47 protein-coding genes and 1 pseudogene (1 of these 48 running past the window's edge) are annotated in these 43517 nt (G+C 42.0%); 13 read left to right on the forward strand and 35 right to left on the reverse strand.

Annotation, left to right across the window (positions count from 1 at the left end):
* Positions 1 to 151 (forward strand): annotated as a pseudogene (locus tag ABFY09_RS04070) (VOC family protein) (its annotated part extends 217 nt beyond the left edge of the window); the annotation flags it as partial.
* A 71-nt stretch (positions 152 to 222) separates the two neighbouring features.
* Here the strand turns inward: ABFY09_RS04070 and ABFY09_RS04075 are convergent.
* The gene (locus tag ABFY09_RS04075; protein ID WP_347983017.1) at positions 223 to 951 is read right to left on the reverse strand and encodes a DUF1499 domain-containing protein; all 729 of its coding nucleotides are present in this window, start codon (positions 949 to 951) and stop codon (positions 223 to 225) included.
* Positions 952 to 1194: 243 nt separating this feature from the next.
* Here ABFY09_RS04075 and ABFY09_RS04080 point away from each other — a divergent pair, with 243 nt between their 5' ends.
* On the forward strand, positions 1195 to 3135 hold the full coding sequence (locus ABFY09_RS04080; protein ID WP_347983018.1) for an EAL domain-containing protein: 1941 nt from the start codon (positions 1195 to 1197) through the stop codon (positions 3133 to 3135).
* Here the strand turns inward: ABFY09_RS04080 and ABFY09_RS04085 are convergent.
* Entirely contained in the window at positions 3132 to 3497 is a 366-nt protein-coding gene (locus ABFY09_RS04085) for a DoxX family protein (protein WP_347983019.1), read from the reverse strand. The genes ABFY09_RS04080 and ABFY09_RS04085 overlap by 4 nt on opposite strands.
* 241 nt (positions 3498 to 3738) lie before the next feature.
* Here ABFY09_RS04085 and ABFY09_RS04090 point away from each other — a divergent pair, with 241 nt between their 5' ends.
* Positions 3739 to 4923 (forward strand): murein transglycosylase domain-containing protein, encoded by a 1185-nt coding sequence (locus tag ABFY09_RS04090; protein WP_347983020.1) that lies wholly within the window; start codon positions 3739 to 3741, stop codon positions 4921 to 4923.
* 290 nt (positions 4924 to 5213) lie between these two features.
* Here the strand turns inward: ABFY09_RS04090 and ABFY09_RS04095 are convergent, their stop codons facing one another.
* The 9 genes from ABFY09_RS04095 to ABFY09_RS04135 all read right to left on the reverse strand — a co-directional run bounded on the left by ABFY09_RS04095 (position 5214) and on the right by ABFY09_RS04135 (position 14766).
* Positions 5214 to 6020, reverse strand: a complete 807-nt coding sequence (locus ABFY09_RS04095) for a cobalamin biosynthesis protein (RefSeq protein ID WP_347983021.1) — start codon at positions 6018 to 6020, stop codon at positions 5214 to 5216.
* Positions 6017 to 6757, reverse strand: a complete 741-nt coding sequence (cobI, locus tag ABFY09_RS04100; RefSeq protein WP_347983022.1) for a precorrin-2 C(20)-methyltransferase — start codon at positions 6755 to 6757, stop codon at positions 6017 to 6019. The genes ABFY09_RS04095 and cobI overlap by 4 nt, the downstream gene beginning before the upstream one ends.
* Positions 6757 to 8088, reverse strand: a complete 1332-nt coding sequence (gene cbiE / locus ABFY09_RS04105; RefSeq protein ID WP_347983023.1) for a precorrin-6y C5,15-methyltransferase (decarboxylating) subunit CbiE — start codon at positions 8086 to 8088, stop codon at positions 6757 to 6759. The genes cobI and cbiE overlap by 1 nt, the downstream gene beginning before the upstream one ends.
* An 11-nt stretch (positions 8089 to 8099) precedes the next feature.
* The gene (locus tag ABFY09_RS04110) at positions 8100 to 8753 is read right to left on the reverse strand and encodes a precorrin-8X methylmutase (protein WP_347983024.1); all 654 of its coding nucleotides are present in this window, start codon (positions 8751 to 8753) and stop codon (positions 8100 to 8102) included.
* The gene (locus tag ABFY09_RS04115; protein WP_347983025.1) at positions 8750 to 9547 is read right to left on the reverse strand and encodes a precorrin-6A/cobalt-precorrin-6A reductase; all 798 of its coding nucleotides are present in this window, start codon (positions 9545 to 9547) and stop codon (positions 8750 to 8752) included. The genes ABFY09_RS04110 and ABFY09_RS04115 overlap by 4 nt, the downstream gene beginning before the upstream one ends.
* Positions 9544 to 10671, reverse strand: coding sequence for a cobalt-precorrin-5B (C(1))-methyltransferase (locus tag ABFY09_RS04120; RefSeq protein ID WP_347983026.1), 1128 nt, complete (start codon positions 10669 to 10671; stop codon positions 9544 to 9546). The genes ABFY09_RS04115 and ABFY09_RS04120 overlap by 4 nt, the downstream gene beginning before the upstream one ends.
* A gap of 2 nt (positions 10672 to 10673) precedes the next feature.
* On the reverse strand, positions 10674 to 12008 hold the full coding sequence (locus ABFY09_RS04125; RefSeq protein ID WP_347983027.1) for a cobyrinate a,c-diamide synthase: 1335 nt from the start codon (positions 12006 to 12008) through the stop codon (positions 10674 to 10676).
* On the reverse strand, positions 12005 to 13753 hold the full coding sequence (locus ABFY09_RS04130; protein ID WP_347983028.1) for an ATP-binding protein: 1749 nt from the start codon (positions 13751 to 13753) through the stop codon (positions 12005 to 12007). The genes ABFY09_RS04125 and ABFY09_RS04130 overlap by 4 nt, the downstream gene beginning before the upstream one ends.
* A 416-nt stretch (positions 13754 to 14169) precedes the next feature.
* Complete coding sequence (locus ABFY09_RS04135; protein ID WP_347983029.1) at positions 14170 to 14766, reverse strand: YitT family protein; 597 nt, start codon at positions 14764 to 14766, stop codon at positions 14170 to 14172.
* Between the two features lie 268 nt (positions 14767 to 15034).
* Between ABFY09_RS04135 and ABFY09_RS04140 the strand changes: the two genes are divergently transcribed.
* Together ABFY09_RS04140 and ABFY09_RS04145 are read left to right on the forward strand one after the other, a co-directional pair.
* Complete coding sequence (locus ABFY09_RS04140; RefSeq protein WP_347983030.1) at positions 15035 to 15922, forward strand: LysR substrate-binding domain-containing protein; 888 nt, start codon at positions 15035 to 15037, stop codon at positions 15920 to 15922.
* Between the two features lie 120 nt (positions 15923 to 16042).
* Positions 16043 to 16996, forward strand: a complete 954-nt coding sequence (locus ABFY09_RS04145; protein WP_347983031.1) for a LysR family transcriptional regulator — start codon at positions 16043 to 16045, stop codon at positions 16994 to 16996.
* 58 nt (positions 16997 to 17054) lie between these two features.
* Here the strand turns inward: ABFY09_RS04145 and grxD are convergent, their stop codons facing one another.
* A complete protein-coding gene (grxD, locus tag ABFY09_RS04150) occupies positions 17055 to 17384 on the reverse strand; it encodes a Grx4 family monothiol glutaredoxin (protein WP_317003082.1) in 330 nt (109 codons plus the stop codon).
* 261 nt (positions 17385 to 17645) lie between these two features.
* Here grxD and argF point away from each other — a divergent pair, with 261 nt between their 5' ends.
* The gene (argF, locus tag ABFY09_RS04155) at positions 17646 to 18551 is read left to right on the forward strand and encodes an ornithine carbamoyltransferase (protein ID WP_347983032.1); all 906 of its coding nucleotides are present in this window, start codon (positions 17646 to 17648) and stop codon (positions 18549 to 18551) included.
* An 88-nt stretch (positions 18552 to 18639) separates the two neighbouring features.
* Positions 18640 to 19566, forward strand: coding sequence for a LysR family transcriptional regulator (locus ABFY09_RS04160; protein ID WP_347983033.1), 927 nt, complete (start codon positions 18640 to 18642; stop codon positions 19564 to 19566).
* Positions 19567 to 19602: 36 nt separating this feature from the next.
* Here ABFY09_RS04160 and ABFY09_RS04165 read toward each other — a convergent pair whose 3' ends face one another.
* The 6 genes from ABFY09_RS04165 to ABFY09_RS04190 form a co-directional block, all read right to left on the reverse strand.
* The gene (locus ABFY09_RS04165) at positions 19603 to 21117 is read right to left on the reverse strand and encodes an ATP-binding protein (protein WP_347983034.1); all 1515 of its coding nucleotides are present in this window, start codon (positions 21115 to 21117) and stop codon (positions 19603 to 19605) included.
* A gap of 6 nt (positions 21118 to 21123) precedes the next feature.
* Positions 21124 to 21840: a response regulator gene (locus ABFY09_RS04170; RefSeq protein ID WP_347983035.1), complete on the reverse strand. Its 717-nt coding sequence runs from the start codon at positions 21838 to 21840 to the stop codon at positions 21124 to 21126.
* Between the two features lie 81 nt (positions 21841 to 21921).
* Positions 21922 to 22377, reverse strand: a complete 456-nt coding sequence (locus ABFY09_RS04175) for a DUF1499 domain-containing protein (RefSeq protein ID WP_347983036.1) — start codon at positions 22375 to 22377, stop codon at positions 21922 to 21924.
* A 38-nt stretch (positions 22378 to 22415) separates the two neighbouring features.
* The gene (gene rluB / locus ABFY09_RS04180) at positions 22416 to 23312 is read right to left on the reverse strand and encodes a 23S rRNA pseudouridine(2605) synthase RluB (protein WP_347983037.1); all 897 of its coding nucleotides are present in this window, start codon (positions 23310 to 23312) and stop codon (positions 22416 to 22418) included.
* 117 nt (positions 23313 to 23429) lie between these two features.
* Positions 23430 to 24050, reverse strand: a complete 621-nt coding sequence (locus ABFY09_RS04185) for an L-threonylcarbamoyladenylate synthase (RefSeq protein ID WP_347983038.1) — start codon at positions 24048 to 24050, stop codon at positions 23430 to 23432.
* 47 nt (positions 24051 to 24097) lie between these two features.
* Positions 24098 to 24949: a PHP domain-containing protein gene (locus tag ABFY09_RS04190; protein WP_347983039.1), complete on the reverse strand. Its 852-nt coding sequence runs from the start codon at positions 24947 to 24949 to the stop codon at positions 24098 to 24100.
* 152 nt (positions 24950 to 25101) lie between these two features.
* On the opposite strand from ABFY09_RS04190, the gene ABFY09_RS04195 reads away from it, so the two are divergent.
* On the forward strand, positions 25102 to 25398 hold the full coding sequence (locus ABFY09_RS04195) for a YciI family protein (protein WP_347983040.1): 297 nt from the start codon (positions 25102 to 25104) through the stop codon (positions 25396 to 25398).
* A 68-nt stretch (positions 25399 to 25466) separates the two neighbouring features.
* Here ABFY09_RS04195 and ABFY09_RS04200 read toward each other — a convergent pair whose 3' ends face one another.
* A complete protein-coding gene (locus tag ABFY09_RS04200; RefSeq protein WP_347983041.1) occupies positions 25467 to 25748 on the reverse strand; it encodes a SelT/SelW/SelH family protein in 282 nt (93 codons plus the stop codon).
* A 77-nt stretch (positions 25749 to 25825) separates the two neighbouring features.
* On the opposite strand from ABFY09_RS04200, the gene ABFY09_RS04205 reads away from it, so the two are divergent.
* Positions 25826 to 26380 (forward strand): peptidylprolyl isomerase, encoded by a 555-nt coding sequence (locus ABFY09_RS04205; protein WP_347983042.1) that lies wholly within the window; start codon positions 25826 to 25828, stop codon positions 26378 to 26380.
* Complete coding sequence (gene mnmC / locus ABFY09_RS04210; protein ID WP_347983043.1) at positions 26370 to 28364, forward strand: bifunctional tRNA (5-methylaminomethyl-2-thiouridine)(34)-methyltransferase MnmD/FAD-dependent 5-carboxymethylaminomethyl-2-thiouridine(34) oxidoreductase MnmC; 1995 nt, start codon at positions 26370 to 26372, stop codon at positions 28362 to 28364. Before ABFY09_RS04205 ends, mnmC begins: the two co-directional genes overlap by 11 nt.
* Before the next feature lie 49 nt (positions 28365 to 28413).
* On the opposite strand, the gene ABFY09_RS04215 is transcribed toward mnmC, so the two are convergent.
* A complete protein-coding gene (locus ABFY09_RS04215) occupies positions 28414 to 28743 on the reverse strand; it encodes a hypothetical protein (protein ID WP_347983044.1) in 330 nt (109 codons plus the stop codon).
* A 117-nt stretch (positions 28744 to 28860) separates the two neighbouring features.
* On the opposite strand from ABFY09_RS04215, the gene cysE reads away from it, so the two are divergent.
* Complete coding sequence (cysE, locus tag ABFY09_RS04220) at positions 28861 to 29676, forward strand: serine O-acetyltransferase (RefSeq protein WP_347983066.1); 816 nt, start codon at positions 28861 to 28863, stop codon at positions 29674 to 29676.
* A gap of 38 nt (positions 29677 to 29714) precedes the next feature.
* Here cysE and ABFY09_RS04225 read toward each other — a convergent pair whose 3' ends face one another.
* The 12 genes from ABFY09_RS04225 to ccmA form a co-directional block, all read right to left on the reverse strand.
* Positions 29715 to 29951: a YheU family protein gene (locus ABFY09_RS04225; protein ID WP_347983045.1), complete on the reverse strand. Its 237-nt coding sequence runs from the start codon at positions 29949 to 29951 to the stop codon at positions 29715 to 29717.
* Complete coding sequence (gene ligA, locus ABFY09_RS04230) at positions 29951 to 31969, reverse strand: NAD-dependent DNA ligase LigA (RefSeq protein ID WP_347983046.1); 2019 nt, start codon at positions 31967 to 31969, stop codon at positions 29951 to 29953. Before ligA ends, ABFY09_RS04225 begins: the two co-directional genes overlap by 1 nt.
* A gap of 97 nt (positions 31970 to 32066) precedes the next feature.
* Complete coding sequence (gene zipA / locus ABFY09_RS04235) at positions 32067 to 33098, reverse strand: cell division protein ZipA (RefSeq protein ID WP_347983047.1); 1032 nt, start codon at positions 33096 to 33098, stop codon at positions 32067 to 32069.
* A 65-nt stretch (positions 33099 to 33163) separates the two neighbouring features.
* On the reverse strand, positions 33164 to 34345 hold the full coding sequence (locus ABFY09_RS04240) for a hypothetical protein (protein ID WP_347983048.1): 1182 nt from the start codon (positions 34343 to 34345) through the stop codon (positions 33164 to 33166).
* On the reverse strand, positions 34342 to 34752 hold the full coding sequence (locus ABFY09_RS04245; protein ID WP_347983049.1) for a cytochrome c-type biogenesis protein: 411 nt from the start codon (positions 34750 to 34752) through the stop codon (positions 34342 to 34344). The genes ABFY09_RS04240 and ABFY09_RS04245 overlap by 4 nt, the downstream gene beginning before the upstream one ends.
* Complete coding sequence (locus ABFY09_RS04250) at positions 34749 to 35258, reverse strand: DsbE family thiol:disulfide interchange protein (RefSeq protein ID WP_347983050.1); 510 nt, start codon at positions 35256 to 35258, stop codon at positions 34749 to 34751. Before ABFY09_RS04250 ends, ABFY09_RS04245 begins: the two co-directional genes overlap by 4 nt.
* Entirely contained in the window at positions 35251 to 37197 is a 1947-nt protein-coding gene (locus ABFY09_RS04255; RefSeq protein WP_347983051.1) for a heme lyase CcmF/NrfE family subunit, read from the reverse strand. The genes ABFY09_RS04250 and ABFY09_RS04255 overlap by 8 nt, the downstream gene beginning before the upstream one ends.
* Before the next feature lie 24 nt (positions 37198 to 37221).
* On the reverse strand, positions 37222 to 37677 hold the full coding sequence (ccmE, locus tag ABFY09_RS04260) for a cytochrome c maturation protein CcmE (protein WP_347983052.1): 456 nt from the start codon (positions 37675 to 37677) through the stop codon (positions 37222 to 37224).
* Positions 37677 to 37853, reverse strand: a complete 177-nt coding sequence (gene ccmD / locus ABFY09_RS04265; RefSeq protein ID WP_347983053.1) for a heme exporter protein CcmD — start codon at positions 37851 to 37853, stop codon at positions 37677 to 37679. Before ccmD ends, ccmE begins: the two co-directional genes overlap by 1 nt.
* Entirely contained in the window at positions 37843 to 38589 is a 747-nt protein-coding gene (locus ABFY09_RS04270) for a heme ABC transporter permease (RefSeq protein WP_347983054.1), read from the reverse strand. Before ABFY09_RS04270 ends, ccmD begins: the two co-directional genes overlap by 11 nt.
* Positions 38589 to 39251, reverse strand: a complete 663-nt coding sequence (gene ccmB, locus ABFY09_RS04275) for a heme exporter protein CcmB (protein WP_347983055.1) — start codon at positions 39249 to 39251, stop codon at positions 38589 to 38591. Before ccmB ends, ABFY09_RS04270 begins: the two co-directional genes overlap by 1 nt.
* Positions 39248 to 39862: a cytochrome c biogenesis heme-transporting ATPase CcmA gene (gene ccmA / locus ABFY09_RS04280; RefSeq protein ID WP_347983056.1), complete on the reverse strand. Its 615-nt coding sequence runs from the start codon at positions 39860 to 39862 to the stop codon at positions 39248 to 39250. Before ccmA ends, ccmB begins: the two co-directional genes overlap by 4 nt.
* 107 nt (positions 39863 to 39969) lie before the next feature.
* On the opposite strand from ccmA, the gene ABFY09_RS04285 reads away from it, so the two are divergent.
* Positions 39970 to 41730 (forward strand): flagellar hook-length control protein FliK, encoded by a 1761-nt coding sequence (locus ABFY09_RS04285; protein ID WP_347983057.1) that lies wholly within the window; start codon positions 39970 to 39972, stop codon positions 41728 to 41730.
* Entirely contained in the window at positions 41730 to 41972 is a 243-nt protein-coding gene (locus tag ABFY09_RS04290) for an EscU/YscU/HrcU family type III secretion system export apparatus switch protein (RefSeq protein ID WP_347983058.1), read from the forward strand. The genes ABFY09_RS04285 and ABFY09_RS04290 overlap by 1 nt, the downstream gene beginning before the upstream one ends.
* Here the strand turns inward: ABFY09_RS04290 and ABFY09_RS04295 are convergent.
* The 3 genes from ABFY09_RS04295 to ABFY09_RS04305 all read right to left on the reverse strand — a co-directional run.
* Entirely contained in the window at positions 41969 to 42379 is a 411-nt protein-coding gene (locus ABFY09_RS04295; protein WP_347983059.1) for a DUF2802 domain-containing protein, read from the reverse strand. The genes ABFY09_RS04290 and ABFY09_RS04295 overlap by 4 nt on opposite strands.
* A gap of 21 nt (positions 42380 to 42400) precedes the next feature.
* A complete protein-coding gene (locus ABFY09_RS04300) occupies positions 42401 to 42892 on the reverse strand; it encodes a chemotaxis protein CheW (RefSeq protein ID WP_347983060.1) in 492 nt (163 codons plus the stop codon).
* Between the two features lie 36 nt (positions 42893 to 42928).
* The coding region (locus tag ABFY09_RS04305; RefSeq protein ID WP_347983061.1) for a chemotaxis protein CheW at positions 42929 to 43517 on the reverse strand (589 nt) is incomplete at its 5' end.

A 43517-nucleotide genomic window follows, 5' to 3' on the forward strand; every position in this document is an offset into this window, starting at 1 on the left:
TTGCTGGCGGCAAAAACGCATGTCTGAGCCTCGCTACTACTACCCTGGCGAAAAGCCTTATCGCATGATTTACATGGAAGACCCATTCGGTAATATTTTGGAAATTTATAGCCACAGCTATGAATTAATATACAGTGACGGTGCTTACTAAAAGCCAATAAAAATAAAGCTCTATCATGCCTGATAGAGCTTTATGCTTTACATTCGATAACGAGATTTAAACTATTTATCAAATAAGCTGATAAAAGTTCGAATTCTCTTAGCATTCACACCGCGGTCACTACGACCAATTCGCGATACGCTGCGAATGTCGACGCGGCTCTGTCCTTCTACAGACGATACAACCACCACAACATCATCGATAAACTGATAAACCGACGTTTTCGCACTGGCCTCAAAACGCAATGCATATTGATCTTCAACAACAATGTCCCAATTCATTTCCTTTGCCACTCTTAAAGCTTCTTGGAAAGCCGCTTGTGTTGATTTATCAGAAAAGATCGGAACAATATCAGGATAGGCTTGCTGCTGAAAAGCAGCGATTTCTGGGCCACCATAAACCAAAGTATTTCTTGCCCCTTCACGAGACTCATCAAGTACTTGGAAAAGCGGAGGATTAGTCGTATCCGTCGTAATGTCATGAATCGGCGGTACACGCACTGGTGGGTTTATTTTCCCATAGATTGTCGGTGCTAATAATGCAATACCCACAACAACCGTGAAAAAAGATTTGCCTAGGCCACATCGACCTTTCACGACCAAATAGTAAATAACACCAAGAATGCCTAGCCCTAAAACAGCATAAGCAATAGGGTTCATATAATTACGCACCAACCCAAAACCAACAATTGGCTGCCATAAATTCAATCTAGCCCCTAACATCATCACACCGATGACCAAAATAGCGACAATAGCAAAAGCCACTAAAACTGAACCTAAACGACTTCTCATGTATATTCCTTTTATCCATTATGACTAATTACGTAAAATTACCTACATTGTAACCTTAACCTGATACCATTCGCTATATTTGAGTTTGCCAAACCTTTTTCATTACTTACTTTTTCTATGAATATAAAAAAGTTAAGGCTCACATAGAAACTTTTATCATAGACGCACTTCTTACAAGTGGCCGATAATTTAAAATCTACTTAAACAGTATTAGTTATACAGCGAAATCAAAATGGATATTTTATGCCCGTAGATATTCACTCCCTACAAACAGCCGTGTGGATTTATGATATTGATCATTCGTCAATTCTTTGGGCAAATAAGGCTGCACTTGAATTATGGGATAGTTCTTCTCTTGAAGAGTTAATCGATCGTGACTTAAAAACAGATCAATCTGTTGCGGTAAAAGAAAGCCTCCTTCAATATCAACAAGCCTTTAAGCAAAACCAAGTTATCCAAGAAAATTGGTATTTCTCACCTAAAGGAAAAGAAATACAAGCATTTTGTCAGTTTTCTGGTATCGAGTTAGATAACGGTCGAATGGGCATGCTCGTAGAAGCAACAACAGCCAACCCTCTTCACTCAAACATATTATCTGGCTCAACCACTATTTTATCCGTTTACTCACTAAATGGTGAATTTATAAGTGGCAACCCACCTTTCATTAAAAGCTTTGGTAATAATGTCACTAATTTGACTGAGTTAATATGTGACTCAGATGTTTTATCTGAACTTAAATCCTCTTTAGTAAAAAATATAAAGTTTGAAAAAGACGTTTTAATGAACACACCACAAGGTCAAACCTGGTTCAAAATACAAGCCATGCGTAGTCGTCATGAGCAAAATCATGAGTCAATTCTTTTACATCATTACGATATTCATGAAAGGAAGACGCTAGAACAAAACCTTCGAGAAGAAGCCCATACAGATCCTTTAACTGGATTATTAAATCGCCGTGGCTTAACTTATTCATTAAAAAAGAGCCTCAGCACTGGAACTCCCTTTTCTCTGATCTACATTGATCTAGATGGTTTTAAAATGGTCAATGACTCCCTAGGTCATGGATTAGGAGATAAGGTATTAATTGAAGTCTGCCAGCGTTTAAAAGAACTCTGTACAGAGGCTGATCAATTGTGTCGATTTGGTGGCGATGAATTCATCCTTATCTCAAATCAAAATAAGTTAGAAAGTCATTATGCAGAACGCTGCCATGCTCTTCTTGAAAGTCTATCGGAACCTTATAAAACGTTAAAAGATAGAAATTTATCTCTATCAGCCAGTATTGGTATATCGCATTTCCCAAGTGATAGTGAAAATATCGAGCACCTTATCACTTGTGCTGATGCCGCCATGTACGAGGCAAAAAAACAAGGTAAAAAGCGTTGGATTAGATACCAAGAAGGGATGGAGTTACAGCTGAAAAGGCTAAGCCGTATTGCACATAATTTAGCATTAGCTATCGAAAAACAAGAGCTAGCGCTGCATTATCAACCAATAAAAAACATATCAACAAATGAAATTATTTCTTTCGAAGCCCTATTACGCTGGACTAATAAAGAATTAGGTTATGTGAACACAGAAGAAGTTATTCAAGTAGCAGAAGAAACGGGGTTGATAAATGACATTGAAAATTGGGTGTTAAAAACAGCCATACAAGACCTTACTATTTTAAGAAATGCCACAACATCTCAAGCAACCATGTCAGTAAACATCTCTGGATTACATATATCAGAGCCAAATTTTGTTAAAAGCATCTTAAGTATTTTAGAAAGACATAACTTAAAAGCGGATGATCTCAATATAGAGCTAACTGAAAGTGCCTTGCTGACTAATGCAAATAATACTCATAACCCTATTCAACAATTCACTTTTAGCAATATCAAAATCAACATAGATGATTTTGGTACGGGGTATTCCTCTCTTGCTTATTTGCACAGCATTCCTGCCTCCATAGTAAAAGTAGACAGATCATTTCTTGAGAGTATAGAGCACAATACGGTGACATTAGAGTGTATTCATCGCTTAGTTACCGCCCTGAACATGACATGTTTAATTGAAGGAATAGAAACACCTGAGCAAGCAGAGAAGCTTAAAGCCATTGGCTATGATCTACAACAAGGATACTTCCACGGTAAGCCACAATCGCTAGACTATTATTTAAAGAACGCTCAATTTCATGCTTAAGCCAATACACCAAAGCATTTTTCGTATAAAACCCAGCCGGATAAAATAAAGGTTGTCATTGCAACAAGGCCGTTTTTCCAAGTGTCGAATTGAATACGAGCGTAGGCAATTCCTGCCGAGGTAATACATAACGCCAACACACCAAGCATCCCTAAATAATTAGGAAACCATAAAGTAGCAGCACCAAATAGCTCTAACATTCCTACAGCCAATAACGCCCCTTGATTCAGGCCGCAGGTTTTAAAGAAAGATAAATGCGCATGAAACCGACTTTGAGGCAAACCAACTATCTTTACGCAACTAGAAAGCAAGAAAAATATCGTCAGTTCTAACGACACCATAAAAATAATGAATGAAACCATCTTCAACCTCTAAAACCGCCTGAAAATTTTGCATTAAAATATCAAAACCACTGAGTATACAAGATACATAACGCTTTGCTACCGCTTGACTTCTATTCAGCAGCCAAAATAGCTAAACCTTAAATTAAACAAAGAGATAACTTTCTTATTAGCTCTCTTTCCCCTATAAATAATCACTCTGATATAATTTATTAAAAATGGGCCCTTAAAAATTTATCTTTTAATTTGAGTACAACAATCGATGCAAAAGCACACTCATCCATCATTACTCACATTGCTAGTCATCAGCTTTCTCTCTTTATTTCTCGCTGGCTGCCAATCCCTTTTATCCTTCGACTCAGTTAACTCCGTAGAACAACTCTCCACTCAAATCAAAAGTGCGAGCAGCATAGAAGATGTGAAAGCCATCGCAGAACAAGCGAAAATCACACATAACCTTATCCGCTCAGATATCAAAGCCATTAAAGCTCTATATGAAAACCTTGACCAAGAAGTGAATCAGAGATGGGGCTCAAACAACAATGCTCTGCCAGACAAAAAAACCTATGTAAAATACGTAAACGACTACCAAGCAAGAACCGTAGTTGACTTTGATCAAGGCTCAGTACGAGTTGAAAGCATTGCTTCAAGCAATCCGCTAGCGTCATTAAAAGAAGCCATAACCACGACATTATTAACAACAGCAGACCCAACCAAAACAGACATTTTTTCCAGCTCTGCGCCCAATACCGAAGGTGTCCCTTTCTTATACCCTCAAGTCATTGATCATGATGGAAAAGTCGTTCAATACGCATGGCGAGCGGGACGTTATGCCGACTATTTAATTAATAACAAACTGCTGAAAAGCCAAGAAAATGGCAAAACCGTCTACGCTACTGAATTTAACCTTGTGGAACAGCATCAACACCTTCGCCAAGAAAAATACAGCGAGTACGTCATCGCAGCTGCAAACCGTTACAACCTAGATCCGGCACTTATTTATGGCATTATTGAAACGGAAAGCTCTTTTAACCCTTATGCTGTCAGCCCTGCAAATGCTTATGGGTTAATGCAAGTCGTACCTGCCACAGCAGGCAAAGACGTTTATAACCTAATAAAGAAACGATCTGACGAACCAACCAAAGAAACTTTATTTCAACCAGAAAATAACATCGATATTGGCAGCGCTTATTTGTACATATTACAAACGCGTTACCTTGTTGCCGTCAAAAATAAATTGAGTCAGGAATACTCAATGATTTCGGCTTATAACGGCGGAACAGGAAATGTATTGAAGACTTTTGACAGCGACAGGACGGTTGCAATGGAAAAGCTTAATCAAAACTCAGCAAGCAGTGTCTATCAAAAATTAAGATACGATCATCCACGTTCCGAGTCCCAGTATTACTTAGAAAAAGTCACCAAGGCCAAGAAAAACTATCAGTAGAAACGCACTCTATGCGCTTTCAGCGTCTTATTGCTCTTTTTAATTGCCGCTTCAGGCTTTTGGAGAGTCGGTAAAATAGAAAGTAGACTGGATATCGTAATAGGAAAGGTTTCTGATATTACTTCTACAAGCCACGCCCTCAAAAACAATTTGAGTTTAGCGAATTCCGCTGTCTTACAATATCTACTGATCAAAACTCGCCACTCACCAAAAAGACTTTCTAAGCCAATTCAAAATCGTATAATGAGTAGAAGCAACTTAGAAAAACAGTAAAAACTAAAGAAGCCTCATCATGAGGCTTCTTTTTTTGTATCAACAAACCCTCTCGCAATCGCGACAGTCGCTTTGACATTTTTGATTTTGTTTAATACTAGCTCAGGCTCTGAACCAGACTCATTTTGTGCTGCAAGCAAAGCAGCAGATTCAGCGACGCCGTAGACGCCCACTGTCTTGAAGATATAGTCAGATTTGGTGCTGAGTAATGACTCCATTGGAGTAAGTTCTTGGGCGCTGTAGGTGTTGAAGCCCCAATGGTACTTTTGAGCCAAGGCAATTAAGTTGGTTTCGTCGGCTTTTATATCAATGCTGTTTAGAGAATGAATGTCGCTTGGCATTAAGCCCTTTAGATTAAGCGCATCAAGCATAAGACTTTCAATAAACTCTAACGGACAATCTCGTTCGCAGCCCATGCCCAGCGTATAAATCGGGTTCAAATAAGGTTTCGCGGTAGTCATTACTAATTGGGCGCCAAGTCGGTCTGCTACTTGAGCGCCCCACTCATTGGCGCCACCTTCGTGGCCCGATAATAGTGGAATCACGAACTTGCCTTCTTCATCTAAAACCAAAACTGGTGGATCTTGATGCTTGTCTTGAAGCACTGGCGCAAGGGTTCGCATCACGATGCCCGTGGCGCAAATAAACACCAACCAATCCCCTTGCTGAAAAGCATTCTGAACAAACTCAGCAAAAGGCTTAGGCTTGTATTCCACACTCACCTCAAGCCTATTTCCATCAGAACTACTCTCACCCAACCAACAAGCTTGGAGCTTTTTAGCCAATTGCTCGCCAGCTGGCGTTAACGCAATAATGCGAATCAACGTGTGCCTCGCTCGCTTTTAGTCACAATAAACAGAGAAAAATACGGGCCGGCTTTGTCTTCCAAAGCCGATACATCTTGCACGATGCGTTCGTTGTCTCGGCCAATATATTCAAGATACTTAGCATCCTGCATACGGTTGGTTTTACGCAATGCTGTTAAGATTCTCGGGCGCGCTCGTCCTGCTTTCATGATGACCACACTGTCATGTTGCTCAAGTGCCGTATCAATTTGCAGTGCCGAATGGCGACCACTCACAACTGCAAAAGATTCTTTCAATACCGTTAAAGGATGATTCAAGGCTGAAGACGCCGCATTAATCGATGACACACCAGGCACAACTTGGCACTGGAAATCGCCTTCAAGACGCTCTAATAAATAGGCAAAGGAGCCAAAAAACAATGGATCGCCTTCACACAAAAATACGACGTCCTTTCCTTCTTCAAGCTCTTTGGCAATGGCTTTTGCCCCGTTGTCATAAGCCTCATTCGCAAGCGAACGGTCGGTTGACATAGGCATTACAATAGCGATCTCATTTTGCGTATGCGTCACACCGGCAAAAGCTTCACTGGCAATGCTTTTTGCTTGGGAGCTACCTTGGTCATTGGCAAGATAACTCACCACACTGGCACCTTGAATCAAACGCAGGGCTTTTAATGTAATCAATTCTGGATCACCGGGGCCAACACCTACACCAATAAAACGACCATGGGTGGCTTGCTTCTCTGTCACGCTCATTATGCGGTGCCCTTATTCATCTCTATCAAACCTTTCTCAGAATGCTTTTTAAAATGGAACAGTGTCACGGGCAAACTCGGACGATAAAGTCGTTGTCCTGCTAAACGTTCACCTTTGGCAACTAACACTTGCAAACTTTGCTCGTCAGCATCATTGGAAGCTTCTCTAATCTGTGCGAACTGTATCACTTGGAATTTTGTGTCTTCAGTAACGGCACTCACAATCAAGCTACCACCGACAGGTAATCTCGCCCAAATTTGTGCCATTAAATCACTGAGTTCACCATCGCTACCGCCAATAAATACCTTGTTCGGTGTATCGATTTGAGACGGTAAATCCACCAGCACATCAGGTGCTCGCCCCGCAACAATCGACAAATTCTGAACAACGCCGAAACGCTCTTGGTTCGCCGTTAAACAAGCTAAACGTTCAGAATGATGTTCAATAGCGACAACTCGACTACGCGGATGCCAATAAGCCAGTTCCACACTCACACCACCGCAACCTGCGCCAATGTCCCAAACCGTGTCACCATCGTCTATGTTCATATATGACAAAATTGCCAAGCGAACTTCTCGCTTAGTGATCATGCCTTTTCCATCACCTTTGTCCGTCACAAAGTTAGCATCTGGAATGCCCGGTGCTGTCGGATAAAAGCTAACTTGCTGACTGGTTTTCACAAGGATGACATTAAGTGGATCAAAAACGAATTCGTTATCTATCAGTTCAGCCGTTGTAAAACTGCGTACTTGTTCTTGCTCATACCCCAATGCTTCGCAAACGATAATCTCGCTTCCACTCAGTCCAGCCTTCACACACTCTTGGGCAATATGCTGCGGCTGACTGTATTGGTCGGTGAGCAAAACTAAAGTCTGATTCGCTTTTAAATAACGGCGCAAGCTTACTAAAGGGCGACCATGAAGGCTGACGACTTGAACATCTTGCAAAGACAAACCAAGGCGATGACAAGCCACTTGAATACTAGAAACATTAGGGTAAAAGTTCAGCTGAGTTTTAGAAAAGATCCGAACCAGCCAAGCGCCAATGCCGTAATATAAAGGATCGCCAGAGGCGAGCACGACAACTTGCTTTGCGCCTTGTTGCTGCCAAATTTCAAAATCGCTTTGCACCTGCTTGAGCTTAGGTAAATCGCACACTTTTCCCACATGGGAGTAAGTCGAAATGGTGTCATGCTGGCGAGGTGAACCCAATACAACATCCTGCTCAGACAAACTCGCCAACGCCGCTTGAGCAGATTCATCAAGGTTCGCTTTTGCATTGGCGCCTAACCCAATAACATGAATTTCCAGCGGTTCTTTTTGCTCTGTCATCGTCTTCACAATCAGTAATACTCACCCAAATTACAACGTAATAATGCATTACAGCTGGCGGAAGTCACAGCACTGCCACCCATTCGTCCCAATAAAGTAATGCATTCTATATCAAGCTTTTCATGCACTTGCCAAAGTGCATCTTTTGATTCCGCAGCACCCACAAAACCAACTGGCATAGCGATAACCAAAGCGGGTTTTGGCGCGCCCTTTTCTATCATTTCCAACAAACGAAACAAGGCAGTTGGCGCATTACCAATCAAGACAACACTACCCGCCAGACTGTCTTGCCATAAACTGAGCGCTGCCATGGATCGAGTTTCGCCATTACTTTTGGCTAACTCAGCCGTGCGTGGATCGTTTAAAAAGCACAAAGGTTCGCGCTCTATCATGCGTTTGGTCACACCCTGCTTCACCATTTCCACATCACATAAAATGGCGCAGTTTTTTGCCAAAGCCTCTCGCCCGGCTTGTGTTGCATTCGCACTGAATTGAATTTGTGTCGCCACATCCGGCAAGCCAAGACTGTGAATCACACGCATAGTGACCTGTTGCTGATCTTGATTCAAATTCGATAAATCGGTTAACTCACGAATTTGTCGAAAACTGTCATGCTCTATGGCTTGTGGGTTATTTTCGTATTGATATTTATCTGAAGGCTTCACTGTTGGCTGTCTTTTTGTTGATTCTTAGAATGAATATTGCCCCATGCCGCTAAACAGGCTTGCAAGCAATCTTGTGTGTCATTAAATTCTCTGTCTACTTCAGGCAATATTGGTCGACGATGAAGCAACACGGGAATAGACATTTCACGCGCCGCTTCGAGTTTGGAGTAGGTTGCCGAACCACCACTGTTTTTGCTGACAATAACGTCTATCCCTTGCTCTCGTAGTAATTGCTGTTCATCTTCTAAAGCAAAAGGCCCAATGGCTTTTAACCATTCTATTCCTTCTGGCATAGCAAATTTCGGAGCAACTGCAGTTCGCCAGACGACTCGTTCAACACTTGGCAATTGGATAATGTTCGTCAATAAATCTTCGCTCATCTGACCTGCGCTTAATAACGGCACACGAAAACCATCCAGTTGCGTGAGTAAATCAGCATCGGATTGATATTCGCTCCATAAATCACCTTGTTGCGCTTGCCAAGCTGGACGATGAAAACGCCAACAAGGAATATCAACTTCTCTTGCCGCATTCACGGCTTTTGTACTCATGGTTTGCGCATAAGGATGGGTGACATCGAGAATTGCTCCAATACCGTTCTCACGCAAATAAGTAGCCAAGCCACCAAATTGAGTAAAACCGCCCACCACCAATTCACAGTCTACTTTTGGCACTCGAACCAGACCTGCTAAGCTGTAAACGACTTTCAGCTTATTCTGGAGAGTACCAGCTTGATGAAGTGCATCGGCTAAACGTCGAGCGTCAGCTGTGCCGCCAAGCAATAGAATTTTCATGTTTGAGATCCTGCTAACTCAGCCGCTTTACCTACGAAAAACCCTTTACGATCAATTGCCCAGACTTCTAGCTCAATATGATCAGGTATGTATTTTCTGGCGAATTCTAGTGCTTGCTGACAAACCGCATCGGCCAATTCAAGATTTGCACCTTGAGCAAAAGACAAGGCTTCCACACTGGTGTTCGCTTGAATCATTTTATCTTGCAGCTCATGGCTCGCACCTAATGTTCCAGCGAGCTGTGCGAGTCTGTTCAAATCAATACTGGAAACTCGACTATTCAAATCCATGTGTTGTTGTGCCAGCTTGCTGATTTTTCCAAAGCCCCCACAAATACTAAGTTTCATCAGCTGCTTGGAATCGTCTTGCTCTACTTTCTTAATGTGCTTTAACACAGCACCAACAAAATCACCCATTTCAATCAAAGCCATATCATCAAGCTGGTAATGATTTTTTATTGCCTCTTCACTGCTGTTGCCTGTTGTTGCGGAAATATGAGTGATGCCATTAGCACGAGCCACATCAATACCTTGATGAATCGACGCAATGTACGCTGCACAAGAAAAGGGGCGAACAATGCCCGTGGTGCCTAAAATAGACAAACCACCTAAAATACCTAGGCGTGGATTCATGGTTTTTTGTGCGATTTGTTCCCCATTAATCACGCCAACAGACACATCAAAACCACCTTGATATTGATAAGTATGAGCAAAGCCTTCTAAATGTTCTGTCATCATTTTGCGTGGAACGGGATTGATAGCAGGCTCGCCAACATCTAACAATAAGCCAGTGCGAGTCACGATTCCTACACCTTCTGCGGCATAAAAACGAACCCCTTGCTCTGGAGACAAACAAAGCTCAACAAATAAGGTGACGCCATGGGTCGCATCTGGGTCATCGCCTGCATCTTTGATGGTCGCGGTTTTCATACCGCCATCAATAGGCTGATAACCAATAATGGGTAAATCCACGACCTTACCTTTCGGTAGGGTCACGCTAACTATCACGTCTTGTTGTTGAGCAAAAAGTGCTTGAGCCGCCGCCACACAACAAGCCGTTGCGCAGGTTCCAGTGGTTAATCCGGACCGCAATGGCGCAGGTGATTCAGCACTTTCAGGCCACATGGCTATAAATTCTCACCAGAAAAAAGCTTGGCTATTGCTTCCAAATTAGACGGAAAAAACAAATGTAAGTAACTCGCCGTTAACCCTTTTTGTTGGTAAATCGCTTCCCCCGGCGCAGGGTGACGCTGGCGACGACCATGTCCAACAGGTTCTGGTGTATTAGCGCTACGGGATCGGTGATGAGCATGGCCGCGAATCTCGCCTTGTGGAATAACGGCTGTTTGCATGCCTTGGCAACCACGCTTACCTCGCATCGCACCTTGGCCTTCTAAAATACCTAACATGGGATAACAAGCATCGTTTAAATCTGTTAAGTCTTCCAAGCTATAAAGCATGCCGCCACATTCTGCCAAAATACTTTTCCCTGTTTGGTAAAAGTCTTGAATAGATTGGCGCATGGAGACATTTTCTGACAAGGCTTTTGCATGTAATTCTGGGTAACCGCCTGGCAACCAAAGAGCATCCACTTCGGGTAGAGATTGATCTTTTAATGGGGAGAAAAAGACGATTTTTGCGCCCATACTTTTCAAAGCAATGAGATTTGCATCGTAAATAAAACTAAATGCCGCGTCTTTTGCAACTGCAATGGTCTTGCCCACCAAACTTTGTTGTACTTCCGTCGTAACATCAGTTTGCGCAAGCTCTTTCACGGGAGCAAAAGAAACCACTTTCGGCAAGGTCAATAAGCCTGTATCACGTGTTTCTTTTAACCATTCAACAGCGGCTCCAAAGCGCTCTTCCAATTCGTCTTTCACTTCAGCAGCCTGAACTAAACCCAAGTGACGTTCTGGCAATATGACGGCCTCATCACGTTTTAATGTGGCTAATAAAGGTAAATTTTCTGGCAGAGCGTCTCGAATCAATTCTGCATGGCGCTCACTACCACAGCGGTTTGCAATCAGCCCCGCAACCTGCACATCATCACGGAAATTCGCCAATCCCGTAGCCAACGCAGCTGCAGTTTGTGCCATGCCTTTCACGTCCATGACAATCGCCATCGGAATCCCAAAACGGGCGGCTAAATCAGCACTAGAAGGATCCCCGTCAAACATGCCCATTGCACCTTCAACTAAAATTAAGTCCGCTTCTTTCGCTGCTTGATAGAGTTTGTCTTGGCAGTATTCTTCGCCTGCCATCCAAATATCCAACTGCTCTACCGGCTGTTTAGACGCTTGAGCAAGAATTTGTGGATCAAGATAATCTGGACCTGTCTTAAATACTCGAACCACTTTACCTTGCTGAGTAAAGTAACGTGACAAAGCCGCCGTAATAGTGGTTTTCCCTTGGTTTGAAGCAGGTGCAGTCAAAAATAAAGCAGGACAGCTAACAGCAGTCATAAAACAGTCTCTAAAAGCGAATTTAATGAAATATAATGTGCGCCCAAATGCTGGGCAAGATCTTGGCCACGGCCACGTTTAATGGCGGAATTTTCTATGTCTATCAATACTGTTTGCCCTAAAACCTCAAGGTCCGACACATCCGCTTGTGTTCGTCCGTCTGTCAAAATATAGGTTTGGCTATACAAGTCGACGTTTCCTTTGTGTTGCTTTGCCAAATAATCTCTAGCCTTTTCTATCGCCACTCGAAAAGGCGTTCCACCACCAGCACCAAGGTTATCCAGCAGCTCAGATATTTCTTTTGGCGCTCGTACTCTTGGTAAAATCGAAGAAACACTATCTTGTCCAAAACCTAAAATCGCAATCTGCTCACGAGCTAAATAAGCTCGATTGGCAATGTCTAAAATTACGCCTTTGGCTTTGGCAAACACACCTTGATTTAAGGTGGAGGCCGATGTATCCAATAACACTAAATGCAATCTTGTTTGGCCTGTTTTAGCGGCCTTGTGTGTTAATCTGTTGGGCGGCCATTCTTGTGGTTGGTTGATAATACTACGAAACCAATCCACTCCTTTTCCTGGTTCTGAAGCAGCAAGGCGATAACCGCCTTGTTGCTTGCCTTTAAGCTTTCCCGGCGTCACCTCACTCACAGTCTTTGCCGTTGGAGGAACTTGGGGGTCTGCTTGTAAATTAACTCGAATCGGCGTCGAAGATTTCAGCGTTTGAGGCGTCATGCTTCCCCAATCACCTTCGCTGTTTTCTAACTCATCTGATTCTTTATTGCCCGCTTCTTGATTGTTTTTCTGTTGACTACTTTCAGGTCGAGACGTTTCTGGACGACGAAAAGGTGGTGAAGGCGGTTGTATCTTAGCCTGTCGACGATGAGCTAAAACCAATTCTTCAACCGCTTTAATGTCATCGATTGTCACTTGTTTAGCACCACGCCACGCAGCATGTGCCATAGCCGCTCGCATCCAAACAATATCACCACGCACACCATCAATATTTGCTGACTGACAACGTGTCGCCACTTCCATTCGTAATGCGTCTGGACAACTTATGTCACCTAAAGCTTTGCGCGCCAGACGAATGCTGTTTTTCAGGTTGCGCTGTTTGTATTTAAAGGCTTCACAGAAAGACTCTGGATCTTGGTCAAATTCGTCTCGAAGTCGAACAATTTGTACCCGCTCTTCAAGACTATATTGATTACTCAGCTCTACCATTAAACCAAAGCGATCTTGCAGTTGTGGACGTAACTCCCCTTCATCAGGGTTCATGGTGCCAATCAGTAAAAAACGCGCTTGATGTTCATGACTGACACCATCTCGTTCCACGCGATTTACACCACTCGCCGCAACGTCTAAAAGCTGATCTACAAGGTGATCGGCAAGTAAATTAACTTCATCCACATACAATACACCGCCATTGGCTTTGCTTAATAAACCCGGTTTAAAAGCAACTTGTTTGTCTTGCAATACTTGCTCTAAATCCAAAGCACCAAGTAGGCGATCTTCACTGGTGCCAAGCGGCAATGTTGCGAAAGGGGCAAGCTCTTCATCATTCAATAACGCAGGCATCACACCAGACAAACCACGAGCTAAAGTTGATTTTGCCGAGCCTCGAGGACCACTAATCAAAACCCCACCAATTTGAGGGTTCACTGCACATAAGATCAAAGCTAACTTAAGCGTTTCTTGTCCTGCGACGGCAGTAAAGGGAAAGTTACTATGAGCAAGAAGGTTCATGGGGTTACCTGTTGTTGTGCTTGATTAAAGTCTACTGGGCAAAATGAGCGTTTTAGCTTATCCAAATGAACAAGCAGCCACTTAAAAGTCATATAAAAAAACGCCTTATTATAGGCGTTTTTACTGTGTTTTACTTTGATAGACCTTATCTTTGTGCCATTTTTATGTCAAACGCAAAGGCTTCAGGTTGTATTGAATAAAACCAATAAAAACCGTTGCGCCATACTTTGATACTCTATGATGAGATATTCAACCAAACCTAAATCAAATTACTCTATGGCATGCAGCACATAACATCCACCTAAGTGAAGTATTTAATATTATGTAGATAGTACCGTTAATATCTGACTATGACTAAACTCAAACGCAACAAATCAGTGCATATTTAAAACGAAGAAAAGTACATTGTCCGAATTCTATGCGTCGTTTTTTTGCACTTCAGCCCATTTTGGTGGTTTGTGATAACGACCAACAACGGAGCTCAAAAGCACAAACGCAATTAAAGAAAGTCCTAAGCGTGTTAAATCAAGGAAGGTTATGGCGGCGATCAAAACAAATATATCGGCAATAAGAGTTGTTTTACTCGCATGAATATTGAATTTTCGTTCCAAGTAAACCGACAATATATTTAAACCACCTAAAGAAGTGTTATGGCGAAATAAAATAATCAGCCCGAAGCCAACCAATAAACCGCCTAGTGCCGCCGACAACAATGGATGAATGGACAAGACTGCGTAATATTTCATTAACTCAGACAGAATCGACAACAAGCTAACGCTGGCAAAGGTTCGGAGTGTAAAGTCTCGACCCAAGGAGTACCAAGCTAGAATGTAAAATGGAAGATTTAACAGGAAGAAAAGCTGCCCAAAAGACAAATCAGTAAGTCTAAGCAAAATCATACCAGCGCCTGCGGTACCACTGATCAAGAGTCCTGCTGAGTTTAGAATGTGTAGTCCTAGAGCAACTAGGATACAACCCTCTAGAATAGAGAGCCAACGGTGTGTAATTTTCATAACATGTCCTTAACATGGACTGCATTAGCTTTTGGCTAATAACAGAAGTTGTAATATTCACTTCTTGTGGAAGTCGACTTACGTCTGAACATATCAACAAGACGGATAGCGTCTTACCTGAGATTTCACTGCATATTAAAGCATTTTCCACACCATCAAGGGAAAAACTAAATATTATTTTTTACGCTACACTTTTCGCTTCGCTCAAATTGAATTTATAGCAAGATTACACTACTCATCAAAACAGAAACGAGGCTACAATAAAGGGATGAGAATCACACTTAGACAATTACAAATTTTTGAAGCCGTTGTTCATACAGGCTCAGTCACCGCAGCCGCGGAGATGGTTTCTATTAGTCAACCAGCCGCCAGTCAAGCACTGAGAGAACTAGAAGCGCTATTAGGTCGCCCACTTTTTCGCCGTCATGGTAAACGCCTACAAATCACACCTCAAGCTAGACATCTTTTGCCACAGGCTCGTGCGGTGCTTAGTCAGATTGAGCAAATCGAGAGCATGGGCAATGAGGACGAGCTAAGCGGATCACTTCACCTTGCCGCCAGTGTCAGTATGGGAAACTACTTACTTCCCAAACAAATGTCTTCCTTTAAACGCCAACACCCAAACATTCGCTTCACATTAGACATCGGCAACACACAAAGTGTTATTCAACAACTATTAACAGGAAAAGCTGAAGTAGGCTTTATTGAAGGTTATTGTCAGCATGCCGAGTTAATGACCCAAGTTTGGCTAAAGGATGAACTTGTTGTCTTTGGTTCCGCTCAAGAAGATCGTCCTAAAGAACTTTCTTGGGAAGACTTAGAGCAAGCCAGTTGGGTAATGCGCGAAGCGGGGTCAGGCACACGAAATATTTTAGAACAGTCAACCGCTTCTCATATTCCTCAACTCAACGTTGTGTTATCACTCGCTCATATGGAAGCCGTTAAACAAGCGGTTATTCATCAAATGGGATTAGGTTGCTTATCTCGAATGGCCATATCTCAAGAGCTTAACTCTGACTTAATTCGACTTTATAAAACTCCTCTGGCCTTAAATCGAAATTTGTTAATTGTTACACCAAAAAATACAGCGTTGACACAAAATGCTCAGCGTTTTATCGATCTATGCTGTACATCTGCGGACACATCAACAATTTAAAAGATAGAAACCGTTTTAAAAGGCGGCTCTTCTATTCATTTCGCAATGAGTGTTTTAGGGTTATACTTTTTGGCAGGGTAAATACCCTCAATTCATAAGGCGTGTGAATACCATTAAACAATGAATATTAATAAGATTGACCTTAATCTACTTATCTATCTTGATGTATTACTAAGAGAGTGCAACGTCACGCGCTCAGCCAATAAGCTTAATATTACTCAGCCTGCCATGAGTAATGGCTTAAAGAGACTTCGAGATTTATTAAATGATCCATTGCTGGTTAGAACCAGTGAAGGTATGAAACCCACAGAAAAAGCACTTCGCTTACAACCCATTGTTCGCAAGGTGTTACTCGACCTAGAAGAAGCGCTACAGCCGGAAGCCGACTTCGATGAAAAAGTCAGTACCCGCGTTTTTAGAATTATGGCGAGTGATTACGCCACCTCAACAGTTATACCTTTGCTGCTCAACCGCCTTAGAGAATACGCGCCAGGCATAACGCTAGATATCATGACACCAAGCGACGTGACATTTCATGATGTTGAAGCAGGGAAAATAGACATGGCAATTAATCGCTTTGAAGAGCTCCCTCAATCCTTCCATCAAAAAAGCGTCTGGCTCGATACCTTTGTCTGCATGATGAGCTCAAATAATCCAGTGCGTAATAACTTTGATATCGAAGCTTACTTACAAGCACAGCATATTTGGGTCAGTAAAACTGGCTTTGGTATTGGTGTTGGCATGGATCCAAATGACGTGCAAAAACTCGGTTGGGTAGATGAAGCATTACAAGCATTAGACCACAAGCGCAGCATTCGCGTCTTTACTCGAAGCTATCACACAGCCATGCACTTGGCGCTTGAGCAAGACTTGATCGCTACACTTCCGAAAAAAGTTGCCATGATCAATAAGAAAAACCCTGATTTTGTGATTCTAGACCCACCTTTCAATATCCCTAAAATTGAACTAAAGATGATCTGGAGTCCGTTGCTGCACCATGACGCGAGCCATATTTGGTTTAGAAGACAAGTAATAGATGTTGCAAACGAATTTATAACACAAACTAAGATCTAACAAAAAAGGCACATATTGCGATATAAGCAATATGTGCCTTACGTTTTATAAAAAAATATTACTCTTCAGATTCGCCCACAGCTTCTTTCACTAAAGTCTGTAGCTCACCGTTATTTGCCATTTCAACAATAATATCGCAGCCACCAACCAACTCGCCTTTTACCCAAAGTTGAGGGAAAGTCGGCCAGTTAGCGTATTTTGGCAGTTCTGCACGAATATCTGGGTTATCCAAAATATTCACAAAAGCAAAGCGCTCACCACAAGACATAAGAGCCTGTACTGCTTGCGAAGAAAAGCCACACTGTGGCGCACGAGGGTTGCCTTTCATATAAAGCAGAACGTCGTTGTTATTGATTTGTTCTTTAATTGTTTCGATTGTATTACTCATGTTAAAAACCTCGTTTTTCAATTACGCTCACTTTAATTCAATAGCTCAATGCGGCGATATAAGGTGCCAACACTTAGTTACAAAATTAACGACAATAAAACCCATTAAACTTGCATCAGTTTATTGGGGCGAAGGGTGTATTTACAACCCCAAAAAGGAGCTTTCCTTCCCGCTTTATCAAGTTAATTGCCCTTTACTCAAGTAGCCGAGTGTATTAAATTGGTTGATTCCCTTTAAAAAAGACAATTAAGGAGTCCAAGCGTGTCGCCAAGACATTTTCTTACTCTGAAGGATTTATCTTCCGACGAGTTAAAGCAGTTATTATCACGAGCTTCTGAGCTTAAGAAGATTCACCATGAAGGCACCCTATTTCAGCCGCTTAAAAATCGTGTATTGGCAATGATCTTTGAAAAATCATCGACACGAACCCGCGTATCTTTTGAAGCAGGTATGGCACAATTTGGTGGTCATGCACTTTTTCTTTCTTCTCGTGATACACAGCTTGGTCGTGGCGAACCTGTAGAAGACAGCGCTCGAGTTATTTCCAGTATGGTCGATGCTGTGATGATCCGAACTTTTGATCACGAAACAGTGGAAACTTTTGCTAAATACTCTTCTGTTCCTGTGATTAACGCATTAACCGATGATTACCATCCTTGTCAGTTATTAGCCGACATGCAAACTTATCAGGAGCATCGTGGTTCAATCGAAGGCAAAAAAGTAGTCTGGGTTGGTGACGGAAATAACATGTGTAATTCCTACATCAATGCCGCCGAATTACTTGATTTCCAACTTGTTGTTGCTTGCCCGGTTGGCTACGAGCCAAATGCAGAGCTTGTTGCAGAACACAAAGGCAGAGTAACGGTTCTTCATGATGCTGCAGAAGCTGTTATTAATGCTGATCTAATCGTGACCGATGTTTTTGCGTCCATGGGACAAGAAGATGAACAAGAGCAACGCCTAAAAGACTTTGATGGCTTCCAAGTCAATGCCGAGCTGATGGCGAAAGCCAATTCAGATTCCCTATTTATGCATTGCTTACCAGCACACCGAGGCGAAGAAGTGACGGCAGATGTTATCGATCATCCAGAATCCGTAGTTTGGGATGAAGCAGAGAATCGTCTACATGCACAAAAAGCATTACTTGAATTCCTACTGTGTCACTAATCGCATTCTAGGCTCGATTGAAGTCAGTATTCGACGGGCCTTTTTTATACTCTAGGTGTTGAATGACACTCATCAACTGTGAATTATCATGAGCATTATTGAAGTTAGACATTTAAAAACATTAGCCGCTCTCAGAGAAACAGGCAGTTTGGTTGAAGCTGCTGAACGAGTACATTTGACTCAGTCAGCCTTATCTCATCAGTTAAAAGATCTTGAAGAAAAATTGGGTTGCCCACTTTTTATCCGTAAAACCAAACCAGTTCGCTTCACGAGCGCTGGATTAAGACTATTACAGCTAGCCGATGATGTTCTTCTGTCTTTTCGTTCTGCTCAGCGAGACATACAACGCTTCGCGGAAGGCGAAAGTGGACGCTTACATATTGCCATAGAATGCCACAGTTGCTATGAATGGCTTATGCCTACCATTGACCATTTTCGTGAACACTGGCCAGATGTTGAGTTGGATTTATCAACAGCTTTTGGCTTTATGCCACTTCCTGCTTTGGCCCGTGGCGATTTAGATTTAGTGGTCACATCAGACCCACAAGATATTCCAAACATCGAATACATACCTTTGTTTCAATACGAATCTCAGGTGGCACTCTCACGTCATCATCCGTTAGCTAAAAAGGACTATCTCAGTCCTGAAGATTTTAAAAAAGAAACGCTTATTACCTACCCTGTTGAGATTGAACGACTTGATATCTTCAAGCACTTCCTGCAACCAGCCGATGTATCACCTGCTAAAATCCGCCACAGCGAATTAACCTTAATGATGATGCAATTGGTTGCCAGTGGACGAGGTGTTTGTTGTATACCAAACTGGGCATTGACGGAATACACTAATCGACAATATGTCATTAGCAAATCATTAGGTGAAGAAGGTGTTTGGTGCAAACTCTATCTGGCGATCAGAAAAGATCAAAGAGACAATGCCTACATGGAAGATTTGATTTCCACAGCATCTAAAACTTGTTTTAAAAACCTGAAAGGGATTTTAGCGCCGGATCTGTAACCTTTTCTACAACGAGTAAATCAGCATCAAAATACATTATGACACCGTTTTTTGATGCTGATTACGAGACCAGATAAAACTAAACTTAGCGCCGCCAGATTCACTTTCGTCGATTAATACCGCACCACCATGCCAAAAGGCAATACGCTGAACAATTGCCAAGCCTAAGCCATAACCACCCGATGCTCTTGTTCGACTGTTATCCAATCTCTGAAAAGGGATAAAGACTTTATCTCGATCTTCAAAAGGAATACCTGGACCGTCGTCTTCGATATCGAACTGCCACCTTTCTGAATCTTGGGCAAAAGAAACTGTGATGGTACTCGCTGCATATTTCGATGCATTCAAAATAAGGTTTTGTAATGCTCGACTAATATGATGCTCATCAGCCTCAACAATGTCTGCTGAATCAACACTAACATTCACAGTAAGGTGCTGAAGCAAAAGGTGATTATGCTGTAATATTTCATCAATTAGCTGGCTGACAGAAAGCTCTTTAAAATTTAGCTCCAAAGAGCTGCCTTCTAGCTTTCCATAGGTTAATACCTCATCAACAAGCGTATTCAACTCTTCAACATCGCCTTCCAAGGCTTCAATCGTTGGACCTACATCATCGTCGACTTCATCTTTCACCATCTCCAAACCAAATCGAAGACGAGCAATCGGCGTTCTTAATTCATGAGAAATGGCGTTGATCATCTCGCGCTGAACTTTAAGTAAACGCTCGATATGAGACGACATAGAGTCAAAAGAGTATGCTAGCTCTTTTAAAGTACCGTTATTATCTGGCACGCCTTGAGGCAAACCACTTCTACCACGAGCAATTTGTCGAGTAATGTTTTCAAAGTTTTTGCGTTTTACATCTAAAGCAATCAATTCACGCCAGATCAGCAATAACATAATGACAACACCAACACTAATAATAACCACAACAATCAAAGTACGAGAAACTCTTTCTTCATTAGTAATCGTTATATAATTCGGCCTTTCTGCATTATCATCGTTCCATAAAAAGCCATATTCATAAGGCGACCTCTGCACCAAAGCAACACCAGAAAACACCGCTGAGCTTTGGGAGTCATATTGGCTCATTGATAAGCTAGACATGCTTTCGATCAAAGAAACTTTTTCAGAGTATTCAAGCTGCGTAGCCAGCAATAAACGCTCTAATAAAGTTTTTAATTGGAATGCAGGGTTCGACGCAGAAGCGCTGCCCGTTAATATTGGAGTCGCAGATTGTTTAAAAGACACACTGTAACTCGCCTCATCAGAAGCAAGCCACTCCTTAGTCTTGATCAAAGACGAAATCTTCGGGGAAGGTAACAAAGCCGCGCTGCTCAGGTCCCAATCAAATTGAGATTCAGGAACCTTTTTAGCAACGCCAGATAAGAGAAGAGCTGCGCTAATTTCAGCATCAACATTAAACAGCTGCCCTGTTTTTAAGCCAGAGAATCTATTCTGAGCAAATTCAATTGCGACAAAGCAGCAAACGACAATAGCAAAAACACTTAAAATCAGATGCCGATAAAGCCGCCAAATCTCTTCTCTCATTTGCTTTTATACTTCTTTAACGAATAAATACCCTTTGCTTCGAATAGTTTTTATTCGGCGAGGGTGGATCGGATCATCACCGATTTTCGAACGAATACGAGAGATTCGAACATCAACTGAACGGTCTTGACCGTCATACTCAATGCCACGTAACTCTCCAAAGATCTCTTCTCGACTCAGAATTCGTCCAGCGTTGCTAGAAAGCAACCAGAGCAAATCAAACTCAGCACTTGTTAATTCAACTTCTTCCTCAAGCAACCAAGCTTCTCGGCGAGAATTATCAATAGTCAAAGGACCAAAGACTAAATTCTGCTCTTCTTTAGATGCCACAGCAGATGTATCCACATCTTGTGTACTACGTCGCAATAAGGACTGAACTCGTGCTAATAAAACTCTAGGTTTAGCGGGCTTAGAAACATAATCGTCTGCGCCAATTTCCAAACCTAAAATTTGGTCTACATCGTCACTACGAGCCGTCAACATTAGAATCGGACCTTTGTAGTCGTTACGCACGCTACGACATACAGTAAAGCCGTCAGCACCTGGCAACATTAAATCAAGAATAACAAGCGAAGGTTGCTCTGCAACAATACGCGAAATCGCTTTACGTCCATCTGGTTCAATATCTACTTTGAAACCATTTTTCTGTAAGTATTCTTGAGTAAGAAGCGCTAAGCGCTCATCATCTTCAACAATCAAAATTGTTTGGTCATCTAAGCTCATGAACAATCCTCGTTCAGTTATTTTCGTTTTAAACTTAACATCGAAGAACCATGCTTTAAGCATTAACTCACTTCTTCATGGTTAATTCGCTAAAAGGCTATAAATTTTTTCCATTCTGTCACGGTTGACTCCTCGATCAGAATAACCGACACGTGATACTGAGCGGAAATGAACCACTTTTTCAGTTTCAGGCAAGTAAAACTCAACGTCATCGATGTAGCCAATAATTTTACTTTTCACTTCAAAATGAACATAACCCAAAGAACTGCTTACAATATGAGCATCGCCTTGATTCAACATATAAGACTCAATCAATAATTGAACCTCTTTACGCTCTGCGCTATAAGTAATAGCTTCGATATAATGAGTACTGTCATCAACAGGAGCTTGTGTTGAAACGCAGTTCGGAGACGAAGGACAAGCTTTTAATAGGCCATCTGTTATACCAAGCCCTTTAGGCATTTTGTTAGCAAATCCAACATAAATACACAGCCCTATAACTAGGACGACAACAGTAATAATTATCCATCGGATCATGCTTGAACTCCTCTCACTTAATTTTTCAACAATACCTGTTAACGAAAAGATCTTTTGCCTGGCTTCTTAGGCTTAAACTCTGGCTTATCCGTACTTTGCCAATCAAACCCTTTTGGTCGACGAGCACCGCCTGCCGTGGCTTTATTTTTGTGACGCTTGAGCTCAATTTTTTGCTGCTGTGTTTTAGGCTTAGATTCAGCCACTTTAAGATCAACCATGTTACACAACGAGCTTACTTCGGAATCTTCCATTTCAACCCAACGGCCGACTTTTGCTTTTGAAGGTAAGAAAATTGGACCAAAGCGTACGCGTTTCAAGCGATTTACTTTTACGCCTTGAGATTCCCAAAGACGACGCACTTCACGGTTACGACCTTCCATCACACAAACATAGAACCAACGATTAATACCTTCGCCACCGCCGTCAACAATATCAGTAAAGCGTGCAGGACCGTCTTCTAAAGTCACACCTTTCTTCAAGGTAGCGATATGTTCTTCTGTCACTTCCCCCATCACACGCACAAGATATTCACGATCAATTTCAGTCGATGGATGCATCAATCTATTTGCTAATTCACCGTCTGTGGTAAACAAGAGCAAACCAGAGGTGTTGATGTCTAGACGGCCAACGGCAATCCAACGCTCACCTCTTAATTTAGGCAATTTATCAAAAACGGTAGGTCGGCCTTCTGGATCTTTACGAGTACAAACCTCACCTTCTGGTTTGTTGTAAATAATCACTCGGCGGTTTTCACCTGCTTCTGTAGCAACAATCGCATAACCGTCTATCGTAATGGAATCTGTTAAACTCACTCGATCACCGAGTGTTGCCACTTCACCATTGACTAAAACACGGCCTTCTCGTATGCGATTCTCCATCTCACGACGAGAGCCTTGGCCCGCTCTTGCTAATACTTTTTGTAACTTTTCGTCCATTACGAACCTCATTGGGGGAATGCTTCTCAGCAACCCGATTTTAAATAATATAAATGACTAGTTTGTTTCATTATAAGCCACAGAGTATCGGGCTTAACAGCCGAATATCAAACATTTTTATTGAAACGGAGAGGGATCACCTGCACCGACACGAATCACTTCAATGTTATCAGCGTCCATTTGCACAACGGTGGTTGGCAATAAGCCACAGAAACCACCATCAATAACTAAATCTAACGTATGTTCTAAAGTATCGCGGATATCATAAGGATCCGTCATTGGCTCTGCTTCACCCGGTAATATAAGGGAAGAACTCATGATAGGTTCGCCTAACTCTTCTAGCAAAGCTGCGACAATTTTATTGTCCGGAATTCGAATCCCGATGGTTTTTCTTTTAGGGTGTAATAATCGTCTTGGCACTTCCGATGTTGCCCCAAAAATAAAAGTATAAGGCCCTGGCGTGTTGTGTTTTAGCAATCGATACAAGCGGTTATCAAAACGAGCATAAGTGGATATTTCAGATAAATCGCGACACACCAGAGTAAAATTATGTTTATCGTCTAAGCGTCGAATCGCTCGAATCCGATCCAGTGCTGATTTGTCCCCTAAATGACACCCAAGCGAATACCCACAATCAGTCGGATACGCAATGACACCGCCATTGCGTATTACTTCAGCCGCCTGCTTAACTAAGCGAGCTTGAGGGTTTTCTGTGTGTATCTGAAAAAATTGACTCAAGACGATCTCCGTTGGTACTACTTATGAAAATCAAAATTCGAATAGATTTAATGCCAACTCTGCCATATTAAATCCACTTCGCTGCCATGAATTGGTGTGTATTTCCCGACCTGCATCCAAGGACCAAAAGGCCCATGATAATCACTTCCAACGGAAGCCTTTAAACCAAACTCCACCGATAAGCGCTCTAATAAACGGACGCTATCAGGGCGCTCATTCCCAGACGCGACTTCCATGCCAGTCCCACCCCATTTTTTAAAGTCTGATAGTAGTCGTTTAAGTTTAGTCACAGTTAATGGGTAACGCTTAGGATGAGCTAAAACCAACTCTATATCCTGTCCAGATAAGGTCGTTAGGACATCTTCTAACTCAGGCCAAACATCGCGTAATTGCCCTAGTTTTTTATTCCCTAGGTAGCGGTCGAATGCTTTATTCGAATCTTTCACAAAGCCTTTCTCAACCAATAAACTCGCAAAATGAGGACGACCAAGCTGACTCTCTCCTGCTAGAGCAACGACTTCATCGAACAAGTCAGGTAAACCTTGTTTCACCAGTAAATCCGCAATACGTCGAGCTCTATCCAAGCGGATTAGCTGATTTTTCTTAACAACTGAAAGTACCGCTGGATTATCTGAGTCAAAGTTCAAAGCTACCATGTGCAAAGGAATACCCTTCCACTGGGTGGACAACTCAACTCCATTAACAAAACTAATCCCAAGGTCTTTCGCTTTTTGACTCGCCTCAGGAATACCGTCTAATGTGTCATGATCAGTGAGTGCGAATAATGAAATTTCTTGCTCTGCTGCAAGGTTTACCAATTCAGCAGGTGAAAGGCGCCCGTCAGAGCGACTAGAATGTGAATGCAAATCAACTTTTCGATAACGTGCGTCTTCAGGCATAAGTAGACTGTTTTTTAAAGGAAATGGTGTTTATCATTAGATCAGCATACATAAAATAGTTTTTATATGAAAATACTATTCGATATAGCCGTTACTTTTATTCTGTTACACATTATTTATTTCCATCCCACAAACAAAGAAAAGGAATAAACATGCTTTACTCTATCATCGGTGAAGACGTTCCAAATAGCTTATCCGCTCGTCAATCTGCGCGCCCAGCACATTTAGCCCGCTTAGAAGAACTGAAAAATGCCGGCCGTTTAATCGTATCTGGGCCAAACCCAGCCATTGACTCTAACGATCCAGGTGAAGCAGGCTTTACTGGCAGTGTTGTCATTGCTGAATTTCCAAGTCTTGAAGAAGCAAAAGCATGGGCAGATGCCGACCCATATGTTGCCGCTGGAGTTTATCAAACAGTTACTATAAAACCCTTCAAGCAAGTTTTCTAAGCCATTGCTTGCTCTGTAGTAAATGAGCTTTTTTATGGCTAAGAAGCTCATTTCATTCAACATAAAAACTAGGCTTTTACGTCTGAATGACCAAGATCTCGCTCAGGATCAATCACATCACGCATTCTTTGCTTTAACACTTTCGCTTCAGGAAAACCTTCTTCCGCTTTGCGGCACCAAATTTCTTGACCATTGACTCGCACTTTAAAAATGCCCCCTTGGGTCGGTAACAAGGTCACACTCTTAATATCATCATCAAATGTCATTAATAGCTCTTGGGCTAACCAAGCAGCGCGCAACATCCAGCGACATAAAGTACAATACTCAATTTCTACGGCAGCAGTTCGCATTTGCTTTCTCTCCGGCACATTCACAAGTTCTTAATTTCCCAATAATATTGGGTGTATATTTAAAAAAGGAAGACTCTATGCGCAAATTTATCATTACTAGCCTTGCCCTACTCACTTTTTGTTCACCAATACAAGCAACCGAAGTAGATATCTTAACCAACCAAGGAACGATTCGAGTTAACCTCAAGGATGAAGCAGTGCCAAAAACCGTCGAGAACTTCCTACGCTACGTAGATGAAGGTTTCTATGAAAACACCATCTTCCACCGTGTTATACGTGGTTTCATGATACAAGGTGGTGGTTTTACTAAAGAACTAGAACGTAAGAAAACACACAAAGCCGTGGCTTATGAAGGCGATAATGGTTTGGCAAATATTCGGGGCACACTTGCTATGGCTCGCACTCAAAGCCCAGACAGCGCAACATCCCAATTTTTTATTAACCATGTAGACAATGTCTTCTTGAATCATGGTGCCCGCAACGGCGGTGCAGGTTATACGGTATTTGGTGAAGTTCTTTCTGGAATGGAAGTTGTCGATGCGATTGCCGCTTCCGCAACAACCACAGTTGGACCTTACCAAAATGTTCCTAGAACACCTGTCGTAATTGAGAGTATCACTCGTGTTAACTAGCTACCGACTCACAGAACCAAAATTAAACTGGGGGGAAGACGGTGCGCCCCATTCCACTCAATTTGATGACGTGTATTTTGATAAAGAATCTGGCTTAGAAGAAACTCGCTACGTTTTTTTAAAACAAAACAAACTGGCTGAACGCTGGGAAAAGCTGGAGCAAAATGCCTTTGTTATTGCAGAGACAGGATTTGGCACAGGCCTTAATTTCTTGTGTGCATGGCAATCATTTTTAGACACAGCTCCAGCGGATAAACAGCTGCATTTTATTTCTGTCGAAAAGTACCCTCTTTCAAAAGAAGCACTGAAAACAGCGTTAAAAATGTGGCCTTCTATCGATGATTTCAGTCAGCAATTAGTCGAAGCTTACCCTGAGGTTTGTCATGGTTTTCATCGAATTGAGCTTGAGCAAGGCCGAATTCAACTCACCTTGTGGTTTGGCGAAGCTGAAGAAGGTTTCGCGGCTCTAAACGCCGATGTAGACGCTTGGTTTCTTGATGGTTTTGCACCAAGTAAAAACCCAGAAATGTGGACAGAAAAACTTTTCCAACACATTCATAGATTGAGTCACCAAGGCACTACCTGTTCAACCTTTACAGCAGCAGGCATTGTCCGCAGAGGCTTAAAAGAAGTTGGATTCGATGTTAAGAAAGTAAAAGGCTTTGGCCAAAAAAGAGAAATGGTTGTCGCTGAGTTAACACAGTGCAGCAGCTCTGTTACAGAGCGCATGTCTCAAGGGGAAGCTTGGTTTAATATTCGATCTGAAGCCGCGCCTAAAGTTACTAAAGTCTTGGTGGTCGGTTCTGGTTTAGCCGGAGCTAATACAGCTTATGCATTGGCTCAACAAGGTCTTCAAGTGGTTGTTTGGGAAAAAGGAAGCCATATTGCTTGCGCAGCATCAGGCAATCCGCAAGGCATGCTTTACCCAAAGCTCACCGCACAAGACTCATTCCTAAATCGCTTTTATTTATCTGGCTATCTACACGCAACTCGACTCTACGCCAAGCTTGATAAAAACAAAGCGTTTTGGGATCAATGTGGACTTATTCAAACCCCCAAAAATGATAAAGAGAATGAGCGGTTCCAGACGCTTTTAGAAGCAAAGCTCTACCCAGAAATTGTTCTACAAGCCTCAAATGAAAAACCAGGCAGCATTCTACTACCTTTATCCGGCTGGGTTGCACCTAGTGAATTGTGCCGTACTCTTTTGTCTCACGATAATATTGAGGTGCAGCTCAACACACCTTTAGAGCAATTGGAACAAGTCACACAAGACTCAAACCGCTGGAAAGCCACGTCTGGCTCTAAAGCAGCACTTTTTTCTCATGTGGTGCTTTGTACCGCTAATGACACCAACACCTTAAACATCTCAACGAACCTGCCCATTAAGCCAGTTCGTGGGCAGGTTTCTTGCCTTACTTTAGAAAAAGCACTGCAATCTTGCTCAGAGAAAAACATCTCGCTCGACAAGGTTGCAATTGAAAAAGTGTTATGTGAATTCGGTTATGTGTCGCCGCCAATGAATGGTTTGATACATTTTGGCTCTACATATGATTTAAAAGACGACGATACTCAGGTGCGAGCAGAAGGCCATAAAAGAAATCTAACCATTTTAGAAACGCTTCTTGATGCGCCCAATGACACTTTCAAAACAGAGGATTGCGAAGGTCGAGCTTCATTTCGTTGTACCGTCTCAGATTACACACCCATTGTCGGCCCTGTCATGTCTGAAGATAGGTATCAAGAAGCTTATGCGCATTTGCAAAAGAACGCGAAATGGAAATCGGATAAAGTGGCCGAGACATTGAATCAGCTGTATTTGAATATCGGTCATGGCTCAAGAGGTTTGGTCTCAACGCCATTGAGTGGACAATATATTGCCAGTTTAATTACCCACACACCTTCATCTATTGAACAGGAAGTAAGTTATAAACTGCACCCGAGCCGATTCATCGTTCGAGAATTGAAGCGTCACCAAGGATAACCAATCAACCTGCATTGAGCCATTTCAATGCAGGTTTTGATTTTACTTTCTAAGATTCAAACAACTCACAAGCGCTTGGAATAAGCTCTGCTAATTTATTAGCTGTTTGTTGACGATAGATGTATTTATCCAGCTCAGGTGACAACGAACGTAATTTTTTGCTGAGCTGCAACAAATTTGGGTTCATCGGTTCATATGGATAAACATGATCTTGCAGACTCAATTTATGCAGTTCATCTAACTCATCTTGCAAAGTACTTTTCATCGCAAACAAACGATCTTTCTGGCTAATATCATTGGTTTCCCAATAAGCATCAGAAAAAGACGCATTCAGTTCATAAAAAATATGCAGTGCATCAGCAACATTCTTTTTAGACATATTATCTCCATCTTTATTAAGCAATCTTCGTATTGCCCCTTGTAATGTTTCACCCTAACCTTATAACCTACATTCTAAACATGAACAAATATAGGTGAATACCCCTTGAGTATAACAATGCCTCATGCCGTGACCCAAAACAATTTATGGCAATCTCTACAGGCCGAAGCAAAAAAACTTGCACAAGACGAGCCAATTTTAGCCAGCTACTTCAACACCACAATTTTACGTCATGACTCATTGTGTTCAGCGTTAAGCTTTTTACTCGCCAGTAAATTAGACAGCATATCAATACCCGCTATGGTTTTGCGAGAAGTATTCCAAGAAGCCATGGCAGATACTAACTCTGGCATTGTCAGCTCCATCGAGCAAGATATTTTAGCAATTAAAGAAAGGGACGCCGCTTGCGACACCCTTACAACGCCTTTGTTATTTTTTAAAGGTTTCCACGCGTTGCAAACATATCGCGTTGCAAACTGGTTATGGAAAAATAACAGAAAGAGTTTAGCCCTATATTTACAAGGGCAAATGTCTATGGTGTTTAGTGTAGATATTCACCCAGCTGCGACAATTGGCTGCGGCGTCATGCTCGACCATGCAACAGGTCTTGTTGTCGGTGAAACTTGCATTATTGAAGATAACGTCTCAATTTTGCAATCCGTTACCCTTGGCGGTACAGGAAAAGAGCACGGTGATCGTCACCCTAAGATTCGTTCTGGAGTGCTCATTGGCGCTGGTGCGAAAATTCTGGGCAATATCGAAGTAGGTGTTGGTGCAAAAATCGGTGCCGGAAGTGTTGTGCTAGAAGCGGTTGAGCACCATACAACGGTAGCAGGTGTCCCAGCGAAAGTCGTCGGACGCAACACGGAAGAAGAGCCTGCTCTGGAGATGGATCACAATATCAACCATTGCCTGCGTGATAGCTCGAAATAATCACAGATTATTCACTGCTCTGAAAAATAATTACGATCTCATATGAGGTCGTAATTATTTAAAGCATCCTTTGGAACCATTTTGATGGTTTCACTCTCCGTATCAAACAGTAGGAACGCATCACCGCTTTCTAAAGCGCGTAATGCTTGTTTACGCTTCTGTTCAATCGATAAATCATACTCACCGTAATCTGTACCATCACGGGACACAATATCGTCTAAGATAGTGTCTAGTGTAGAAGCGTCCAATGAGCCATGAGGTATCAAAGTATCCATTACAGTGCTCCATGCTCATGTAACAAAGCAATCACACCAGCCTCATCTATAATAGGCACATTAAGGGATTGCGCCTTAGTGAGTTTTGAACCTGCTTTTTCACCAGCCACTAAACAGTCTGTTTTTGCCGAAACAGAACCACTTACTTTAGCACCAAGAGCCAACAACTTATCTTTGACTTGATCTCGGCTAAATTGGCTTAGAGAGCCTGTCACCACATAAACTTTTCCTGCTAATGGAAGTTCTTCAAGTGATGCTTGTTGTTTTTTCTCCCAAGTCACACCGGCTTTTAACAAGCCATTAATCGTTTCTCTATTCGCTTCTTGAGCAAAAAACATTTTGACGTGTTGCGCGACAATCGGACCCACATCATCCACTTCCACCAGTGTTTCTTGCTCAGCCGCCATTAAGTCTTCCAGCTCATTGAAGTAGCTGGTTAATGCTCGCGCAGTTGCTTCACCCACTTCACGAATACCTAAAGCGTATATAAAGCGATTAAACTGCGTTGCTTTCGCACTTTCAATCGAGCTGAGTAGCTTTTCTAGCGACTTCTGGCCCATACGTTCCATCTTCAAAAGAGCTTCTCTCTTCTCGTGCAAGGTGAAGATATCAACAGGGTCTTTGACCATTTTCTGGTCTACTAACTGTTCAATTAATTTATCTCCTAGACCATCAATATCCATCGCCTTACGCGAGACAAAATGCTTCAAGGACTCTTTTAATTGAGCACCACAAACCAAGCCACCAGTACAGCGAATAACCGCTTCCCCTTCCACTTGCTCAACATCCGAATGACAGATAGGACAAGTGTTTGGAAAATCCACCTCAAAAGTGTTCTCAGGGCGTTTTTCAACAACCACTTGCACCACTTTTGGAATCACATCACCTGCACGGTGAATGATGACATAATCGTTTACTTGAACACCCAAACGCGCAATTTCGTCTTTATTGTGCAATGTTGCATTAGAAACCGTTACGCCACCAACAAAAACAGGCTCAAGTCTTGCAACGGGCGTAATAGCCCCCGTTCGCCCAACTTGAAAATCGATTCCCAATACTCTTGTCATTTCTTCTTGGGCGGGGAATTTTCTCGCGATCGCCCATCGAGGTGCACGAGCAATAAAGCCTAGCTGGTTTTGCAATGCAATTTTATCGACTTTATAAACAATTCCATCAATGTCATAAGTCAGGTCTGTGCGCTTTTCATTGAGCATTTCATAGTACTCAATACAGCCTTCAGATCCTTCAACACGCTGCATCAGATCATTGATACGGAACCCCCATTCGCTTAACTGCAACAGACCATCATAATGGCTTTCAGGCTGCTCCCAACCTTCCACATAACCAATAGAATAGGCACACATCACCAAAGGACGCGACGCAGTAATTTTAGGATCTAATTGGCGCAAGCTACCTGCTGCAGCGTTGCGAGGGTTTACGAAGACTTTGTCGCCTTTCTCGGCCGCCAACTTGTTCAATTTTTCAAAGCCGTCTTTTGGCATATAAATTTCACCACGCACTTCCACAACGGCAGGAGGTGTTTCTGTACGTAATTTTAAAGGAACGGAATAAAGGGTTTTAATATTGGATGTTATATCTTCACCTGACAAACCATCGCCACGAGTCACACCACGAACCAAACGCCCTTCTTCATAACGCAAGCTAATGGCCAAACCGTCTAATTTTGGCTCACAGCAATACACAAGCTTTTCTGCATTAAGCAATTTTCGAATACGCTGATCAAAGTCAGCTAAAGATTCATTATCAAATGCATTATCCAAAGACAGCATAGGAACAGTATGAGCAACATTGGCAAAACCATTATCAGGCTTTTCACCAACACGTTGGGTTGGTGAATCTGGTTGAATCCAATCTGGCTGACTTGACTCGATCGTTTGAAGCTGAAGATAAAGACGGTCGTATTCCGCATCAGGAACAATAGGTTCATCTTTTACATGATAAGCATAACTGTAATCGTTAAGTTTCTGAATCAAGTCCAGCATTTGCTGTTGCGTCATGTTTATTTCTTGGCTCATATATTAAGTAAACTCAAAATTTTGTGTCTAAAACAATCAAGGCCCCTTAGGGCCCTGATTTCTTCTTAGATCTGGTTTTCTATTGTTTGTTACGCATTAGTCGGCGACGTTCAAAATCTCGTATTCGCTGACGACAATGAGCAATCGTTTGCTCACTCATCGGCGTTCGACGCTCGTCGTATAATTCACCACCGAGATTTCTTACTAGGGTTTGGGCTGTTTCAAGCATAAAGTCAAATGCTTTCATGCTGTTTTTAGGCCCTGGTAAGCCCATAAAAAAGCTCACACCAGGCGATTCACCTTCACCCATGGTTTCTAAGTCAAAGGTGCCCGGCTCAATGGCATTTGCCATGCTAAATTGAACTCGACCACGATCAAAACCATCTTCATGACGGTGGAAAATGTCCATATCGCCATAACGCATGCCGCAGTTCAAAATAAGCTGAAGCAATTCCATACCAGCAAAGTTTTGGTCTTCCGGCGCAAAGATGTTTATAACAATGACTTCTTCAATTTCAGCCGGTACTGCTTCTTCATCGAAATCATCCTCTTCCAAGTCATCAATAATGCCTTGAGGTGTTACCTGACCAATATCAACTTCAGAATAACTACGCTCATAATCTTCTTCATCCTGATAATCAGTGCTACTCTGAGCGCCAGCTGGTGCATCGAGGTCAAGCTCATCTTGCTCATAAAAGCCATCATCTAAATAGTCTTGATCGGCCATGGCTGTGCCATCAAACTCTTTTTCTGGCACCAAGGAAGCAAGTTCATCAAGATGCAGCTCGTCATCTCTATCTAACTCAGGGCCTGAGTCCACTTTATGAGGCATGTCGGTCAGAGGTGCATTAGCCGTTTTCCGTGCATTTTCAAAGGCATTTACAATAGGATTTTGAGACGATCCTGTACGCTCATCATATTCACCTTTTTTATACGACGTAGGAGCTTGGGTAAATGACGTTACGTCATCCAAGTCTTCCAGTTCATCATAACTATCATCTGATTGAGCAAACTCTTGCCCTTTTTTATAGCGACGAAATCCATCTATGAGGATAACGACAATAATGACAACCCCAATCAAGATTAGCCACTCACGCAAGCTAAATTCCATTACACATTCCGAATTACATCTATTTAAGTTGGCAGTATTATCAAACGAAGCGCCTTAGGATTCAATTATAAGGACACATTGATTACGATAATCTCTTTACTATTTATAACAGAACCTTCTTTTATACCGATAATTTGTCCTTTTGTCAGATCATTGTCATTAACACTCGACAATTTCACGACCAAATCGACTTGTTCAATTTCCGCCAAGGTCGCTGTTGGCATCAGAGCATCAAGATTTGTTAACAAAATCGGTTGACCTAGCTCATCGGGAAATACTCTCTGTATCGCCACTGGCATTTTTTGCCCTTCGGCTAAAGCATAAATCAACAACACATCATTGGAATGCCATTGCAGGTTACGTTGGTCCCACTCTATTTTGACCGCAATTTGATCAGTAATAATAGGAGCGACTTGATCATAGCCAATATTGCCTTCTTCACGAGCTTTGTTAATAGCAGACATCAAGGCAATACGTTCTGTAGAACGAGGATTATAACGAATGGCTTCTTGCCACGCTAAAACAGCGTCAAGATAATTCTTCTGATCAAATTCCGACACACCTTTTAAACCCAAAGCAGTGGCTTCTGTCGGTACATCATTTAGTATTTGATCCACTACTCGACGCATTTTATCTGAACTTTGATTGCCGCTCGCATAAAAAATAGTTTGCGCATATTCAACTAATAAACTTATGCGGTTTTCAGCGCTTTCTGGCAATTTTTCTAATGCTTTTTCAAAAGCGATAACAGCCTCGTTGTATTTTTCCGCACTGACAAAGTCCGTGGCTTCGTAATACCAATCTTCTGCTCGGTCGTAGCGACGGCTTCGATACTGAAGAAAATCGCTTATTTTTTCTGGTGTTAGTTGTTGGCTTTGCAAATTTTGTGTAAAAGCAACTTCTTTTGAATACCCAATCCACTGATAAAGACTCACACTGCCTAAGGTGGCAGTAGAAATGATCAACAACATGACCCAATGAGCCAACCGAGAATCGCTTCCAAAAGAGTAAGATCGCATAGTGGAATTTTGATTTGACTCGTGCTTAATATCTTCTAAAAGCTGCTTCGATTCCAATTCTGTTAATCGGCCAGCGTCCACTTCTTCTGCAATCTCCAACCTTCGTACATTGGCAAAATTTGACGGAATCTTGTTCGTATTCTTAGCAGAACCTAATGTGATTGAGTAATAAAGAAATAAAATACTCAACACCATCATGGCGCACATAATTAAATAAGTCACAATCATAAAGAAGCCTCACATTTTCTTCTGTTTGCCCTTAAGACTAGAACAAAAGCGACAAGTCCCAACCCAAGTAAAATAAAAGGCCCATACCAGAGCAAAAAAGTTGCAGAAGATTGTTGTGGTCGATAAAGCACAAACTCACCATAGCGAGCGACCATGTATTCAATAATTTCTTGGTCTGTTTTTCGATTTTCGATCATTTGATGAACTTGCTCTCGTAAATCAACAGCAATACCAGAAGCCGAGTCCGCTAAATTCTGATTCTGACATTTTGGGCAACGCAACTCTTCAATCAAATTTTGGTAGCGTGTTTTATTCAAAGCAGAACTAAATTGCATAATTTCATCCGCCATACTACTGGCAGAAAAAGCCAATACAACCCATACGACAAATGCTTTCAGTGAAGTCATTGTAAATAGCCTCGAATCTCTGGCCAGTTTTCCGCCGTAATGGGACCCTGATGTCGATACACAATGTCACCAGAACGGTTTACAACAAAGGTTTCTGGAGCACCAGTCACTCCTAAATCAACACCAAAGTGACCCAATTCATCCATCAATATCATTGTGTATGGATTACCTTTTTCACTGAGCCATTGTTCAGCCAACGACTTCTCATCTTTATAATCCACACCTACCAAGGTCACACCTTGCTCGGCAAGTTCCGCTAAAAATGGATGCTCGACATGACACGCAGGACACCAAGTTCCCCAAAAATTAATCAAATAAGCCTGTTTGGGTAAATCCTCTTGAGTCAGAGGTTGATCGGTTTCCAATGAGATCAACTTAAAGTCTGGTACCTTTTTTCCAATCAAAGCCGAAGGCATATATTGTGTGTCTTTACCTAACTGAAGATAGAAGAAGGCGCCCAATATCAAAAACACGAAAAACGGAATAAAGAGTAAAATTTTACGCATTGGCCGCATCTACTCGTCTTTTATAACGCTTATCCAGTGCCGCTAATAAACCACCAGCCATCATCATCAAACCGCCTAACCATATCCAGCGAACAAAGGATTTAACATAAATCCGAACGCCCCAAGCAGCACCGTCGAGTTTTTCGCCTAAGGAAATATATAAATCCCGCGTAAAACCAGCGTCCAACGCGGCTTCTGTCATAACTTGCTGCCTTGTTGTGAATAAACGCTTTTCAGGATGCAGTTCTGCAACAAACTCGCCATTTTTGTAAGCCACAAAATGCCCTTTATCAGCAACATAATTTGGCCCTCTCACTTGCTCTAAAGCATCAAATCTAAATTCATAACCGGCAACATTAGCTGAGTCTCCTGGAGAGAGTCTTAATAAAGACTCACTGCTATTGAGGCTAACTAAAACAATTCCAACTAACGAAACAACAATGCCAAGGTGAGCCAATAACATTCCGTAATAGTTTCTTGGCAGTTGGCGAGCACGAGGAATAATACCTTTGGTTCCAGCCGAAACCTTGCTAAACCAATCGCCAAAAGATAAACAAACAACCCAGAAGACAACCGCCAAACTCAACCAAGCAATGAAGTTCAGCTCATAAATAAAGATAACAATGGCAGACAGCAATATCGACAAAGCCGCCGACACCAAACAAGGCCATAGGAAAACATTGGCTTTGGTGTGATGCCATTTTGAAAGAGGGCCAACCGCCATAAAGACAATTAACAATAGCGCAATCGGAGTAAATACCGTATTAAAATAAGGTGCTCCAACAGATATTTTTCCTAAACCCAAAGCATCAAAAATCAATGGATATAAAGTGCCAAGCAACACTGTCAGCGTTAGCACTGTGAGTAGAATATTATTCAGCAACAACCAAGCTTCTCGACCTGTCACACCAAATGACACGGTCGATTTCACTTGCGCGGCGCGAATAGCGTATAACAATAAACTACCACCAACGAACAAGAACAATAAGGCTAAAATAAAGACGCCACGAGTTGGGTCGGCAGCAAAGGCATGCACAGACGTTAAAACACCAGACCGAACCAAAAACGTGCCTAGCAGAGACAAACAAAAAGTAAAGATAGCCAGTAAAACCGTCCAGCTTTTAAAAACACCTCGTTTTTCTGTCACGGCTAACGAATGCAATAAGGCCGTTCCAGCTAACCAAGGCATGAAAGACGCATTTTCAACTGGATCCCAAAACCACCAGCCTCCCCAACCAAGCTCATAATAAGCCCACCAACTTCCCAAAGTAATGCCTAGCGTTAGAAACGCCCATGAAGCCGCCGTCCAAGGTCTTGTCCAGCGAGCCCAAGAAGAACTTAAGTTTCCTGTAATAAGTGCAGCAACTGCAAAAGCAAAAGCAATAGAAAAACCAACATAGCCTATATATAAAAGCGGCGGATGAACAATCAAACCAAAATCTTGTAATAACGGATTTAAGTCACCACCATCTACCGGAGTATTAGGTAACAAGCGAACAAAAGGAGAAGAAGTAAAAAGAAGAAAGGCCAGAAAACCTGTACTTATAATCCCTAAAACAGCCAAAACAATAGGGCCAATGTCTTTTGGAAGCGTTTTTATTTTTAACGCCACAGCAGAGCACCAACTAACTAAAATCAACGACCAAAGTAACAAAGAACCTTCATGGCCGCCCCAAACAGCACTCAGTTTGTACCAAATTGGCAGTTGAGTATTTGAGTTCTGACTAACGTACAAGACAGAAAAATCATCGATTGCAAAAGACCAAGCTAATATAACAAAGCCAACTAACACCCAAAATGACATTATGAAAGTGAGCGGCCTAGCCATTTCCAGGAGCAAGCGGTTATTAGCCCAGTAACCAAGCAAGGGAACAAAAGCCAGAAAAAAGGCAAAAAACAATGACAGTATTAACGAGAACTGACCAATTTCGGGAAGCATATAAAGCCTAAATTAATGAGTAAATTATTCTTTCGACGTCGTCTTTGATGGTTCGCCTTGGGCATTTTCTAATGCCTCTGTGACTTCTGGCGGCATATATTTTTCATCGTGTTTTGCCAGTACTTGAGTCGCTTCAAACACACCGTCACGATTTAACTTTCCTTGCGCCACAATACCCTGCCCTTCTCTAAATAAATCAGGCAAGATCCCACTAAACTCAACTTTCACTTTATGTTGAAAATCAGTCACATCAAAAGAAACCGCTAAAGTCTCTGGATGACGAACAACACTACCTTCAACCACCATTCCACCTGCACGGATATTCGCATTGTATGGCGCCTCATCTGCGGCTATCTGAGAAGGTGAATAAAACAGGTTTATATTTTGTTGAAGCGCATACATAACCAAACCAACAGCCGCCCCTAGCGGCATAAAAATGATTAGGACGACCAATAAGCGTTTTTTCCTAACAGGATGCATCAGATAGTTTCATCTCTTTTAAAGCGTTTACGCAGTGTCTTTTGTACATGTCGGCGTTTAGATAAAGTCGACCAAGTTATAAAGATTAAAGACACGACACTAAATCCATATACGGACCAAACATACACACCGTGTCGACCCATTTCAAAAAAGTCAGTTAGGCTGTCAAAGGCCATGTTTCATCACCTCTTCTTTCACCCAATGCGACCTGTGTTCCCGAGCCAAAATTTCCGTCTGCATACGCCATAATGCCAGCCCAGCAACCAAACAATACAAGCCAATTGTGGAGAACAATAAAGGAAACCACATTTCCATTGGCATCGCTGGTTTTTCCGTCAATGTGAATGTTGCCCCTTGATGTAACGTATTCCACCACTCAACAGAGTATTTGATAATAGGCAAGTTGAGTAACCCAACCACACTCAACACTGCAACCGCCTTATTGGCTAATAGCAGATCAGTCAATGAATTCTGTAGTGCTATAATTCCCATATACAATAAAAAAAGCACCAGCACAGAGGTTAATCTTGCATCCCAAACCCACCAAGTCCCCCAAGTCGGCTTTCCCCAAATTGCACCAGACACCAGAGCCATTAACGCCATAACTGCACCAATAGGAGCAACGGCTTTAATAAAGATAGGGGCGATTTTCATTTGCCAAATAAGGAAAACCAACCCAGAAACGCCCAAAGCGAGATAGCATGACTGAGCCAACATAGCGACAGGAACGTGAATATAAATAATCCGGAAGCTGTTACCTTGTTGATAATCTGCAGGAGCAAAAGCCAGCCCCCAAATCAAACCAACCACTAAACTGACACAACCAACAATAAATAAAGGTAACGCCCAAGGTTTGGAATAATGAAAAAACCACTTCGGCGCCCCTAATTTGTGAAACCAAGCCCAATTCATTAGTTTGTACTCGCTTTTATAACAATTGCTGCCATACAAGGAGCAATTACCAAAGACAATAAGAAAATAGCCAACAAGATCGCCAACAAACCTAAATAAGGCAGCCCTAATTGAGCCGCTCGCACAGCCGACGTGGCAAAAATGATAACCGGTAAATAAAAGGGCAAAATCAAAAGCATCACCAAAATAGCACCTTGTTTTAAGGAAACCGTTAAAGCCGCACCAATTGCACCGATTAAAAACAAACTCGGCGAGCCAATCACCAGAGTGGCCATAAGCACCCAAAAACAACCATCTGGTAAATACAACATTTCGGCTAACAGAGGCATCATGAATAACAATGGTAAAAATACAACAAGCCACTGCGCCGTTGTTTTAAGCAACAGCAATAAAGGCAAAGACAACCCACTAATAATCAGCTGCTCTAATGAGCCATCAATATAATCTTCTTTAAACATACTTTCTGTTGCCATAAGAACCGCAAGCAGCATCGCACACCAAACAATCCCATCGGCCGCTGGCGCTAAAAATTCAGCAGAAGGGTTAACCCCTAAAGGAAACAAAACGACAACCATTAGAAAAAACAAAAGCGCGTTAAAAATGTTTTGCTTACGTCGCCATAAGACTAAAACCTCGGCTCTGATAAAAGATAAATACGTCATATAGGCAAGCAAATGTCTCTAGATTGAATAGACAACAAATCTTGGTGTGTTGTTAACACCACTGCACCACCTGATGCTGTATGTTGCGCTATGCGCTTTTCTAAAATGTTCACACCTTCGGTATCTAAAGAGGCAAAAGGTTCATCTAATAACCATAGTTTTTGTTTGCTTAGCCATAATCGAGACAAGGCCACACGCTTTGTTTGACCTGCGGACAAGGTGCTGACAAAAGAATCTGAAAAAGCTAACAACCCCAAAGTATTTAATGCTGAATGCAATTCATCGGATGAAGATGTAGGGCAATACCAACGAAGATTCTCTTCAACACTGAGGGCTTTTTTCACACCTGCCGAATGACCTAAATATAAGGTATTCTCCTGTAGGGTTTGGCGCTTCTCTGTTACTTCTTGACCTTCATAAAATATATACCCTTCTAATGGCGACAACATGCCTGCAATCACCTTCAACAAAGAGCTTTTCCCCATTCCGTTCTCACCTAAGATACGAAGAACATCACCAGACTGAACATCGAACGAAAGGCTTATACAAAGATCCCTCCCTCCGCGCTCAATCCAAAGGTCTGATATTGTTAAAAAAGAAGAAGATTGCAAAAGATTTATCCATTCGGGTCGATATATTAATCAACATCATTAGTGAATATTAAAGCTCTCGTATTATATGAGATTCTTTCTTAAATAACGAACTCGTAGGCAAGCACATGATCTCTGACATCAGTTCAACGCTCAATACAAACTCTAACAAGCAGAATATGAACGGCACAGTTTCAAGTCATACAGGGACGCTTGCTAAACTCGTAAATGAACTCAAGTTCATTGAGAATATGAGCTTAATTAAATTTCAAGGCAGTGAAACTCTCAACCACCAAGGTAAGCCTGTTCAACTTTTACACGCCATCAGCTCACAACAGCCTTTTACCTTAATTAATACAGGGACGCCAATTGATCTTAATGACATCAAAAGTGCTCAACTCAATAAAACTAACCCGCTTCAAGCCACTTTAACCACAACAAAAGAAAGCTTGCCTACACAAACCAATCAACCTCAAGTAGCTCAAACAAGCCGTACAGAAAATTTAGTGCTCGCTTCTCGAGCATTAAACCTGACTGTTATATCGACACCAGTTGCTGTCACTTCAACTACAAATCAGGCCACCAGCAATTCACAAAATAATACTCAGCCGAAGGCTCCTAGTTCGAATGCCTCTAATCCGATCGCGCCAGCAACAGCAAACACTCAAACGAACAATCAAGCCAACACCCAGCCAACACAAACGAATAATCAAACCAATACTCAGCCAACACTAACGAATAATCAGGCCAATACCCAGCCAACACAAACGAGTAATCAAGCCAATACCCAGCCAACACTAACGAGTAATCAAGCCAATACCCAGCCAACACTAACGACATTGGCTAATACATCAACACCTAAACCTTCTCAAGTAACACAAAGCAATGTAACACTCACAAACTCGACATCAGGAAACATAGTACCAAGCAATACCCCTTTCCTTGCTACGGTAACAGACGGTAAAACAGAATTTTCTATTCTAAGTCAAACCGAGTTAAAGCGAGGAGATGTTGTTCGAGTTCTTGTTGATACAAACAACCAAATGCAAGCATTGCCACCAAAAGCAGAAGCCGCTTCACTTTCTTCCCATCAAGAAGCTCTAAAACAGAGCCTACCAAAGCAACTGTCTTTAGAAGGTATGACTCAGCTAGTCAGGCAATTAAGCAACATGAGTGAAGCACCAAACCTTCCAACTCAAACACAACAAGCTCTAAAACAACTCGTACAGAGTTTGCCAACACTCACAGGCCTTACCTCTTCGCCAGAAGCCATGAAACAAGCAATCCAAACCAGCGGCACCTTTAGCGAGTCTCTACTTTTACAAGAAAATAAAACGCAACTTCCAGAAGATCTAAAGCTCAATTTGACTCGACTCAAAGATGTTCAAGAAAGTACTGGCACTATACGACTTGGTACAGTTCCAACAGAACAAATCGCAAATGCTATTGAACGAATTACCACCACCCAATTACGAAATTTTGCAGAGAATAACCAAACGATTTCTCCAACCTATCCTCTTCATATCGAGCTGCCTATTAGAAATGGCCTTACTCAGAATCTGGTACAAATAGAAATTCATAAGGACTCAAGCAATCAAGAAGAGCGAAAACAAGAAAGGCGTTGGCTAGTAAAACTTAAATTTGAGTTTGAAGAGACAGGAAAGTTTGAAGCAAGCACTAGCATACAAGCCAACAAAGTGAGCATTATTTTCATTGCAGAGAAAGCCGACACTCTGCATAAACTCAAGCAAAACATACCTAGATTAAAGGAACAATTACGGGACAAAGACATAGAAGTCGAAAGGCTGGACACATTTCAAGCAAAGCTGGCCAACCCTGAAAAAAGCCTACAAACACACATTAAACCTTTAATCGATGTGAGAACCTGATGAAGAAGGCCATTGCTCTAAAATATGACTACAATACAGCCCCTATTGTCAGCGCAAAAGGAAGTGGGTTATTAGCAGAAAAAATCATGGAGGTAGCAAAGGAAAACGATGTGATGTTACACCAAAGCCCTGAACTCGTTGAAATGCTAAGTACTTTGGAATTAGGGGAAGAGATCCCAGAATCACTTTATTTGGCGGTTGCTGAGATTATCGCTTTCGCCCACAAAGTGAAGGATTATTAATGGTAGTCTGAACTATGTTTATGACGAGACTCTTTTTTCAACAAGCTAATCAATTCTGCTTCAGCGCGGATCAATCCACACTTGGATACTAAATCATCAATCGTAGCGCCCATTTCCAATAGTTCCATGGCTCGATTATAAGAAACACTTCCCTCTTTCGACAGAATTTCGGATTGTTTCTCAACTGCGAGATTTAATTTCTTCTCAATGGTTACCAGTCGTCGCCCCATGCCAATTGACCCAGAGGCAAGTACTTGTACCTGCTTCTTATGGTTCTGATCCGACTCAACCTGCTGACGCTTGATCGCCTTCAGGTGTCTAGACATACGAAATGCCCAGACACTAACCGCAATTAAGAGGACAAATTGAAGTGTCAGTAAAAGGTTAAATAACCATTGAGATTCCATTAAATACAACTACCCTATTACTTACATTGAACTCACTTCAGACCATTCATCTTCTGATAGAAGCTTATCCAAATCTACAAGAATCAACAAAATATCATTTTTATGGCAAACACCTTGAATAAACTTAGAAGACTCTTCATTTCCTACACTTGGAGACACTTCGATCTCAGATTGGCGCAGGTAAACCACTTCAGATACAGCATCAACCAACATACCAATTACATGACCTTCTACTTCCAAGATCATGATTCGAGTTGAGTCTGTAATTTCACCAGGAGCTAAACCAAAGCGCTGGCGAGTATCCATGACAGTTACCACAGTGCCGCGCAAATGAATAATCCCCAAAACAAAACTTGGAGCACCCGGTACTGGAGCAATTTCAGAGTAACGCAAAACTTCCTTAACTTGCATAACATTTACACCATAGATTTCATCCTCTAGACAAAATGTCACCCACTGCAACATAGGATCTTCTGATTGAGTTTCACTTTTTAACGCTAAACTAGTCGACATTATTCATCTCCCACGATCAAAAGCTGATCATCACAATTATTTAAGCGAGTCTTTGAATCCATTTTTTGGATCTTCTAACAATTCTATAAAACCCTGTACATCAAGTATGGCACACATATGATCAATTACGGTACCTGCTAACCAAGGTCTTTTACTTCTATCACTTCGCCACCTTACTTGAGATGGCTCTAGGGTTATTGCTTCAGCTACGCGCTCACAGGCAACGCCCCAGTTGGATCTATCAAGTTGAATCACAAAATGAAACTGCTCTTTTAAATCACCTTCATAATGATTTGGCATTACCCATCTTGCCGTGTCCACAGCACGAAGGTTGAAGTCACCAATATTCGTGACGCCCATAAACCAATCCGGCTGTCCAAAGATAGAAGTTAATTTATCTTTTTCACTTTGAAAAATACCACCAAGCTCAATAAGTGGAACAGCCATTTTTAAGCCTCCAACATAAAAGAGTAAGCATTCAAAACGGCCAACAGCCCAAGGTAAAGGGTCTGTTTTCGATGTTTTTTGAACTGGCTCTGGCTCTGGCTCTGGCTCTGGCTCTGGCTCTGGCTCTGGCTCTGGCTCTGGCTCTGGCTCTGGCTCTGGCTCTGGCTCTGGCTCTGGC

It is taken from the genome of Marinomonas sp. 5E14-1, from assembly GCF_039939215.1.
In the GTDB taxonomy this organism is placed as follows: Bacteria; Pseudomonadota; Gammaproteobacteria; order Pseudomonadales; family Marinomonadaceae; genus Marinomonas.

Bases quoted from the DNA above. Each gene is read 5' to 3' on its own strand.
- ABFY09_RS04300 (WP_347983060.1), bottom strand. From the start codon at position 42,892: ATGTCGACTAGTTTAGCGTTAAAAAGTGAAACTCAATCAGAAGATCCT.
- cobI (WP_347983022.1), bottom strand. From the start codon at position 6,757: ATGAGCGTGACAGAGAAGCAAGCCACCCATGGTCGTTTTATTGGTGTA.
- cbiE (WP_347983023.1), bottom strand. From the start codon at position 8,088: ATGACAGAGCAAAAAGAACCGCTGGAAATTCATGTTATTGGGTTAGGC.
- ABFY09_RS04120 (WP_347983026.1), bottom strand. From the start codon at position 10,671: ATGTGGCCTGAAAGTGCTGAATCACCTGCGCCATTGCGGTCCGGATTA.
- ABFY09_RS04270 (WP_347983054.1), bottom strand. From the start codon at position 38,589: ATGAATTGGGCTTGGTTTCACAAATTAGGGGCGCCGAAGTGGTTTTTT.
- ligA (WP_347983046.1), bottom strand. From the start codon at position 31,969: ATGACGCAACAGCAAATGCTGGACTTGATTCAGAAACTTAACGATTAC.
- ABFY09_RS04075 (WP_347983017.1), bottom strand. From the start codon at position 951: ATGAGAAGTCGTTTAGGTTCAGTTTTAGTGGCTTTTGCTATTGTCGCT.
- ABFY09_RS04290 (WP_347983058.1), top strand. From the start codon at position 41,730: ATGAAGAAGGCCATTGCTCTAAAATATGACTACAATACAGCCCCTATT.
- grxD (WP_317003082.1), bottom strand. From the start codon at position 17,384: ATGAGTAATACAATCGAAACAATTAAAGAACAAATCAATAACAACGAC.
- ABFY09_RS04250 (WP_347983050.1), bottom strand. From the start codon at position 35,258: ATGCGTAAAATTTTACTCTTTATTCCGTTTTTCGTGTTTTTGATATTG.
- ABFY09_RS04190 (WP_347983039.1), bottom strand. From the start codon at position 24,949: ATGCCTGAAGACGCACGTTATCGAAAAGTTGATTTGCATTCACATTCT.
- ABFY09_RS04140 (WP_347983030.1), top strand. From the start codon at position 15,035: ATGAGAATCACACTTAGACAATTACAAATTTTTGAAGCCGTTGTTCAT.
- cysE (WP_347983066.1), top strand. From the start codon at position 28,861: ATGCCTCATGCCGTGACCCAAAACAATTTATGGCAATCTCTACAGGCC.
- ABFY09_RS04245 (WP_347983049.1), bottom strand. From the start codon at position 34,752: ATGACTTCACTGAAAGCATTTGTCGTATGGGTTGTATTGGCTTTTTCT.
- ABFY09_RS04130 (WP_347983028.1), bottom strand. From the start codon at position 13,753: ATGAACCTTCTTGCTCATAGTAACTTTCCCTTTACTGCCGTCGCAGGA.
- ABFY09_RS04215 (WP_347983044.1), bottom strand. From the start codon at position 28,743: ATGTCTAAAAAGAATGTTGCTGATGCACTGCATATTTTTTATGAACTG.
- rluB (WP_347983037.1), bottom strand. From the start codon at position 23,312: ATGGACGAAAAGTTACAAAAAGTATTAGCAAGAGCGGGCCAAGGCTCT.
- ABFY09_RS04165 (WP_347983034.1), bottom strand. From the start codon at position 21,117: ATGAGAGAAGAGATTTGGCGGCTTTATCGGCATCTGATTTTAAGTGTT.
- ABFY09_RS04240 (WP_347983048.1), bottom strand. From the start codon at position 34,345: ATGATTGTGACTTATTTAATTATGTGCGCCATGATGGTGTTGAGTATT.
- ABFY09_RS04205 (WP_347983042.1), top strand. From the start codon at position 25,826: ATGCGCAAATTTATCATTACTAGCCTTGCCCTACTCACTTTTTGTTCA.
- ABFY09_RS04125 (WP_347983027.1), bottom strand. From the start codon at position 12,008: ATGACTGCTGTTAGCTGTCCTGCTTTATTTTTGACTGCACCTGCTTCA.
- ABFY09_RS04285 (WP_347983057.1), top strand. From the start codon at position 39,970: ATGATCTCTGACATCAGTTCAACGCTCAATACAAACTCTAACAAGCAG.
- ABFY09_RS04195 (WP_347983040.1), top strand. From the start codon at position 25,102: ATGCTTTACTCTATCATCGGTGAAGACGTTCCAAATAGCTTATCCGCT.
- ABFY09_RS04085 (WP_347983019.1), bottom strand. From the start codon at position 3,497: ATGGTTTCATTCATTATTTTTATGGTGTCGTTAGAACTGACGATATTT.
- ccmB (WP_347983055.1), bottom strand. From the start codon at position 39,251: ATGACGTATTTATCTTTTATCAGAGCCGAGGTTTTAGTCTTATGGCGA.
- zipA (WP_347983047.1), bottom strand. From the start codon at position 33,098: ATGGAATTTAGCTTGCGTGAGTGGCTAATCTTGATTGGGGTTGTCATT.
- ABFY09_RS04175 (WP_347983036.1), bottom strand. From the start codon at position 22,377: ATGATCCGATGGATAATTATTACTGTTGTCGTCCTAGTTATAGGGCTG.
- ABFY09_RS04200 (WP_347983041.1), bottom strand. From the start codon at position 25,748: ATGCGAACTGCTGCCGTAGAAATTGAGTATTGTACTTTATGTCGCTGG.
- ABFY09_RS04145 (WP_347983031.1), top strand. From the start codon at position 16,043: ATGAATATTAATAAGATTGACCTTAATCTACTTATCTATCTTGATGTA.
- ABFY09_RS04255 (WP_347983051.1), bottom strand. From the start codon at position 37,197: ATGCTTCCCGAAATTGGTCAGTTCTCGTTAATACTGTCATTGTTTTTT.
- ABFY09_RS04090 (WP_347983020.1), top strand. From the start codon at position 3,739: ATGCAAAAGCACACTCATCCATCATTACTCACATTGCTAGTCATCAGC.
- ccmE (WP_347983052.1), bottom strand. From the start codon at position 37,677: ATGCATCCTGTTAGGAAAAAACGCTTATTGGTCGTCCTAATCATTTTT.
- ABFY09_RS04295 (WP_347983059.1), bottom strand. From the start codon at position 42,379: ATGGAATCTCAATGGTTATTTAACCTTTTACTGACACTTCAATTTGTC.
- ABFY09_RS04170 (WP_347983035.1), bottom strand. From the start codon at position 21,840: ATGAGCTTAGATGACCAAACAATTTTGATTGTTGAAGATGATGAGCGC.
- ABFY09_RS04080 (WP_347983018.1), top strand. From the start codon at position 1,195: ATGCCCGTAGATATTCACTCCCTACAAACAGCCGTGTGGATTTATGAT.
- ABFY09_RS04225 (WP_347983045.1), bottom strand. From the start codon at position 29,951: ATGGATACTTTGATACCTCATGGCTCATTGGACGCTTCTACACTAGAC.
- ABFY09_RS04135 (WP_347983029.1), bottom strand. From the start codon at position 14,766: ATGAAAATTACACACCGTTGGCTCTCTATTCTAGAGGGTTGTATCCTA.
- ABFY09_RS04115 (WP_347983025.1), bottom strand. From the start codon at position 9,547: ATGAAAATTCTATTGCTTGGCGGCACAGCTGACGCTCGACGTTTAGCC.
- ccmD (WP_347983053.1), bottom strand. From the start codon at position 37,853: ATGGCCTTTGACAGCCTAACTGACTTTTTTGAAATGGGTCGACACGGT.
- ABFY09_RS04160 (WP_347983033.1), top strand. From the start codon at position 18,640: ATGAGCATTATTGAAGTTAGACATTTAAAAACATTAGCCGCTCTCAGA.